Here is a 57,671-nt window from a genome sequence, read left to right as displayed (position 1 = left end):
TCCTGATCGGATCGGGAACTGCGACTGCAGCCGGCTGTTCGAAGAACGCCCGACAAAATCAACCGGGCGAAATCGTCTCGCCCACCTCAGCGCGGCGAGATCAACGTGGCGAAATCAGGCCGGCTTCTTTTCGATGAGGGGGAAGCCGGCTTTTGCCAGGCGCGCCTCTTCCTCTGTGGAGGAGGTGCCGGATACGAGGGCCTTCAGCCCCATTGCGGCGACAAGATCGGCCGTGCTCGTCCAGGCGCGATCTTCGACCTCTGCCTCGTCCATGCGCAGTTGCGCCAGCTCAAGCTCGAGGAATTCGAGCCCCATCTGCCCCAAAGGCCGCGCATCCCAGAACCGGCCGTCGAAACGACGCACGGCGAGCTTCGCGCCCAGGGTGCGCACGCTCTCCACGAGTTCTGCGGCCTCGTCGCCGCGGGCCAGCAGCGTGTCGAACGGTACCGCGATGATGAGGCGGTCCGGGGCGCCCGACGTCTCGCGCAGGATGCGCTCCAGATTGGCGAGCCAGACTTCGTTTAAGAGCGCGCCGGTGGAGACGCCGAGGCAGAAACGCTGTTTGGGCGCGGCCGAGAGGCGTTCGCGCGCCAGATAGAGAAGGCGCATGTCGACGAGCTGCGCGAAGCCCAGCCCTTCGGCGCGGTCGACGGCTTTGCCGGCGGGGACGAGGTCTCCGTCCTCGTTCAAAAGATGCGGTGCGAGATGCAGAAAGACCGTCTTGCCGGTCTCAGCCTCGCGCACGGGGATCTGGGACAGGATGAGGCGGCCTTCGCGCACAGTGCGCAAGAGCTCGTCGACATCGTCTTCCCGGGCTTTCTGGGGCTCGCCGACGCCTGGCTCGTCGACCCTATCGATGACGAGGTGGCCGCCGCCTGCCTTCTGGGCGCGGATCAGCGCACGGCGGACGGCGTCGAGGCAATCGCGCATGCTGTTGGCTTCGGTGCCGGAGACGACGAGTGCGCCGACCGAGACGACCGGAACGACGACGCGGTCACGCAGCGGGATGGTAACCGTCATCATCCGCTCGGCGATGCGCTGAACGGCCGTCTCCGCCTCCTGCGGGTCGATGCGGTTCAAGATGATGCCGATCTCGCCCTCGGCGAGTTCGCCGACCACATCGGTGTCGCGCACGGTCTTTTCGATCGTGGTGGAGAATTCCTGCAGGATCGGGTCGATGATCTGCGGCCCGTAGGTCTCGGCCGCCAGCTTCAGATTGTCGATCGAGACGACGGCGAGGATGAAGGGGACGGCGTAGTGCTGGGAGACGGCGAGCGTGTCTTCCAAAAGCCTGAGAAAACTGGCGCGCTCCTTGAAGAAGCGGGGCCTTTCGGCCTGTTGCGGATCGCCGGGACCGGCCGGTTGCACGCGGACCGCGCCACGGGCGAGAACCGGTTCGCCTTCGTGATTGCCGTACCAGCGGCCGCGGTCGCGGACCCAGATTTTTCGCTTGTTGCCTTCGCTGCCGACGCGCAGGGCGTAGGTGACTTCGTAAGGCACGCCGTCACCGTAATCGACGGCGATTGCGTGGCGCACCGCCTGGGTGCGGTTCATCAGACTGTCGGGATCGACGAGGGTCTCGAAGTCGCGGCCGTTTTCGATCTTGCGGAGATTGGGAATGCCGAGGGCGCCGGCCGCATTGCTCGCCCAGCGAAGCTTATCGGTAGCGAGATCCCATTCGTAGACGGTTTCGCCGATTTCGGTGAGGATCGCCTGTGCGGTGGCACCGGCTGCGGGATGCTGAGACGCGGACGGGGCGGCCACCACCGGCGTCGTATCCGGCACGTAGTCGCCACGCGAACCCGCGACATTCTTCGTGCTGCGTTTTGCCAATCCCGCCGGCCCTTTTCCCCGCGACCAGAGGCAATTGTGGCAGAACCGGATAAATCGCCGGTTAAGAAGCGTAACCGGATTGTTCTGTCTCGTTCCCCAGCATGAGGCGGAGGGTCGCAGGCGGCAGAGTTTCGGCGACGCCTGCGTCCCGAGACAGGCTGGCCCGAACGCGAAAAGGCCGGCGCGAGGCCGGCCTTTATAAAACTTCCGAGCTTTGAGCCCGAAATCGAACCGTTAGACGGATGCCTTCGGCTCGAGGATCTGACGTCCGCGATACTTGCCGGACTTCAGGTCGATATGATGCGGGCGGCGAAGTTCGCCGGAATCCTTGTCTTCGACATAGGCGGGCTGCTTCAGCCCGTCTGCGGAACGCCGGAAGCCGCGCTTCATCGGCGTGGTTTTTCTTTTCGGAACAGCCATCTCAAGCTCCGTGAATGGATTTAGCGGGCAACGCCCATAGCCGGACGGCCCGCGACATGCAGGCTCGACGTTTGGCGACCATATAACCCCTCAAAGGCGTTTTGGCCAGCGGTTCGATGAAAATAGCACGCAACTACTTCGTCAGGCAGTCGATATGCGGCCCGGCCGCGGCGGCGCGACGTGCAAAGAGCCTGGCGAGATCGCGCGTCACCGGACCGGGATTGGCCGGGTTGCGCAGGTCCGGAGCCGGCAGGGTCGCGGCGAGGCGCGCGCCTTCGGCTCGTGTGAGGTTTGCCGCAGGGCGGTTGAAATAATGCTGGGCCGCGGCCTCGGCGCCGTAGATGCCGCGATCCCATTCGACGACATTCAGGTAGATTTCCAGAATCCGCCGCTTCGAGAGGACGAGGTCGGCATAAAGCGCCAGCGGAAATTCCACCGCCTTGCGGACGTAAGAGCGGCTCGGCCACAAAAACAGGTTCTTGACCGTCTGCATGGTGATGGTGCTCGCACCGCGCATTTCGCCGCCTTTCTGCGCTTCGCGCCAGGCAGCCCGCAATTCGCCGAGATCGATCCCGTGATGGCGGCAGAACTTTGCGTCCTCGGCCATCACCACCGCGTTGACGAGATTGGGGGAGATGTCGTCGAGGGTGACCCAGCTGCGTTCAATTGGCGCGCCGCCCAGGCGTTTGACCAGCATCAGTGTCGTCACCGGCGGGTTGACGATGGAATAGATCGGAATGAGAAGCAGCGGCAGTATAAGAACAAGGAGGAACGCCAGGACGAGACGGCGAAACCAAGATCGGCGCCGCTTGCGTGGGCGCTCCTCCTCCGGCTCGGGGCCGCGAGGTGCTGTCGCGTTGCTTTCTTCCGCCATTGCCTGCAACTGATCTCTCCGCCGTCCTCACCGTCCTGCTTGCTGCAAAATCATGACAATCACAACATCAGCAAATCCAAGCCGCTTTCTTCCGCTCCACACGGCGTTTGTCGAGCGCCTCAACGGCGAGCTCGACGCCGTGCTTCAGCCCGAGCGCCTCGACGCCGTCGGGACCGCGCCGGAGCGCCTGGTCGCCGCCATGCGCCATGCGCTTCTTGCCGGCGGCAAGCGGCTTCGTCCCTTCCTGCTTGCCGAGACGGCACGGCTCTTCGGCCGCGATGATGAATGTCTCAGGGCTGGTGCGGCGGTCGAATGCCTGCACACCTATTCGCTCATCCACGACGATCTACCGGCGATGGACAATGACGACCTTCGTCGCGGTCTGCCGACGGTGCATCGCGCCTTCGACGAGGCGACGGCCATTCTTGCCGGCGACACGCTTTTGACGTTGTCGTTCCAGCTTCTCGCCGAGCCGGAGACGCATCCGGACGCCATGGTGCGCTCAGAACTCGTCTTGATGCTTGCGAAGGCGACCGGGGCGGGCGGCATGGCGGGCGGTCAGATGCTCGATCTCGCCGCCGAGCATGCGACGCTGACCGCTGATCAGGTGCGCAATCTGCAGGCCATGAAGACCGGGGCGCTCATTGCCGTCTCCTGCGAGATGGGGGCCTGCCTCGCCGGGGCGGGCGAGGAGGATCGCGCCGTGGCGCGCGATTTCGGGGCGGCCCTCGGCCTTGCCTTCCAGATCGCCGACGATCTCATCGACAAGCAATCGACGAGCGAGGAGGCCGGCAAAGCGACCGGCAAGGACGAGGCGGCCGGCAAGGCGACGCTCGTGCATCTTCTCGGCGCGGAGGAAGCGCGCCGGCTTCTCGACGCCACCATCGCCGAGGCGGAGACGATGATGGGCCGCTACGGCGAACGCGGCGAAACCCTCGTGGCGGCCGCCCGCTTCATCGCCCAGCGCAGTCACTGAGCCGCTTCTCGTTCGACGCCGGAGGCGGCCTCTTGCGGTCGCCCGGTGCGCTTCTGCACGCGCTTGGCCGGGAGCGTTCTTCGGATTTTGCGACGAGCGCTTTTGTTGACCTTTTTTAATGCGGCAGTCGGTTCCGTAACCGCGGAGGCGGTCTATCTCTCTTGCCATCGGGTATTTCGCGGCCGCAGCGATCAGCTCGATGCAGGCCGCCAGCAATGGAGTTTCAGATGGACAAGCGGCTTTTGGGACGGACCGGCCTTGAGATTTCCCCCGTCGTCTTCGGCGGAAACGTTTTCGGCTGGACGGCCGACGAGGCGACGAGCTTCGATCTTCTCGACCGGATGGTCGATCTCGGCCTCAACACGATCGATACGGCGGATGTCTATTCGGCCTGGGTCGACGGCAACACGGGCGGGGAATCGGAAACGATCATCGGCAAATGGCTGAAGGCCGACCCGTCACGGCGCGACAAGATCGTTCTCTTCACCAAAGTCGGCTCGGAGATGGGCGAGGGCAAGAAGGGCCTGTCGGAGCGCTGGATCACGCAGGCGGTGGAGGATTCGCTCGCACGCCTCAACACCGATCATATCGACCTTTATTTCTCGCACTGGCCGGATGCCGACACGCCCTATGAGGAGACGCTCGGCGCTTATGACAAGCTTCTGAAGGCGGGCAAGATCCGCGCCGTCGGGGCCTCCAATCTCGACGCCGCGCAGCTCGGCGAGGCGCTGAAGGTTGCCGAAGACAAGGGCCTGCCGCGCTACGACGTGCTGCAGCCGGAATACAATCTCTACGACCGCTCGAAATTCGACGGGGCTTTGCGCGATCTCGTCATGCGCGAAGAGATCGGTGTCGCGACCTATTTCAGCCTCGCCTCCGGTTTCCTTTCCGGCAAATACCGCTCCAAAGAGGATCTTTCGAAGAGCAAGCGCGGCGCCGGTGTCGAAAAATATCTCGATGCACGCGGCATGCGCATTCTCGAGGCGCTCGACAAAGTGGGTGCAGCGCATGGTGCCAAACCGGCCGAGGTGGCGCTTGCCTGGGTGATCGCGCGTGAGGGCGTGACGGCGCCGATTGCGAGCGCGACGAGCCGCGAGCAGCTGCAGAGCCTCGCCAAGGCGGCGGACTTGCAGCTTTCGGCCGAGGATGTCCGCACGCTCGACGAGGCGAGCCGCTGAGGTCTGGGCTCTCTGCCCGGGGATTGCCAGATGATCGGGATCAGAGGACCGATGGCGGTTCTCTGATCCTCAAAACTTTCAGAGAGACGCTTCAGGCGAGGATCGGCGGTTTGCCGCCGTGCTCGTCCTCGACATGGGCGCGGACGATGCCTGCGAAATCGCTCTCGGCCTCGAAGCCGTGGTCGCGGGCGCGGCGGGCTGCAATGTTCGCCGGCCAATTGTGGACGAAGCCTGCGATCGTCGCGTCCGGCTCCTTGCGGATGAGCGCCACGGCCTTGTCGCCGCCGATTTCCCGAAGCGCGGCGATTTCCTCGCCCACACTGGCGCTGACGCCGGGCATGGCGAGCGCGCGGTGGCCTTTGAGCGCGTCCGTATCCATCGTTGCGGCGTGGAGGAAGAAGTTCACGGCCGAGCGCGGGCTGGCGAAAAAGTGCCGGACATCCTCGCCGACCGGAAGGACGGTCTCTTCCCCCTTCAGCGGCTCGCGGATGATGGAGGAGAAGAAGCCGGATGCGGCGCGGTTCGGTTTGCCGGGTCGCACGCAGATCGTCGGCAGGCGCAGGGAGATGCCGTCGAGGATCTCGCGACGGCTATAATCGCTGACGAGCAATTCGCCCATCGCTTTTGCGGTGCCGTAGCTCGTCAGCGGGCGCAGTTCGACATCGTCCGGGATCGGATCGGCGAAGGGCGGCCCGTAGACCGCGATCGACGAGGCGAAGACGACGCGCGGCGCATAATTGGCGCGGCGGACCGCCTCCAGAAGCGCCCGCGTGCCGTCGAGATTGATACGATAGCCTTTGTCGAGGTCGGCCTCTGCCTCGCCCGAGACGACGGCTGCGAGATGGAAAATGACGTCGGGGCGCTCGGCCATGACATGCTCGATCAGGGCATGATCGGTCATGTCCCCGACGACCGGGAAGATCGCCGTGTCTTCGGAGCCGTAGGTGTGCGGCTCGACGATGTCCTGAAGGGTGATCTTGGTCACCGGCCTGCCGCCGAGTGAGCCCGTCGCGACCAGGTTCTCGGCAATCCTGCGCCCGATCATGCCGGCGGCGCCGGTGATGAGAATGTGCATGGCGGCTCCTTGTTTTTCTCGGCCGCCCGGGCGGGCAGCCTTCCTCACGCCGTCTTGCGGAAATCCTGAAGGCGGCGAAGTTGTTTCCCGTCTTCGTCAAAATTCTTCGGATCGAGCCAGGAGGTGAGGGTGGCGCGGTGCGCCGGCCATTCGCTGTCGATGATGGAGAACCAGGCCGTGTCGCGGTTGCGGCCCTTCATCACGAGATCCTGGCGGAAGATGCCCTCGAAGGTGAAGCCGAGCCTTTCGGCAGCACTTCTGGAGGCAGCGTTCGCCGCGTCGCATTTCCACTCGTAGCGGCGATAGCGCAGATCGTCGAAGACGTGGCTTGCCATCAGCGCCATCGCCTCGGTCCCTCCGGCACTGTTTTGCAGAAGCGGTGAATAGGCGATGGAGCCGACCTCGGTCGAACCGTGATCGGGGCGGTTGCGCATGTAACTCGCCATGCCGACGATCTTGCCGTCGGAGAGGCGGCGGATGACGAGCGTCCGCCAGCCGCCTTCGGTAATGGCTTCAGAGACGGTGCGCTCCATGATGTCGGCCGACGCGAAGGGGCCGATCGCCATGTAGCGCCAGATGGCGGCATGGGCGGCACCGCCGAGCGCGGAGAAGAGACCTTGGCGGTGCGCCGACCAGACGAGCGGCTCAAGCCGAACGCGCCGACCCTCCAGCACTTTGTTGCCCGGAAGGGCGCGGGGAGACCAGGAAGTGAGATCAGTCATCATCGTCGAGAGAGGGTGAGAAAGCGCCGTCGAGGGTGGAGGATTTTGCCGCCCCGGAGAAGGCGAAGCGGCGGTGGGTGAGGGCATTGGCGGCGTCGAGAAAGGCCCCGAGCGCCACCTTATTGAGGCCGGAGCCGATCGAGACGCGGCGCACGCCGAGCCTTTCGAGGGCCGCGATATCGTCGGAGATGCCGCCGACGCCGCCCAGCACGTTGACGGGAACGGAGACGGCGCCGGCAATGGCTTCCACCTCCTCGCGCGTGGTGATGCCCGGCGCATAGACGGCGTCGGCCCCGGCAGCCTCGAAGGCGCGCAGACGCTTCACCGCTTCGTTGACGGGATCGGCATGGCGGACCAGAAAAGTCTCGGTGCGGCCGGTCAGGACGAAATCGGGATTGGCCTTCGCGGCGGCCTCTTTGGCGGCTTCGAAACGGCGGAGTGCCTCGTCGAGCGGATAAAGCTCGCCTTTTTCCAGATCTTCGATCGAACAGCCGGCGAGACCGCAATCGATCGCCTGACGGATGGTTTCGCCAACCTCTTCTGGTGTGTCGCCGTAGCCCGATTCCAGATCGCCGTTGACCGGCAGAGAGGTGGCCGAAACGATCGATTTCGCATGGGCGAGCGCCTCCTGCCGGCTCACACGGCCGGCGGCATCCGGGCGCCCGAGCGACCAGGCGAGCGCGGCCGAAGAGGTGGCGAGCGCCTCAAAGCCGAGATCGGCGAGGAGCTTTGCCGTGCCCGCATCCCAGGGATTGGGCATGATGAAGAGCTGGTCGCGGGCGTGCAGAGCACGGAACGTGGCGGCTTTGTCGCTCATCGGGCCCCCCTTGGGTCACATCGCGGCCAGGGGTACCATTTCCTCACCGGCGGCAGCAATGAGCTCCGTGTCGAATGTCGCGAGTGGCAGGCTGCGGCGCTGGGCGAGCTCGAGATATGCAGCGTCATAGACGGTGAGCCGATGGCGCTCCGCAAGCGTCGTGCTCGCCGCCCAGGCCTCGTCGTCACATTCTGGATCGATCTCGATCGGAAGGGCCGCAAGATTGGTTAGCGCTCGATCGCGGAATGCTGTGTCGATCCGTTGTCGACGTACGGCCGTCTGCAGGGCGTTCGCAATCTCGTAGCGCCACAGAGAGGGGACAACGGCCGCTTCGGCGGCGACGCGCTCAAGCAGCACGCGGGATATCTCGGTCTGTTCGTCCTTGAAGAACCAGGAGAGTGCAACTGAGCTGTCGAGGACGAGGCTCAACGTCGTCCTTCACTGACGATATCTTGTATGTTCAATCCGTCGAGCGAGGCCTGCCTGCCCTGTTCCAGGATGTCGGCAACCGCGGCGCGGATTTGATCCCGGCTGGACGTGCCTGTTTCGCGGATGAGACGCGCAACCGGCTGGCCCTGCCGCGTGATGACGATTTCTTCGCCCTTCTCGACACGGTCCAGGAGGCTGCCAAGTGTATTCTTCGCCTCAAAAGTCCCAGTCTGTCGCATCAGACACCCAATAGGCTATCCCTGTTAGAATAAGCGTGGCGCATTGGTTCAACAAGACGGCGTGTCTATAAGTGCTGGTCCGTTTCACGCCAGCTGAAAGCGCGTTTCCATGACCCTCACGACCATTCCCGGCTTCGATCGCATCGGCGAAGAGAATGCCTTTGCCGTCCTGGCGCGGGCCGGAGCGCTCGCCGCTGAAGGCCGCGACATCGTCAATCTCGGCATCGGCCAGCCGGATTTCAAAACGCCCGAACATATCGTCGAGGCGGCGGTGAAGGCGCTCAAGGACGGGGCGCATGGCTATACGGATGCGACCGGCATCCTGCCGCTGCGCGAGGCAGTGGCGCGGCGCATGCTCGCCACCACCGGCGTCGAGGTCTCGCCAGGAAACGTGATGATCGTGCCGGGCGGCAAGGTGACGATGTTTGCCGCGATCTTGATGTTCGGCGAGCCGGGCGCGGACATCCTCTATCCCGATCCGGGTTTTCCGATCTATCGCTCGATGATCGAGTTCACTGGCGCGCGGCCGGTGCCGGTGCCGATCCGCGAAGAGAACGGGTTTGCCTTCTCCGCCGAGGAAACCTTGTCGCTGCTGACGCCCGAAACGCGGCTCGTCATCCTCAATTCTCCGGCCAATCCGACCGGCGGCGTGACGCCGAAGGCGGAGATCGACAAGCTGGTGGCGGGGCTTGCCGAGCGGCCCGAAATCGCCATCCTCTCCGACGAGATCTACGACCAGATGGTCTATGACGGCGAGCGTCATGTCTCGCTTCTCGCCTATCCGGAAATCCGCGACCGCCTCATTCTCCTCAATGGCTGGTCGAAGACCTGGGCGATGACCGGCTGGCGCATGGGCTGGTCGATCTGGCCGGATGCGCTTTACGACAAGGTGCGGAAGCTCGCCGTCAACGCCTGGTCCTGCGTCAACGCCCCGGCGCAATATGCCGGGATTGCCGCGATCGACGGGCCGCAGGATGCGGCAGACGAGATGATCGCCGCTTTCGATCGCCGGCGCGGCGTCGTCACCGAGCTTTTGAACGAGCTGCCGGGCGTCTCCTGCATCACGCCCAAAGGCGCCTTCTATGCCTTCCCGAATATTTCCAAGACGGGCTTCAAGGCGAAGCCGCTCGCCTCAGCACTTCTCGAAGAGGCCGGCGTCGCGCTGATCGGCGGCCCGGATTTCGGCGTCCACGGCGAAGGCTATGTGCGCGTCTCCTACGCCAATTCGGAGGAGAACATCCGCCGTGCGGTCGATCGGATCGGCGAGTTTCTGACGGGCGCAAAGGCCCGCCAGGTCAGCGCGTGACGAGCTCCGGCCCCATCAGGATCGTCGGCAGGAAGGTCGAGATCCACGGCACGTAGGTCACGATCACCAGGAAGATCATCAAGATGCCGGTGAAGGGGAGCGCCGCCTTCACCACGCGCACGAGATTCATCCCCGTTATGCCGGAGGTCACGAACAGGTTGAGCCCGATCGGCGGGGTGATCATGCCGATCTCCATGTTGACGATCATGATGATGCCGAGATGGATCGGATCGACGCCGAGCTGAATGGCGATCGGGAAGACCACGGGCGCCACGATCAGCAGCAGGCCCGACGGCTCCATGAACTGACCGCCGAGAAGAAGCAGCAGGTTGACCGCGATGAGGAAGGTGAACCAGTTGAAGCCGGCTCCCAGCATCCAGTCGGTGATCGTCTGCGGAATGCGTTCCGACGTCAGCACATGGGCGAAGAGGAGCGCGTTGACGATGATGAACATCAGCATGATCGTCGTCTTGCCGCTGTCGACGAGCACCTTGCGCGTGTCGCGATGGAAGCAGGCGGCCGGAAAGCCGAGGACGATGTCTTTGAGACCGCGGGCCCAGACCGGCAGGCTCGCCACCAGCGCCCTCGGCGCGCCGGCGCCCTCACGCCAAACGAGATAGGCGACGAACGTCGCTACAGAGACGATCATTGCGAAGATCTGGCGCTCGCCCAACGAGGCATCCGGCACCAGGAAGAACCCGAAAATGAGGATCGTCACATGGATGGTGAAGGCGTAGACGACGCCGAGGAAGCCGTTGCGTGCGGCGTGCCCGTCCTCCTCGCGCACCCATTTGCGGCCCTTCAGGGGACCCATGTCGCGGTAGACGAAAAGCGCGACCAGGAAGGCGTAGACGGCGGCGACGGCTGCAGCCTCCGTCGGGGTGAAGGCACCGCCATAGATGCCGCCCAGGATGACGACGATCAGGAAGAGGCCTGCGGCCGCATCCTTGCCGGCGGAGAGGATCTCGCCGAAGCCCGGAAAAGGCTGGGGCTGCAGTCCGCGGATGCGGGCGTTGATGTAGATGCCGACCATCAGCATGACGCCGGCGAGGAGACCCGGAATGACGCCGGCGAGGAACATGCGCCCGACCGAGACGTCGGTCGCCGCCGCATAGACGACCATGACGATCGAGGGCGGGATCAGGATGCCGAGCGTGCCGGCATTGGCGATGATGCCGGCGGCGAATTCCTTGGAATAGCCGGTCTGGCGCATGGCCGCGATGGCGATCGTGCCGATCGCTACCACGGTCGCGGGCGAGGAGCCTGAGAGCGCGGCAAACAGCATGCAGGCGAGGACGGAGGCCATGGCGAGGCCGCCGCGCATATGGCCGACGGTCGCGACGGCGAAGCGGATGATGCGCTGCGCGACGCCACCGGTCGACAGGAACGCCGATGCCAGGATGAAGAACGGGATGGCGAGGAGCGTGTAGTTCTGCGAGGCGGTGAAAAGCTGCAGCGCCACCGAGGACATGGAATCGGTGGAGAAGAAGGCGATGACGATGACGCTCGACAGGCCAAGCGCGATGGCGATCGGCACGCCCAGAAACAGAAGGGCGAGGACGAGCACAAAAAGGATCGAGGATTCCATATCGGCGCGGCTCTAGCGAGGATCGTGGGGGCGTCGGCCGTAGCCGTGCGGATGCGTGTGGGTCATGGAGCCCTCGAATGGCTCTTCCTCGTCGTCATCGTCGTCATCGAGAAAGCCTTCGTTCTCGGCCACGAGCTCTTCGGCTTCATGGGCGGCGACGATGAGTTCGCGGCGCCCGGCCACAATGGCGACCGTCGCCTGAAGAGACCGCAGAGCGAGAAGGAAGAGGCCGATCGGCAGCATGAGGTAGGCGACCCAGCGCTGCACGCGCTCTGGCGCGCCAAACGTCTCCTGGGCCCAGACGGGATAGCGAAGATCGTCGAGGCCGAGGGGCAGATGGTAGAAACGTGTCCAATAGGCGATGGCGCCGCCCTTCGAATTGGCGCCCAGATATTGCAGCCAGTCGGAATAGAGCAGGATCACGGCATAGAGCAGCACCGTGAGGGCGCCGAAAATCGCCGCCACCTTGAACAAGGGGCGCGGCAGGGCCCGGATCATGACGTCGACGCCGAGATGCGCGCCGATCTTCACGCCATAGGCCATGCCGAAGAGGATGAGCCAGGCGAAGAGGATGCGGGTGAATTCAAGCGCGCCGGTCCAGCCGGAATGGAAAACGTAGCGGGCGACAACCTGGGTGAACTGGGTGAGCGTCATCGCCGCCAGGAGAAGCGCGATGAAGTTCTCTTCCAGGTGGGTGACAAAGCGCTTGGCCCTCGTGCGCATGGGCTTTCCCTCCGGGGCGGGCGGTCGTCTCAAACGACGTCCGGTGCCGGCCAGCGTGCGCGGGCCGGGCGAAAGTCTGCGCCCCGGCGATGCGGGGCGCAGAGCGGCTCAGATCAGCTATTGCCGGCTGCGACGGCGGCGTCGATCACGTCCTGACCGACATCGTCGCGGAACTGATCCCAGACCGGCTTCATGGCGTCGACCCAGGCCTGACGCTCTTCAGGCGTCAGCTCGCGCACGGTACCGCCCGCGTCGATGATCTTCTGCTTGGCCTCTTCGTTGATCTCCTCGGCGCGCGCATTGTACTCGTCGCTCACCTCCTTGAAGATCGACAGGAACTGGTCGCGCACGTCAGGCTCGAGGCTGTCGAGCCATTCCGTCGACGTGACCGCCAGATAGGTCAGGAGCTGGTGGTTCGTTTCGGTGATGCCGTCCTGCACCTCGAAGAACTTCTGGGTGTAGATGTTGGACCAGGAATTCTCCTGACCGTCGACGACACCCGTCTGCAGCGCGCCATAGACTTCCGAGAAGGCGAGCTTCTGGGCATTGGCGCCGAGCGCCTCGATCATCGCTTCGGCGACGTCGGAGGTCTGAATGCGGAATTTCAGGCCCTTGGCGTCTTCCGGCTTCATCAGCGGCTTGTTGGCCGAGAACTGCTTCAGACCGTTGTAGATGTATCCAAGGCCGATGAAGCCCTTGTCCTCGATCGCGTGGAGTAGCTTCTCGCCTTCCTCGCTGTTGGAGAACTTGTTCACCGCATCCATGTCGGGGAACAGGAACGGGAAGTCCCAGATGCGGTATTTCGTGGTGTAGGCCTCGAACTTCGCCAGCGAGGGTGCGGCGAGCTGTACGTCGCCGAGAAGCAGCGCTTCCATCACCTTGTCGTCGTCGAAAAGCTGGGAGTTCGGGAAGACCTGCATGCAGGCCGTGCCGTCCATCTCTTTGTTGACGCGCTCGGCGAGCGCGGCCGCCATTTCACCTTTCGGGTGACCTTGGGCGGCGACGACATGGCTGAACTTGATGACCATTTCGCCATCGTCGCAGCCGTCCTGCGCGAATGCCGGGCCGGCAGCCGCCAGCATTGCTACTGCGGCGAGACCGCCGAGGAGCTTATTCATTGGAGTTCCTCCCTGAACTTCTGACTTTTGAAGACAAGCGCAAGAGCAAGGCCCGGCGCAAGTCTCCTGCTGCCGGCCCGTTACGTTGCCCGGGCCCTTATACGATTGGCTCTTGTGGATTGGCTAGACCAATTGTCCTAGCCACAAAGTCGAAGACGCGCCCGGAAATGAAACGCTTTCAGGCATTAAGGCAGAAACGGGAGGTGGCGTCGCGGGTGGTCTGAGGCACGCCCGATATACGTTTGCGGGGCCCCGAAAGCACTTGTGGGCCTTGAGGATTGACCTCAAGACCCACTCTTGTGCCTGCGACAGTTGGTCTGTGTAGCGCGTTAAAGCACGCGGCTTCCGAGATAGGGGAAGGGCCGCTTTGGCTCATCCGCATGGGGCCGTGCGCCCTTGGGCAGCGTCGGGAAACTCTCCCCGGTGCGCGCCCGTTTCGGCTCCACCGCATTCGGCCTCTTGCCGGAGGCCGTCGGTGCGGAGCGCACTTTCACCTTCTTGTCGGCGCGTTCTTCAAGGGCTTGCAGGATGGCGTCGCACCAGGCCTGGGCTGTGCCCTTGCTGATGCGATCGAACATCGCCTGCCAGCGCTCCTTGCGCTCCTCGCGCGACATGTTGAGCGCCTGCTGCAGGGCCCGGGCGAGGGAGGCCGTGTCATACGGATTGACGATCAGCGCCTCGGGCATCTCCTTCACCGCGCCGGCAAAGCGCGACAGGACGAGAACGCCCGGATCTTCGGGGTTCTGGGCTGCGACATATTCCTTGGCGACGAGATTCATGCCGTCGCGCAAGGGGGTGACGAGGCCGACGCGGCTCGCCCGATAGATGCCGGCGAGAGCCCGCCGCGTGAAGCCGCGCGTCATGATGCGGATCGGCACCCAATCGAGCGCCGAGAAGGCGCCGTTGATGTGGCCGGCGAGCTCTTCAAGCTCGCTCCTGAGGTCGGAATAGGCTTCGAGATCGGAACGCGACAGCGGCGCCACCTGCATCAGGCTGACGCGCCCGCGGTTTTCCGGATAATCCTGCAGAAGCCGTTCAAAGCCGCGGAAGCGCTCCGGAATGCCCTTGGAATAATCGAGACGGTCGACACCGATGATCTGGTGGCGGTCGCGCAAGAGCACCTTCAGCTGCGCCTCATGTTCCTGGGCTTCGTCGCTGACGGCGAACTCCGCGAAGCTCTGCGTGTCGATGCCGATCGGGAAGGTGGAGGCGCGGAAGGTGCGGCCATAGGCTTCCAGTTCGTCATTGGGGAGTTCGCGCCCGCCGAGTTCTTCGACGACGTAGCGGGCGAAATTCCGGCGATCGGAATCCGTCTGGAAGCCGATCACGTCATAGGCGGTGAGGGAGCGCACGATGCTCTGCGAGTTCGGCAGAGCGGTCATAATCTCCGGGCTCGGGAAGGGCACGTGCAGGAAGAAGGCGAGAGGGCCGGTGAAGCCCGATTCCCTCAGGCGTTCGCCCAGAACGATGTAGTGGTAATCGTGGACCCAGACCATGTCGCCCGGCTGAAGCTGCGGCGTCAGGCGGGCCGCCATGCGCTCGTTCACACGCCGGTAGGCGTTTTCATAGCGCTGATCGAAATTTGCGAGATCAAGGCGGTAATGGAGGAGCGGCCACAAAGTCTGGTTGGCATAGCCGCCGTAAAATTCTTCCGCGTCTTCGGCGGTGAGGTCGATGGTGGCAAGGCGTACCTTGTCGTGGTCTTCGATCTTGAGCGGGCCGAAGGTACCTTCTTCGCTCTTTTCGCCCGACCAGCCGAACCAGATGCCGCCGCGCGTGCGCAGCGCATCTCCCAGACCCACGGCCAAACCGCCAGCTTTGCCGCCGTCATGCAACGGCCCTACCCGATTCGACACGACTACGAGACGTCTCATGAGCCTGCTTTCGCCTCCGTCATTGCGCGTTTCTTGATTGTCATCATGTTTTCGGCAGAACCCCCGAACTGCTTCTTAAGTTCCTTTTGTCACGCACTTTTCATTGGCGTGTCATTGGCGAGCGACGGCGTCGAGCCAGCGGTGAACCGCGGCGACGTCGTCGAGGCGATATTTCGCGGCCGTCTCTCCCGAACCCACCTTGATGCCGAAGCCTCCGGCTGAGGCGACCCATTCGAAGCCGTCCTCGTCGGTGGTGTCATCGCCGATGAAGACCGCCTTGCGGCCGGCGAAGGGCTCGCGCTGCATCAGCTTTTCGATGGCCTTGCCTTTGTCGACGCCCGAGGGGCGGATTTCGACGATCGCATGGCCCTTGACGAGCCGGAGATCCGAACAGCCCGCCACCGCCTCCTCGCCGAGCCTTTCGGCGCGGTCCGCCTCTTCCGGCGCGGTGCGGTAATGGACGACGAGCGCCGTCTCCTTGTCTTCGATGCGGAGCTTGTCGCCCGGCCCGATCGCAGCCTGAAGCCTTGCGCGCGCCGTGGCGAGATCGTCAGGCGGCGGGGCCGTGACGACGTCGCCGCCCGCCGTGTAGCGCACTTCCTGACCGTGCACGCCGGCCGCCGGAAAGGCGAGCGGGGAAAGAAAACGGTCGATTGAAGAAAGGGCCCGCCCGCTGATGAGGGCGACGGCGCCGCCCTGGCGTTCTTCCAATGCGCTCAGGCGCTCAAGCGTGCCAGGCTCCAGAGTAATCCCGTCGGGATCGTCTGCAAAACCGACGAGGGTACCGTCGAAATCGAGGAAGAGAGCGTGGAGGGTCTTGTCGAGAAAGAGTGGTTTCGAAAGATCGCCCATGGCCAATGGGTAGCGTGTTTGCGCAACTGCGTCAAATTTGGTTGCGCTGCAGCAAGGGATTGACTGCGCATCAGCCATGAAAAAACCCGCGGCCAGGACGGCCGCGGGTCGATTTCTTGAGCCGGTCTTAAAACCGGCAAGTAGTTGTCGTCAAAGGGCTTATTCGGCGCCCTTAATTTTTTTCCTCGGCGTTGCGCTTCTTCAGCGCGGCACCCAGGATGTCGCCAAGCGAAGCGCCGGAATCGGTCGAGCCGTACTGGGCCACCGCTTCCTTCTCTTCGGCGATCTCCAGCGCCTTGATCGACAGCGCGATGCGACGCGCCTTCTTGTCGATGTTGGTGACGCGGGCATCGACCTTCTCGCCGGCGGCAAAGCGCTCGGGGCGCTGCTCGGAACGGTCACGCGCCAGTTCGGCGCGGCGGATGAAGGCGGTCATCTCGGTATCGGCGATCTTCACCTCGATACCGGAATCCTTCACCTCGACGATCTCGCCGGTGACGATGGCGCCCTTGCGGATGCCCTCGACGGCCTCGGCGAACGGATCGCCCTCGACCTGCTTGATGCCGAGCGAGATGCGCTCCTTGTCGACGTCGACTTCCAGGACGACGGCCTTGACCATCTCGCCCTTCTTGTACTCCTCCATCGCCTCTTCGCCCTGGCGGTCCCAGGAGAGGTCGGAGAGGTGCACCATGCCGTCGACGTCGTTGTCGAGGCCGAGGAACAGGCCGAACTCGGTCTTGTTCTTGACTTCGCCTTCGACGAGCGTGCCAACCGGATGGTTGTCGGCGAACTCTTCCCAAGGATTGCCCATGGCCTGCTTGAGGCCGAGCGAGATGCGACGCTTCTGAGGATCGACCTCGAGCACCATCACCTCGACCTCCTGAGAGGTGGAGACGATCTTGCCCGGATGGACGTTCTTCTTGGTCCAGCTCATCTCGGAGACGTGGATCAGGCCTTCGATGCCCGGCTCCAGCTCCACGAAGGCGCCGTAATCGGTGATGTTGGTGACGCGGCCGGTGAACTTGGCGTTGACCGGATACTTCACCTCGATGCCTTCCCACGGATCCGCCTCGAGCTGCTTCATGCCGAGCGAAATACGGAAGGTCTCCGGGTTGATGCGGATGATCTGCACCTTCACCGTCTCGCCGATCGCCAGGATCTCGGAGGGGTGATTGACGCGCCGCCATGCCATGTCGGTGACATGGAGGAGGCCGTCGATGCCGCCGAGATCGACGAAGGCACCGTATTCGGTGATGTTCTTGACCACGCCGTCGACGACCTGGCCTTCCTTCAGCTTGGCAACGAGCTCCGAGCGCTGCTCGGCGAGCGTGTCCTCAAGCACGGACCGGCGGGAGACGACGATGTTGCCGCGACGCTTGTCCATCTTCAGGATGCGGAAGGGCTGCGGCGTCTGCATCAGCGGGCCGACATCCTTCACCGGGCGCACATCGACCTGCGAGCGCGGCAGGAACGCCACGGCGCCGTCGAGATCGACGGTGAAACCGCCCTTCACCTGGTTGAAAATCGTGCCCTGAACGGTGTCGTTCTTCTCGAAGCTCTCTTCAAGACGGACCCAGCTCTCCTCGCGACGCGCCTTTTCGCGCGACAGCATGGCCTCGCCGAGCGCGTTTTCCACGCGCTCCAGATAGACCTCGACCCGGTCGCCCGGCTTCAACTCGCCGTCGCGGCCACGCACGCCGAATTCCTTCAGCGGCACCCGGCCTTCGACTTTCAGGCCGACATCGATAACGGCCATGTCCTTTTCGATGGCGACCACAGTCCCATCGACAACCGTGCCTTCCTGGACATCGGCGTCGGCAAAGGATTGTTCGAGTAGGGCCGCAAAATCTTCACGGCTCGGCTGCGGGGCAGCCTGTTGCATACTGGCCATTCATGCTCCTGTTAGGGCCCGCGTCTTCGGGCGGCTCGCGGCTCGCCTGCGGGTCACAGCGCCATCGGTTCGTGTTGCTCTGGCCGTCTCTTCCCCCGCATCGAAGCGGTTGGCGCATCGGGACGAAACGGCGCGGTTTCCCCGCGCGCCGTCTTCACGATCTCCAGATAGCCCTAAAGGCACACCCTCAAGAAGGGCATGCCTCGCTGCGGGCCGAAACGGCTCGATCAATAATCGCGACAGCTGCGCGGAATGCCGCTTCTATAGTCATTGCGCTGGTATCGATCAAGTGGGCGTCGTCTGCGGGACGCAGCGGCGAATCGGCTCGCTGCATGTCGCGCGCGTCGCGGCGCTTCAGATCTTCAAGCACGGCTTCGTAGTCGACATCTCGGCCGCGGCCGCGCAGTTCGTCGGTGCGGCGGCGGGCCCGTTCCTCGGGCTTTGCCGTCACGAAAAGCTTGGCGGCGGCATCGGGGCAGACGACCGTGCCGATGTCGCGTCCGTCGAGGACGGCGCCGGGCAGCTCGGCTGCGAACTGCCGCTGGCGCTCGACGAGGGCGCGTCGGAGCTCGCCCATCACGGCGATCTTGGAGGCTGCCTCGCCGATATCGTGCGCGGCAAGGCGGTCGCGCTCCATCGTCGAAAGATCGAGCCGGGACGCTGCGGCGACGGCCGCGGCGACATCCGGTTCGTCCTCGCCCGAGGCCAGAAGCTCGGCCGCCACGGCGCGGTAGGTGAGGCCGGTATCGAGATGGCGCAGGCCGTAATGCGCGGCGAGCCGGCGCGCGAGCGTTCCCTTGCCGGAGGCGGCGGGGCCGTCGATGGCGATGATGAGAGGTTCGCTCATGAGAAGGCCGGCTCCTGATCTTTGAGGTCGGCGCCGAGCTTTCGCAAAGTCTCCTCGAAATTCGGGAAGCTCGTCGCGATCATGTTGGCGTCGTCGACGGTCACCGGCTTGTCCGCGACGAGGCCCAGAACGAGGAAGCTCATGGCGATGCGGTGATCGAGATGGGTGGTGACGGTGGCGCCGCCCGGCACCTTGCCTCCGGTGACGGCGAGGCTCGCCTCGCCCTCTTCGCAGGTGACGCCGTTCGCCGCGAGGCCGGCGGCAACCGCGGCGAGCCGATCGGATTCCTTGACGCGCAGTTCTTCAAGCCCGTGCATGACGGTCGTTCCTTCGGCGCAGGCGGCGGCGATGGCAAGGATCGGATATTCGTCGATCATCGAGGGCGCGCGTTCGGCCGGGACCGTGACGCCTTTGAGACGCGAGGTGCGGGCGCGCACGTCGCCCAGGCGCTCGCCCCCGGTCTCGCGCTCGTTCTCGATCGACAGGTCGGCGCCCATGTCGTGAAGCACCTGCAGGAGGCCGGTGCGGCGCTCGTTGAGGAGAACGCCTTCCACGACGATATCGGAATCCGGGCAGATGAGGCCGGCGACGATCAAAAAGGCGGCGGAGCTCGGGTCCGACGGGACCTCGATCGGCTGCGGCTTGAGCTCGGGCAGCCCTTGAAGGCGGATGACCGCTTCGCCCGAGGCCGTCGTCTTTACCTCGATATCGGCGCCAAAGCCTTTGAGCATCTTTTCGGTGTGGTCGCGCGTCGGCACCGGTTCGATCACCGTCGTGGTGCCGGCGATGTTGAGGCCGGCGAGAAGGACGGCCGATTTCACCTGCGCCGAGGGGACGGGAACGCGGTACTCGATCGGCGCCATCGGGGAGGCGCCTTTGAGCGTCAAAGGCAGACGGTCGCCGGAGCGGGCGATCACCTCGACGCCCATTTCCCGCAACGGGTCGAGGATGCGGCCCATCGGCCGGCGCGACAAAGAGGCATCGCCGAGGAAGGTCGTGGCGAAGGGATGGGCGCCGGCAAGCGCCATGGTGAGGCGCGCACCGGTGCCGGCATTGCCGAAGTCGAGCGCGGTTTCCGCCTCCAGAAAGCCGCCGGTGCCGAGGCCGTGGACGCTCCATTCGCCGCCCGGATGCCGCTCGACCTTGGCGCCGAAGCTGCGCATCGCGGCGGCCGTGGCGAGAACATCGGCCGCTTCCAGCAGGCCCGTGATCCTGGTCTCGCCGAGAGCGAGCGCGCCGAACATCAAGGAGCGGTGCGAGATCGACTTGTCGCCGGGCACCGTGACGCGGCCCGAAAGGCTGGAGGAGGCGCGTGCCGTCGACGGGCGTGGAACGGCTTCCGACATGGGCGATGTCCTCATATGATGCTGCGACAAGGTGGTCTCGCGGATGCTTTCCGGAGCGCTTTCGGGACATGCCCCGGCGCCCTCCCGTTAGCATCCTCCCCGGCGGGGGTCATCCCCGCGGGCGCCCCGCGCGAGACAGATGCACAGAGAAGGCGTTTGACAGGGGCAGCACCGGCCGGTAGTGGGACCGCGATTTTCTGACATTCGAGGATTAGCCGACGTGGCCAAGCCAGAACTTGGAACCAAACGCGTTTGCCAGGAATGCGGCACCAAGTATTACGACCTCAATCGTGATCCTATTGTGTGCCCGCATTGCGGTACCGTCTATGAGCTGTCCGCCCGCGAAAAGGCGGCAGAAGCGGCCGCGGCCGAGCAGGAGGAAGAGGTCGAGGACGTCGTCGAAGCGGAAGACGACGAGGATGAGGACGTGGATGTCGTCTCCCTCGAAGAGGCCGAGGACGAGGAAGAAGGCGAGACGAGCGATTCGAAGTCTTCCGATGACGACAGCGACGACGACGACGTTCCGGAGATCGACGACGACGGGTTGGAGATCGACAACGACGACGATGACGCCTTCCTCGACGATGACGAAGACGAGGATGAGGACGTCTCCGACATCCTCGGTGACGTCGACGAAGACGAGGAGCGCTGAGGCGCTGCAAAATTCGCATTTTTCGGGACTTGCAAAACGGCAAAGTCGCGCATAGTTTCCGCCCGCTTCGGTCGGAGAGCATTCGCTCCCCGGCCGAACAAGGTTCCCGCCTCCAAGGCGGCAGCCTGAAGGCCGATCTCCTCGTTTGATCGGTCATTCCCAAAGAATGGGGCCGTAGCTCAGTTGGGAGAGCGCGTGAATGGCATTCACGAGGTCAGGGGTTCGATTCCCCTCGGCTCCACCATTCTTCGATGTGATTCTCTTTTAAGCGCTTCATCGCCTCCGCTCTTGCCGCATCGGCCGCGCGGACTGTCTGTGAGAATCTCCCCGAGCGTTCTCGGGCATATCGATCGCGGGCCTTGCCGTTTTTCGCCCGCGTGATGTCGACAGGACAGGAGCTGCTTCGACATGGACAAAAATCTCGCTGTTTTCGCCCTTCCGATCTCGCTGCGAGAAGTGTCTTTCCATGTCCGTGTTGCTCACCCTTTCCGATCTTTCCTGGTCCACGCCTGACGGCGTGCCGCTTTTCAGCGATGTTGATCTGAGATTTGGCCGCGAGCGCGTCGGCCTCGTCGGGCGCAACGGCATCGGCAAGACGACGCTCTTGCGGCTCATTTGCGGCGAACTGCGTCCCACATCGGGTCATGTCGACATTCATGGCACGGTCGGTCTGATGTGCCAGGAGATGGCGGTCGCGGGCGGCGAGACGATCGCGGACGTCTTCGGTGCGGGCGCGGCCTTGGACCTGATCGATCGCGCCGAGGCTGGCCTTGCGGGCGTCGACGAGCTTGGTCACGCTGATTGGACGATTTCCGAGCGCATCCGGACCGCACTCTCCCGCTGCGGTCTCGACGCCGATCCGTGCACGCCGCTTGCGGCGCTCTCAGGCGGCGAGCGGACGCGTGTCGCCCTTGCCGCTCTCGTCTTCGAGGCGCCCGATTTCCTGCTTCTTGACGAGCCGACGAACAATCTCGACCGTGCGGGGCGGCAGGCGGTGATCGAGCTCATCCGCGGATGGGGGAGCGGCGCCATCATCGTCAGCCACGACCGCGAGCTTCTGGAAGAGATGGATGCGATCGTGGAGCTGTCGCAGCTCGGAGCGGTGCGCTACGGCGGCAATTACAGCGCCTTCAGCGAGCAGAAGGCCGCGGAATCTGAGGCCGCCGAGCGCGAACTGGCGGATGCGGAGAAAACTCTCGCCGAAGCGCGGCGACGGGCGCAGCAGGCGGCGGAGCGCAAGGCGCGCACGGACAGCCGGGGACGAAAGGCCCGCGCCAGGAGAGACCAGCCGAAAATTCTGATGGATGCGGCAAAGGAGCGGGCCGAAGCGACAGGCGGGGCACATGCGCGTCTGCGCGATGCACGGCTTCAGACGGCGAAGAACGCGCTTGCCGAGGCGCGGGCGTCCGTCGAGATCCTGCGGCCCTTGTCGATGGAGCTTGCGCCGACTGGTCTGCCCCGCGGCAAGACGGTCTTGCGGATCGATGCGGTGACCGGCGGGTATGAGCGGGAGACGCCGGTCATTCGCGATTTTTCCCTGACGGTCACCGGGCCTGAGCGTGTCGCCATCACCGGGCCGAACGGCTGTGGCAAAACCACGCTGATCAAGTTGATCACCGGGCGGCTCGAACCGCTAAGCGGTCACGTCGATCTTTGCGTGCCGTTTGCGTTTCTCGACCAGCATGTGAGCCTGCTGCGTCCCGACCTCTCGTTGCGGGAGAATTTCCGCTGCCTGAACCCGGAGGCGGACGAGAACCAATGTCGCGCGGCCCTGGCGCGGTTTCGGTTTCGGGCGGAAGATGCGCTGCAGGAGGCGGGGAGCCTGAGCGGGGGCGAGCGCCTGCGCGCCGGTCTCGCCTGCACCATCGGCCAGGCCGAGCCGCCCGGCCTCCTCGTTCTGGACGAGCCGACGAACCATCTCGATTTCGATGCGCTTCAAGCCCTCGAGAGCGCTCTGCATGCCTATGACGGCGCGCTCCTCGTCGTCAGCCATGACACCGCATTCCTTGCACGCCTCGGCCTCGACCGGGTGGTGGAGCTTTCCGGAGGCTGAGCGATCTCGCGCGGGGTGCGGCGCCGATACCATTCGAAGAGAAGGAGAGAGTTTTTGGCCGATCATATGTTCGTGGTGACCGGCGGCCCCGGCTCGGGGAAAACCGCGCTCATCGAAGCCCTCGCGCGGGCGGGGCTACGCGCCATGCCGGAGGCGGGACGCGCGATCATCCAGGATCAGGTTCAAATCGGCGGATCCGCTCTGCCTTGGGCGGATCGGGCCGCTTTTGCCGAGCTCATGCTCTCATGGGAATTGCGCTCCCACCGCGAGGCGCATCCCATCGCCGGCCCGCTGGTGATGGATCGTGGCGTGCCGGACGTGATGGGCTATCTGCGGCTTTGCGGCCTTCGCGTTCCCGATCATGTGCGCAAGGCGGCCGAGCTTTACCGATACAACCCGCGGGTTTTTCTCGCGCCCTGGTGGCCAGAGATCTTCGCGCAGGATGCGGAGCGCAAGCAGGACGCCGCAGAAGCGCAGGAAACCGGCGCGGTGATGGAGAGAACCTATTTGGAGCTCGGCTATGAGGTTGTGCACCTGCCTTACGCCAGCATTGAGGACCGTGCGGCCTTCGTGCTCGAACGCGTGGCAGCGTGAAGGCGGCGGGTTTTCGCAAGCGACCGGCCTTTGAAGCGCAGCGTTCGAGCCGAAGGGTCGTTCCCGCCTTCGTGCGATTATCTTGACTGGGTTTTCTCGCTCGGGTCCGCTCTCCCTGCCGTGCCGACAGGCTTTTCTGGCGTCTCCCCGGCACAAGAAGAATGACCAGTTTTGAAATCACGCGGAAAGGCTGGGGAGTTCTGCAAGAAGGGCTCTTGAGCTTATTAGAAGTTTTGCGCGTGCGCGCGATGCAAGCTGTGCGCAAGGTATTCGATATATTCGCGGTCGATCTTCTACATCTTTATGCGCGCCTTGGTCGGAAGCGCTGAGGGGGGTCTTGGGGAAGACTATGCTGCGTTCTGCCAAAGCCAAGAATGCCGAACTGATCGTGGAGGCTCTCGATCGTTCGCTCGCCATCATCGAATTTATGCCAAGCGGGGAGATCCTCACGGCCAATCGAAACTTCCTCGATTGTGTCGGCTATGAACTCAGTGAGATCGTCGGGAAACATCATTCGATGTTCGTCGACGCGATCTATCGGCAGAGCGAGGCGTACGAGCACTTCTGGCGGGATCTGGCGGCCGGTAAGTTCATGCAGGCGGAGTTCAAGCGTGTCGGCAAGTCGGGCGCGCGTATCTGGCTGCAGGCGACCTACAATCCCGTCATGTCGAAGGGAAAGGTGGTCAAGATCGTCAAATTCGCAACCGACATCACGGAGGCGAAGCGTCGAGCGGAGACCGATGCGGCCTGGCTTTCCGCCCTCAACCGCTCGCAAGCGGTCATTCAATTCGATCTCTTCGGGACGATCGTCCACGCCAATGCGAATTTCCTGGAGGCGACCGGTTATTCTCTGGAGGAGATCGTCGGCAAGCATCACTCCATGTTCCTGGAAGCCAAGGAGCGCGAGAGCGCGGATTATCGCGAGTTCTGGAAAGCGCTGCGCAACGGCGAATTTCAGGCCGCCGAATACCGCCGCTTCGGCAAGGGTGGCCGGGAAATCTGGATCCAGGCGACCTACAATCCGATTTTCGATGAGAATGGCGACGTCTGCGGCGTGGTGAAGTTCGCCACCCAGACCAACCGGGTCAAAGAGCGGCTGGAGCGGGAGGCCATTCAGAAGTCGATCGACGTCGATCTGGAGGCGATCCTCAAGGAGATCACCGACGCCAGCCAGCAGGCGACCTCCGCAGCGAGCGCCTCCACGCAGACCTCCACCAACGTGCAGGCCGTCGCCTCGGGTGCCGAGGAATTCGCTGCCTCGATCGAGGACATCGGTCGGCAGGTAGGTCATGCGCTGGAGATCACGGCAGCCGCCGTCGGCAAGGGCGATCGCGCCAATGCCATCGTCGGCGGGCTGTCGGAAGTGACCCAGAGGATCGGCGACTTCGTCGGCCTCATCAACAGCATCGCCGCCCAGACGAACCTTCTTGCCCTCAATGCGACGATCGAGGCCGCGCGTGCCGGCGAGGCCGGAAAGGGTTTTGCCGTCGTCGCCTCCGAGGTGAAGCATCTCGCGGGTCAAACCGCCAAGGCGACGGACGACATCACCACGCAGATTGCGGCCGTTCAGGCGGTGACGGGCGAGGCGGCGGATGTGTTGAAGGAGATCACGGCGCTGGTCAGCGAGATCAACTCCATCTCCATCAGCATCTCTTCGTCGATGGAGGAGCAGTCCGCCGTGACCCGCGACATGGCCTCGAATATGGAGACGGCGTCCTTCGGCGTTACCACGATCACGGACAATATGGCTGCGATCGCGGCGGCGACGCAGGGGGTGCGAAACTCCACCTATCAGGTCCGCGAAGCCTCCCGGATGATTGCCTGACGATGTCTCTAGGCTCCCTGGCGGAAACGGCCGGAGAGGATGTGGCTGGAGCCCGGATAGACGAAGTTGGCGAAGGTGATCATGGTCTTGCCACGCCAGGTGCGGCGTTCGACGCTGAGGCAGGGCTCGTCATCGGCGATCTGAAGCAGACCGCCGGCCGTGCTGCCGGCGCGGATGGCGGCGATGCGGTGCTCGCCTTCGGTGTAGGAGACGTTTTCCAGAAGCCAGGGGCCCGGCGGAATATCCTCGAACGGGATGCCGCGGGCCTCCGGTACGATGGTGAGATTGATCCAGCGGTCTTCGAGCGCGGCGGTCTTCGAGCTTGCGAAATGCCGGCAATGAAGGTGCAGGATCGGCGTCTCCGCCGCGACGCCTGTCGCAAGGCTCATCGCCGCGGATACGCGCGCTTCCTGGCGCTGCATCAATTCGTAACCGTAGTTTTCGCCCCGGGCCTCGATTTCGTGGCGGATGTCGCCGATCGAGGTGACGGCGTGTTCGCCGGCGCGCGGGGCGACGAAGCTGCCGACGCGGCGGCGGCGGGCGATCAGCCCCTGATCGGCAAGGGCCCTGAGCGCGCGGTTCACCGTCATGCGCGAGGCGCCGAACGTCTCCATCAGGCTGACTTCCGGCGGAATGCGCTTTCCCGCTTCCCAGGAGCCGGAGAGAATCGGATCGGCGATCGCCCGGCGGATCTGGTCGTGGAGCGGGCCTTCGCCGTCGAGCTTCAACTCCGCCGTCATGAGACGAGCCGGCGCATCGTCTCGGCAAAGCGCTCCCGGATTTCGGTGCGGGCGACGTGGCGGCCGGATTCCACCTTCTTCTCGCCGCCGACATAGACATCGGCGATCGCCGCCGGACCGCCTGCAAAGATGTAGCTGTCGAGAAGGTGGTCGTCCTCGCGTCCGACGAGGGTCGGATGGTCTTGGTCGAGGACCACGATATCGGCGCGGCATCCGACTTCCAGACGACCGATCGGGCGGGCGAGTACCTGCGCCCCGCCTGCGGCGGCACCCTCATAGAGACGGCGGCCGGTGGAGAGGGCGGGTTCGCCGAGGACGTTTCTCGCGCGCTCCTTGAGGCGCTGCGAATATTCCAGCATGCGCAGTTCCTCGGCCGCACTGATCAGGACGTTGCTGTCGCTGCCGACGCCGAAAGCGCCTGATGCGGCCAGAAAACGGGTGCCGTCGAAAATGCCGTCGCCGAGGCTCGCTTCGGTGATCGGGCAAAGGCCCGCCACCGCACCCGACCGCGCCAGCCCTTCGGTTTCTTCCGGCAGCATATGCGTGGCATGGACGAGGCACCAGCGGCGGTCGAGCGCCACATTGTCGAGGAGCCATTCGACGGGGCGGGCGCCAAGGGCCGCCACGCATTCCTCGACCTCTTTCGTCTGTTCGGCGGCGTGGATGTGGAACGGGCCGGAGGGACAAAGCGCCAGAACGTCGTCGAACATCTCTGGCCTGATGGCACGCAGCGAATGTGGCGCGATGCCGAGTTGGGCATCCGGGAGCGTCGCAAGGTGTGTGCGGGAGGCTTCGAGAAGCCGGGCGAAGCGTTCCGGGTCGTTGCCGAAGCGAAGCTGTGCCGGGCTCAGCGGCTCGCCGGCAAAGCCGTTCTCGCCATAAAAGACGGGGAGGAGCGTCAGCCCGATGCCGGTCGTGCGCGTCGCCTCGACGATGCGGCCGGCCATTTCGGCGATGTCGTTATAGGCCGTGCCGCCCGGCGCATGGTGGAGATAGTGAAATTCACCGAGTGCGGTGAAGCCGCCTTCGAGCATCTCCACGCAGGCCTCTGCGGCGATCGCCTCCACGTCGTCCGGCGTCAGGCGCTCCAGGAAGGAATACATCACCTCGCGCCAGGTCCAGAAGGAATCGGCTGTCTCGCCGCGCCGTTCGGCAAGCCCCGCCATGCCGCGCTGGAAGCAATGGCTGTGCAGGTTCGGCAGGCCGGGGAGGGCGATGCCGGAGGCGGGGCTGCCGTCGCTTTGACCCGTCTCGATTTTTGCGATGGCGCCATCCTCGGCGACGTCGATCGCGACATTGTCGGCCCAGCCGGTCGGCAACAGAGCCTTGTCGAAACGGAGCTTGATCATCGGCTTTATCCTCGCTAATCCTTATTTGTATAGACAAATGATGAGGGCGAGGGAAGAGCTTGGCTGAACCTGTCGATCGTCTCTGGCGCAATGCGCGCATCGCCACGCTGGAACCCGGATCCGGCGCCGGATCGGGTGATGGCGCGCTCGGCATCATCGAAGGTGGCGCGCTCGCCGCGAAAGACGGCAAGATCGTCTTCGTCGACCGCGAAAGCGAGATGCCGGCCATCGCCGCCCAAGAAACGATCGACTGCGAAGGCCGGTTCATTCTTCCGGGCCTCATCGACTGCCACACGCATCTCGTTCATGGCGGCAACCGCGCCGCGGAATGGGAAATGCGGCTGAAGGGCGAGAGCTACGAGGCGATCGCCAAGGCCGGCGGCGGCATCGTCTCAACCGTGTCCGCGACGCGGGCCGCTTCGGAAGACGATCTCGTCCAATCGGCGCTGCCGCGGCTCGACACGCTCCTCGCCGAGGGCGTGACGACGATCGAGGTGAAATCCGGCTACGGGCTCAATCCGGACGACGAAGTGAAGATGTTGCGGGCCGCAGGCTGGCTCGCAGAGCTTCGGGACGTCGATGTGGTGCGCACCTTCCTCGGGGCGCACGCGCTGCCGCCCGAAACAGAAGGCGACAAGGACGCCTATATCGCTGAGGTCTGCGAGACGCAGCTGCCGCTCGTGGCAGCGGAAAAGCTCGCCGATGCGGTCGACGGCTTCTGCGAGGGGATCGCCTTTTCGCCGGAGCAGATCGCCAAAGTCTTCGACGCCGCCAAAGGTTTCGGTCTGCCTCTGCGCCTCCATGCCGAACAGCTGTCCGATCTCGGCGGGGCGGCACTGGCCGCACGCTATGGCGCGCTGTCGGCCGACCATCTGGAATATCTGGGCGATGACGGCATTGCCGCGATGGCCAAGGCGGGCACGGTCGCCGTGCTCCTGCCCGGCGCCTATTACTTCCTGCGCGAAAAGCAGTCTCCGCCGGTTGCCGCCTTGCGCGCGGCGGGCGTGCCGATCGCGATCGCGACCGATTGCAATCCCGGCACCTCGCCGATGACCTCCCTCACGCTCACCATGAACATGGCCTGCACGCTCTTCCGTCTCACCCCGGAAGAGGCGATCGCCGGCGTTACCCGCGAAGCCGCGAAGGCCCTCGGGCGCGCGGCGCGGATCGGCACGCTGGCCGAAGGAAAGGACTGCGATCTTGCGATTTTCGACATCGAGCATCCGGCCGAGCTCGCCTACCGCATCGGCTTCAATCCGCTCTGGCAGCGTGTGAGGCAGGGACGATGACAAAGCTTACTTTGACGCCGGGTGCCGTCACCCTCGCCGAGCTTGAACGCCTTTACCGCGATGGTCTCGATGCCGAGCTCGACCGGGCCTGCCGCCCGGCTGTGGAAGCCTCGCAGGAGCAGGTGCAAAAGGCGGCCGCCGGCGAGGCTGCCGTCTACGGCATCAATACGGGCTTCGGAAAGCTCGCCTCGACGCGGATTGCCCCGGCCGACACGGCGCAGCTGCAGCGCAATCTCATCCTGTCGCATTGCTGCGGCGTGGGCGAGGCGCTGCCGGCGCCGATCGTGCGGCTGATGATGGCGCTGAAGCTCTTGTCGCTCGGACGCGGCGCGTCCGGCGTGCGCTGGGAGATTATCGCCTGTCTCGAAGACATGATGGCGAAGACCGTCGTTCCTGTGGTGCCGCGGCAGGGTTCGGTCGGCGCCTCCGGCGATCTAGCGCCGCTCGCCCATATGACGGCGGTGATGATCGGCGAGGGCGAGGCCGTCTATGACGGCGCGCGCATGGAAGGCGGCGCGGCGATGCGCGCGGCGGGGCTTCAGCCCGTCGTGCTCGGCCCGAAGGAAGGCCTCGCGCTCATCAACGGCACGCAATGTTCGACCGCGATGGCGCTTGCCGGTCTCTTCGGCGCCTGGCGCGCGGGTCTCACCTCGCTGGTGACGGGCGCGCTTTCCACCGATGCGGCGATGGGGTCTGCCGCGCCCTTCCGCGAAGAAATGCACACGCTGCGCGGCCAGCCCGGGCAGATCGCGGCGGCGGCGACGCTGCGGGCGCTGATGGCCGATTCCGAAATTCGCGAATCGCACCGCGAGGGCGACGAGCGTGTGCAGGACCCGTACTGCCTCAGATGTCAGCCGCAGGTCGCCGGCGCCTGTCTCGACCTTCTGCGCCAGGCCGGCAACACGCTCCGGATCGAGGCGAATGCGGCGACCGACAATCCGCTCGTGTTGACCGAGAGCGGGGATATCGTCTCGGGCGGCAATTTCCACGCCGAGCCGGTGGCGTTCGCGGCCGATCAGATCGCCCTTGCGATCGCCGAACTCGGCTCGATCGCCCAGCGGCGCATCGCCATGCTGGTCAATCCGACGCTCTCCTTCGGCCTTCCCGCCTTCCTGACGCCGAAGCCCGGTTTGAATTCGGGCTTCATGATCGCCGAAGTGACGGCGGCGGCGCTGATGAGCGAGAACAAGCAGCGCGCCAATCCCTGTTCCACCGATTCCACGCCGACGAGTGCCGACCAGGAAGACCATGTCTCCATGGCCGCCCATGGGGCGCGGCGGCTTGGACCCATGAACCACAATCTTTCGCGCATCATCGGCATCGAATGGCTGGTGGCGGCGCAGGGCGTGGAATTGCGTGCGCCGCTTCAGACCTCGCCCGCTTTGCAGACGGCGCTGGCGCGGCTGCGTGATGCGGTGCCGGCGCTTGAGGATGATCGCTATCTTGCGCCCGATCTCGGTGCGGCGGCGGGCCTCGTGGAAGCGGGCGCGGCGCTTGCGGCATGCCGGGACGTGGCATTTCCCGATCTGGAGGCTTGATCCTTGCGCGATTTCATCACCGTCGGACGCGGCGGCTCACCGCTCATCCTGTCTTTCCCGCATACGGGAACGGCAATCCCGCCGGAGCTCGAGACGCGGCTCGTCAGCCGCGAGCGGGCCATCCTCGACACCGATTGGTGGATCGACCGGCTCTATGGCCCGATCGCCAAGCAGCTCGATGCGAGCATCGTGCACACCGTGATGTCGCGCAGCGTCATCGACGTCAACCGCGACCCGTCGGGCGCCTCGCTCTATCCCGGGCAGGCGACGACGGGGCTGGTGCCGACCGAGACTTTCGACGGGGAGCCGCTTTATCGCCCCGGCGAAGAGCCGGATGCGGCGGAGATCGACGTGCGCCGCGAGAGCTGGTTCGCGCCCTATCATTCAGCGCTCGAAGCTGAGATCGCCCGCGTGAAGAGCCGGCACGGCTTTGCCGTCCTCTACGACTGCCATTCCATCCGCTCCGTCATCCCGCGACTTTTCGAGGGCGAATTGCCGGTCTTCAATCTCGGCACCAATGAAGGGGCGAGCTGCGCGCCCGAAATGCAGGCGGCCGTCGCCGATGTCTGCGCCGCTTCGGATTTTCCGAGCATCGTCAACGGCCGCTTCAAGGGCGGCTGGATCACCCGCCATTACGGCCGGCCGGACGAGCGCGTGCACGCGCTGCAGATGGAGCTCGCCTGCCGCGGCTACATGGACGAAGACCCCGTCGCCTGGAACGAGGAGAAGGCCGAGGCCATGCGGGCGGTCCTGACCAAAGCCCTGACCGCCCTCCTCGTGGCGGCCAAAACCAAGGAACAGAGCTGAGCACATGAACCGTCTCGACAACGCCCGCAAGATTTCGAGCCCGCGGGGAACCGAGCTCACGGCCAAATCCTGGCTGACCGAAGCGCCGATGCGCATGCTGATGAACAATCTCGACCAGGAGGTCGCCGAAAAGCCGGAAAGCCTCGTCGTCTATGGCGGCATCGGGCGGGCGGCGCGCGACTGGGACTCCTTCGACCGCATCGTGTCGACGCTGAAGGAGCTCGAGGCCGACGAGACGCTGCTCATCCAATCGGGCAAGCCGGTCGGTGTCTTCCGCACGCATGAAGACGCGCCGCGGGTGTTGATCGCCAATTCCAATCTCGTGCCGGCCTTCGCCAATTGGGAGCATTTCAACAAGCTCGATCGGGCCGGGCTGATGATGTACGGCCAGATGACGGCCGGCTCGTGGATCTATATCGGCACGCAGGGCATCGTTCAGGGCACCTACGAGACGTTTGCGGAGATGGGCCGCCAGCATTATGGCGGCGATCTCTCCGGCCGCTGGATCCTGACCGGTGGGCTCGGCGGCATGGGCGGCGCGCAGCCGCTCGCCGCCACCATGGCGGGTGCATCCATGCTCGCCGTCGAATGCCAGCAGAGCCGCATCGAGTTCCGCAAGCGCACCGGCTATGTCGATGAGATGACGCAGGATCTCGACGAGGCGCTCGCCATGATCGAGCGCGCCTCCAAGGAGAAGAAGGCGATCTCCGTCGGCCTTCTCGGCAATGCTGCCGAGGTCTTTCCGGAGCTTCTGCGGCGCGGCGTCCGCCCGGATGCGGTCACCGACCAGACCTCGGCGCATGATCCCTTGAACGGCTATCTTCCGGCCGGCTGGACGCTCGGCGAATGGGAAGAGCGGCGCGAGAGCGACCCTGAAGCTGTCGAAAAGGCGGCGAAAGAGTCCATGCGGGCGCAGGTGGAAGCCATGCTCGGCTGGTGGGACCAGGGCGTGCCGGTCGTCGATTACGGCAACAACATTCGCCAGCGTGCCAAGGAAGTGGGGCTTGAACGCGCCTTCGACTTCCCGGGCTTCGTGCCGGCCTATATCCGCCCGCTCTTCTGCCGCGGCATCGGGCCGTTCCGCTGGGCGGCGCTGTCCGGCAACCCGGAAGACATCTTCAAGACCGACGCGAAGGTGAAGGAGCTCCTGCCGGACGACAAGCACCTGCACAACTGGCTCGACATGGCGAGGGAGCGCATCCACTTCCAGGGTCTGCCGTCGCGCATCTGCTGGGTCGGGCTCGGCGATCGCGACCGGCTCGGTCTCGCCTTCAACGAGATGGTGGCGAAGGGCGAACTGGAAGCGCCGGTCGTCATCGGCCGCGATCATCTCGATTCCGGCTCCGTCGCTTCGCCGAACCGCGAGACGGAATCGATGCGGGACGGCTCGGATGCCGTCTCCGACTGGCCGCTCCTCAATGCGCTTCTCAACTGCGCGTCCGGAGCGACCTGGGTATCGATCCACCATGGCGGCGGCGTCGGCATGGGCTGGTCGCAGCATTCCGGCCAGGTGATCGTCTGCGACGGCAGCGAGGCCGCGGCGCGGCGGATTTCACGGGTTTTGTGGAACGATCCGGCGACCGGCGTCATGCGTCATGCCGATGCGGGCTATGAAGAGGCGCTCGCCTGCGCCCGCGAGAAAGGCCTGAAGCTGCCGGGGATTTTGGGCAGCTGAGGTCTCAACTCACGAGAGATCGAGAAGGCGGGCTGCGGCCCGCCTTTTCTTTGCGTGCGATTTCGTGGGCTCCAGCCGATCGTCACTCCACCCAGAGGCCGCGGCTCTTGTGCCAGCCTTCGAGCGATTCATCTGGATAAACGTTGAAGGTCTGATCGTTCGGGCCGATATCGGGCACGACCCAGTTTGCCTTCGAGCCGAGCATCAGATGCACGCGCTCCGGCGGGATCGGCAGTTCGCTGTCGATTGCCGAGGCGAAGGGATGGATGAGCTCCGGCCAGGTCGGGTCGAAAAGCCAGAGCGCGGTGGCGCAATGGCGGCAGAAATTGCGTTCGCCTGTCGAGACCTCGCAATGGCCGCCGCGGTCGATTTCCGCGCGGAAGATCTCGATCGCCTCGCGGCCTTCCACTTTCAGCGTCGCGGCAATGCCGCCGAGATTGATGGCGTAACCGCCGCCGCCCGCCGTCTTGCGGCAGATGGAGCAATAGCAGAGCTGATAGGGCTGAGGCGTGTGGCTTTCGACGGAAAAGTGCACCGCGCCGCAGCGGCACGAGCCTTTCAGGGTCATTGGCATGGCGGTCTCCTCGTAAAGGGCCTTGTTTCACTCCGGCATCTAGGACGGCGTGGCGCCGTCGCGAGGGGAGGGCATGGCGCCGCCGCCTTTGAGCGCCCTGCGCCCCTGCCACGCCTCGTGCCTGCAGGCCCGGCCGCTGCGTCTTGATGCGTCTCGTTGGGGGCTCCGGTTCGGAAGCCGGCAAAGTCAATGATTTCGCGGCGTTTGGCGCCTTGCCTCCTTGCAACTCTTGCCACAATCATTTCATAACGACGCGTTGCAGCACCCCAGAGGACGGACCTCATGCAGCCTTTGCCGGTGACGCTTTGATTGTCCGCAACCTCGTTGTTCCATTCAGGATGATGACATGTCGCTAGTCGCCAACACCGCGCCCCACCTTCCTTATCTGCGTCGCTTCGCCCGCGCATTGACGGGCGGGCAGAAGAGCGGAGATGCCTATGTGGTTTCCGTGCTGGAGGCGCTCGTCGAGGATCCCGATTCCTTCAATTCCGATAACGACCCGCGCGTCGAGCTTTTCAAAGCCTTCTGCCGCTACTGGAATTCGGTCGATATCAACCTGAAGGAAGATACGGTCGATCCGGTTGGCGACCCGTCCGTGCGGCGGCTCGAGGCGATCACGCCGCTGCCGCGCCAGGCCTTTCTGTTGATGTCGGTGGAAGATTTTTCCGCCGGCGAGACGGCCGAAATTCTCGGCAAGTCGGAAGAAGAGGTCTCCCGCCTCGTCGACCAGGCCGGCCGCGAGATCGCCGAGCAGGTGGCGACCGACGTCCTCATCATCGAGGACGAGCCGCTGATCGCCATGGACATCGAAACCCTGGTGAAGACGCTCGGCCACAGCGTGACCGGCGTCGCCCGCACGCATTCGGAAGCGATCAAGGCGGTGGAAGAGCATCGCCCGGGGCTGGTTCTCGCCGATATTCAGCTCGCCGACGGCAGCTCCGGCCTCGATGCCGTCAATGAAATGCTGCAGTCGTTTTCCGTGCCCGTCGTCTTCATCACCGCCTATCCGGAGCGGCTTTTGACCGGCGAGCGGCCGGAGCCGGCCTTCCTCATCACCAAGCCGTTCCAGCCGGACACGGTGAAGGCGGTGATCAGCCAGGCTTTGTTTTTCGAGCGCCGCGCGAGCTAGTTGCGAGGCGGTCGGAGGGGCTCAGAACCCCGTCCGGCGCGAGGGCGCGCGCGCTGCAGGCGGCCTTCGCAAAAAAAATCGCAGCCCGTCGTTTTTTTTTCGGAACCTTCCTTCGAACCCGCCGTTGTGGGTCCATAAGTAAGAGTTACGGAAACGGCGGGCGCGCCTCCTCTTCCCCCCTTTGCCCCAGCGTCCGCTGTTTCCGTCAACTTTCCAAGCAGCAAGAACAGGCCTCCTCCGGGAGGCCGTTTTTTTATGGTTCGGCTTTATCTCCTTCGTACCGCCCGGCTTTTTCGAGATCCTCTCGGACACGGCGAGATGAGCGCCTGCGGCGTAAGACCAACGGCTTTTTTCTTGTGGCGAATTATCGCCGCCATGGACGGGAACTTGATGCGCCGCCTATCGTTGTGCCGAGGACCGACCTCCGGTATGACCTGTCTCATGTATTTTCGGTGTTTTTGGCCGTGACAGCTTCACCGCCTCGCGACAAGGAAGGACGCCCTCTCGGGGCGACGCACGTCGCCAAAGCGGCGCTATGGGAGCGCTGTGCCAAGCTCCTGCGCGGCTCGCAGATCTCATTGTTTTCTCAAGACGCCGAAGGCCATTTCAACTGGGTCTTCAATTCGCCTGCGGGCTTGAGCCCGTCCACCGTGCTCGGACGTACCGACGAGGAGGTGCTGCCGCTCGCCGCGGCCGAGCAGCTCGGAGCGGCCAAGGAGGCGGCGATCCAGGAGGGCGAGATGCAGCAGGTGGAGCTGTGTCTGCCTTATGGTGACGATCCGCGCTGGTACGACGTGATGCTGGTGCCCGAAGAAGACGAGGACGGCTCGCAGACGGCCATCATCGGCGCGGCGATCGACATCACCGAGCGCAAGATCCAGGAAGAGCATCTTCGCATCGTCATGCGCGAGCTGGCGCACCGTTCCAAAAACCTGCTTGCCGTCATTCAGGGCATCGCGCGGCAGACGGCGGAAAACGCCTCTTCCACGGAGCAATTCGTCAGCCGCTTCAACGGGCGCATCTTTTCCCTGTCGCGCGCGCATGACGTGTTGACGGAGGCCGACTGGCGCGGGGCGCGCATCTTCGATCTCGTTCGCTCGCAGATTTCGCTTTATGCCGAGCCGCGGCTGAGCCAGGTCGAGATCACCGGCATCAACGGCTTTCTGCGGCCGAACGCGGCGCAATATCTCGGGCTCGCTTTGCATGAGCTCACCACCAATGCCATCAAATACGGGGCGCTCGGCACCGATGAGGGGCGTGTGGAAGTCGCCTTCGAACAGGTGCCGGACGATGCCGGCCGCTATCGCTTCACCTGGTGCGAGCGGAAAGGTCCCCCGGTGAAGGAGCCGAAGTCGAGAAGTTTCGGCGTCGTCATGTTGTGCAATGTCGTGCCGACAACAGTCGGCGGCGAGGCCGAGCTCGTCTTTGACGGCGACGGGCTGTGCTACGAGCTGACGCTCGCCAAATCGCAACTTATTCCCTGATCGCTCGTTCATGGGCAGTTGGCACGGACCCGTCGGCCTGACAGGTCGGCTCGGCCCTGAGCCCCGGCTGCATCGATCTTCAGATCGGGCCGAGGATCTTCTCGCGTCCCCTGTCGCCCGGTGGAACGCGCGTATCGCAAGCGCCCGAGCGGCAGGCGTGACATCACGGCATGGTCGCTTCCACGCCCGGCATTTGTGAGATCGCGAGCGACCCTATATGCAGGGTCGATAAGAAAACCCCAGGCATTCAGGACGATTTCATGGACCAGACGGCGGCGACCGCCATCGACCCGAAGCTTTTCCGCAATGTCATGTCGCGCTTTGCAAGCGGCGTGACCGTGGTTGCCGTCAAGACGGAGAGCGGTGTGCGGGCCATGACGGCGAACGCGTTTCTGTCGGGTTCTCTCAACCCGCCGCTCACCGTCGTTTCCGTTGCCAAACGCGCGCATATGCATCCGGTGCTGTCAGAGGCCGAGATCTATTCGATCAGCTTTCTCGCCCGCGAGCAGGAGGATCTGAGCAACCTTTTCGCGGGACGCAAAGTCGAGGGCGCGAAGGCGGAGTTTTTCGATTTTCACGGCGCCCCCGCGCTCGAGGGCGCTCTCGCCCATATCGCGCTGACGTCTCATGACGTGCACGAATGCGGCGACCATTCGCTCTTCCTCGGCGAGGTCCGCGGCATGCAGGCGAAGACCGGGACGCCGCTTCTCTATTACGCTTCAGCCTATCACCACCTTGCGACCGAGCCGGAGAGCGCGACGCACAAGGTGGCGAATTTCTGGTAGGAGCCAGCCGGCGATCCCGGAATTCGCTCTCGCCTCGAGCCTCTGCCGTCTGGCGCGAACGTCTTCGAGCATGCGCACGGTCCCGGCCTCATGCGGGTAGGCCCCCGCTAGCCGATAGGCGTGTGCGGCCGCCTCGAAGGCTTCCTCGGCCCGCCTGAATTCGGCGACGTCGCGCGTCATCCTGGCCCGCGCGAGGAGAGCCTTGGCGAGCCGCGATTGCGCGTCCGCCCAATCGAAAGGTGCCGTGTCCAAATCGTGGAGTGCCAGAACCGCGCGGTAGGCCGAGAGGGATTCTTCGAGGCGCTGCGGGCTCTTCTCAAGCTCGCCGAGTGCGCGCAGCCCATTGGCGAGGCTCCCCTGGCTTTCGGCCCATTCCACGGGCATTTCCTCGCGCCGCCGTTCCTCCAGCGAACGGTAGAAGGCCGCGATCCCCTCCCTGATGAGCCGCTTGTTGCGGCGGCGTTGACCGAGGACACAGAGGTTCGTTCCGAGATTCATCTGGCCCATCGCCCAGTCTTGCGGGAAGCGCTCGCGCGGCCATTCCTCCAGCGCGGCGCGTGTGGCAGCGACCGCCTTTTCGAGATGCGCCCGGTTTCCGGTCTCTTCCCCGAGAAGCCGCAACGCATAGGCAAGGCTGTTTTGGGTGCTGGCCCAGGCCTTTGCGTGCTTGCGACGGTTCTGGACCTTCAAGGCTGCACGATAGCAGGCGATTGCATCTTCGAGCGTGTCCGGTTTGCCGGTCCTGTCGGCGAGCGTGGCGAGCACATTTCCAAGATTTGCGTTTGTCGCGCCCCATCGCAGACGCAGCCGCGACCGCGGCCATTCCTTCAAGGCCTGAGCGTAAACGCGGCCCGCTTCCAGAAGGAGGCTCGGATCGCCCTTTCGCTCGGAGAGGGCTTCAAGCGCATGCCCGAGGCTCGTATGCGCCTGCGCCCAGATGAATGGCGCGCGCTTCTGCGGCAGGTCGGCGACGACGCGCCGGCCGATCGCGATCGCTTCCTCCAGCGCCGCGGCATTCGGCGCGTTCCTGCCCCGGAGTCGAAGAATGTGTGCCAGCATGATTTGCGCGTCGGCCCACCTTACAAGGGTGCGCTCCGGACGATATTCCTCAAGCGCTTCGCGGAGACAGGCCTCGGCCTCTTCAAGGCGAGAGGGGCCGTCCATCTCCGCCAGGCAGGCGAGGGCCGTGCCGCATTCGCGCTTCGTCTCGGCCCAGTCGAAGGGGACGAGATCGCGCCGGCGGTACGGCAACGCCTGCGCGAAGGTCGCGACGGCCTCTTCCAGGAGGGCGGGATCCCTTTCCTCGTACCCGATGTGCCGAAGGGTGATCGCCAAAGCGTTGAGCGTGCCTGCCCGTGCGAGCGGCGCGATGTCGGGCGGAAGGCCTTCGAGCGCGTGGCGATAGGCAGCGAGCGCCAGCTGGTGAGCGTTCGGGTCATGGTTCAAACGCCCGAGCAGAGCCGCCGATCGCCCCACGGCATGGAGCAGGCCGGCGCGCTGCGGATCGGAGAGGGATTTCGGCATCCTCTCGCACAGGGCCTTCAGCTCAAGCGTCTGAGGCACGAGCCAATCGAGAAGCAGAGGAACATCGTCCTCTCCGGTCAGCGCTGTTTGGGTGAGAGCGGTGGCGACGAAAGCCGGCGCGAGAGACGCGGCGAAATCGAGCGGCAGTTCGAGCGTCGCAAGCCCGCAGATGTCGCCGCCAACGTCGCGGCCGAGAAAGCTGACCGCAAGTACCTGTTCGGCCCGGTCGATGCGACCGAAGATGAGGACATCCGCCTTGCGGGCGCGCAGGACGTCTTCCGCCTGGCGCTCCATTTCGATGCGGCCGGCGAATTTCCATCCCGGCGGGGCAGGGATCCTCGCCACTTTCAGCGCCGGTATCGACGAGAGAGCCGCGGCGATGCGCGTGGCCCTGCTGCCATCGTCGTCGCCGGAGAGATCGGTGAGGACGATCCGGAAACCGCGGCGGCGGCGCCTCATTTTCCCGATCGCGGCCTTCGATCCGTCGAGCAGGCGCGCCAGGCCAGGCTTGATGAGTGCAGCATCGATCCACATGAGCAGACGCTCGACGAGCGACCAGGCGAAACTCAGAATCAGAAAACCGCAGAAGAGCCAGGCTCCGAGATGGGTGACGGCGCCTGCAATATCCATCGCATCGGTGTTCACGGCCAACCCCCCGTCGTCGTGATGGCGAGAACAATAGAAGAACAAAATGGCGCAATCAAGCAGAAATGCGCGGCAGGGTTGTGTTTATCGCGTATTCAGGCTGCGGCGCCTTTTCTCTTCTGCCGCCTTGCCCTTTTCGCCGCTTTCCTCCAATCGGAAGCCGGCATGAGCCCGAAGGAGATGTTGATGAGCGACTGGCCCGTCCACGGCAAGATTACCGGCCCCATCGTGATGATCGGCTTCGGCTCGATCGGACGCGGGACGCTGCCTCTGATCGAGCGGCATTTCGAGTTCGACAAGGACCGCTTCGTCGTCATCGACCCGGTCGACACCGACCGCAAGCTCCTCGACGAGCGCGGCATCGCCTTCATCCAGAAGGAAGTGACGGCGGACAATTATCGCGAGCTTCTGACGCCGCTCCTGACCAAGGGCGAGGGCCAGGGCTTTTGCGTCAATCTTTCGGTCGATACGTCTTCGCTCGACATCATGAAGCTCTGCCGCGAGATCGGCGTGCTTTATATCGACACCGTGGTGGAGCCCTGGCTGGGTTTCTATTTCGACCGCGGCATGGACCAGGCGCAACGCACCAACCATGCGCTGCGCCAGACCGTGCGCGACGAGAAGGCGCGTTCGCCGGGCGGCACGACGGCCGTCTCCTGCTGCGGCGCCAATCCGGGCATGGTGTCTTGGTTCGTGAAGCAGGCGCTCGTCGATCTCGCCGAGGCGCTGCAACTCACTTATGAAGAGCCGTCGCAGGACGATCGCGCCGGCTGGGCGAAGCTGATGCGCGATGTCGGCGTCAAAGGCATCCATATCGCCGAGCGCGACACGCAGCGTGCCAAGCATCCGAAGCCGATGAACGTCTTCTGGAACACCTGGTCGGTGGAAGGCTTCATTTCGGAAGGCCTGCAGCCGGCCGAGCTCGGCTGGGGCACGCACGAAAAATGGACGCCCGAGAATATGCGGGCGCAGCAGACGGGGTGCCAATCGGCCCGCTTCATGCTGCAGCCGGGCGCCAATACCCGTGTCCGCACCTGGTGCCCGACGCCGGGCGCGCAGTACGGCTTCCTCGTCACCCACAATGAATCGGTGTCGATCTCCGATTATTTTACGATCGGCGAGGGGCTCGAACCGGAATACCGGCCGACGGTGCATTACGCCTATCACCCGGCGAACGACGCCGTTTTGTCGCTGCATGAAATGTTCGGCCAGGCCGGCAAGGCGCAGCCGAAGCACCATATTCTCGACGAGGATGAGATCGAGGACGGTATCGACGAGCTCGGCGTGCTGCTCTACGGCCACAAGAAGAACGCCTATTGGTACGGCTCGCGGCTTTCCATCGAGGAGACGCGCGATATCGCTCCCTATCAGAACGCGACCGGCCTGCAGGTGACCTCGGCCGTGCTCGCCGGCATGGTGTGGGCGCTGGAACATCCTGAAGCCGGCATCGTGGAGGCCGACGAGATGGATTTCCGCCGCTGCCTCGAGGTGCAGCTTCCCTATCTCGGGCCCGTCGAAGGCCATTACACCGACTGGACGCCGTTGACGGACCGGCCGGGGCTCTTCCCGGAAGACATCGACGACAGCGATCCCTGGCAGTTCCGCAACGTGCTCGTGCACGGATAAGCGGCACGCACTCTTCGGCAAGAAACAAGGCGGTCGCTCCGGCGGCCGCCTTTTTGTTTGGTCGGGGGCGCTTTGGTGGCTTCGGGAGCGGTCTATTGCAGGAAGACGCGGACGGAGGCGCCTTTGCCGGTTCGGTCGAGCACCGTGACATCGGCAAAACCCGGACCGTCCGGCTCAAAGAAGAGCTCGCGACGAAAGGCGGTGTGGCCGACCGGGCGACCGTTGACGAACCAGGTGAAGGGCGGGGCGCCGTCGCGGAGTTTCACGGCGAGCGCTTCGCCATGGCCTTCTCCATGTTGGTCGGCGAGGCCGAGATCGATGCGGGCACCATCGGGCGGAAAGGCGATTTCGGGGCCCGGCGTGCCCGGCTCAGCGCCGCGAGCGACATGGCGGAGCGGCGGCGGCAAATCGGCCGTCGCCGCATCGAGAAGGTTCGGCGGGGCGGCGCGCAGGCGCTTTGTGGGCCCGAGGCGGGCGAAGGCTTCCAGCATGATCGGGGCGGCGGCCTCGATGCCGACGAGGCCCGGGACGGGCGTCGCATCGGCGCGGCCGGCCCAGACGCCGATGACGTGGTTTCCGTCGAACCCGATCGCCCAGGCATCGCGGTAGCCATAAGAGGTGCCGGTCTTGAAGGCGATGTTGTCGGCCTTGGCGCCAAGCGGTGTCGGCGCGCCGGCGAGGATGTCGGAGACCTGCCAGGCCGCTGCCTCGGAGAGGACGCGGCCGAGCGGTTTGCCCGTCTGACCTTTTTCCTCCGTCAACGACATGGCGCGCCCGCCGCGGGCGATCGCCGCCGACAAGGTGACGAGATCGCGGAGCGTGACGCCGAGCCCGCCCAGGCCGATCGCTAGGCCCGGCGGCGAGACGTCGGACAAAGCGGGGCGCACGCCCGCGCGGCGCATGCGGGCGAGAAGCCGCGCCGGGCCGACCTCTTCCAGAAGTGTGATCGCCGGCACATTCAGAGACAATTGCAGGGCACGGCGCACGGTGACGGTGCCGCGGTATTCGCCGTCGAAGCTCGACGGCGTGTAGCCGGAAAAGGCGCTCGGACGGTCGTCGATCAGGCTTTCGGGATGGGCGAGACCGAGCTCGAAGGAGAGGCCGTAGATCAAGGGCTTCAAGGTGGAGCCCGGCGAGCGCTCGCGCTCCGTCATGTCGATGAAGCCGGCGCGGGCGAAATCGAGCGGATCGGAGGAGCCGACAGAGGCCAGAATCTCGCCGGTGCGGTGGTCGGCGACGAGGATGGCGACGCTCGTCTTGCGCCCGAGCGTCTTTGCCGCCTTATGCGCCAGAGCTTCCAGGCGGGCCTGGGCATCCGCATCAATCGAAAGCGCGATGACGGCAGGCGCGTCGGGGCGATGGGCGAGGCGGTTCGCGAGATGGGCCGCGAGCATCGGGAAGGGATGGCGGGTGTGCGGCGAGGCTTCGGTGCGCGCCTGATGGGCGATTTCGGGGCGGAGCGCGCCGGCCTTGGCAGCGCGGGCGAGCACACGGTCGCGCGCCTCTTTTGCCCGCTTCGGAAAACGGTCCGGCCGGCGGGCTTTCGGCGATTGCGGGATGGCGACGAGAAGCGCGGCCTCCGCGGCTGTCAGACGGCGCGGCTCCTTGCCGAAATAGGCGAGCGAGGCGGCGCGTACGCCTTCGATATTGCCGCCATACGGGGCAAGCAGGAGATAGAGATCGAGGATCTCGTCCTTCGACAGACGCGTCTCAAGGGCGCGCGCCAGAAGGATCTGGTGCACCTTGCCGACGAGGCTGCGCGTGTCGTCGTCGCCGAGAAGCCGCGCCACCTGCATGGTGAGCGTCGAGCCGCCGGAGACGATGCGCCCGTGGCGCAGCATCTGCCAGAAGGCGCGGCCCATCGCGGCCATATCGACGCCGTGATGGGTGAAGAAGCGCTTGTCCTCATAGGCGAGAAGGAGACGCGTGAAGAGCGGGTCGACGTCGCCTTTCGCCGCATCGAGGCGCCAGATGCCGTCCGCCACCGGGAAGGGGCGGAGCAGCGTGCCGTTGCGGTCGACGACGAGCTGCGAGGTCGGCGGGTGAAGGTCGGGCAGAGGGGTGAGATTGACCGCGAGCCGCAGGCCCGCGGGCGCTGCGAGCGCGAGGGCGCAGGCAAGCACGAGGCCGATGCCGAGGCGGCGCTGTCCCCGGCGACGGGCGCGCGTATGGGGGCCGTTCCCGCTCAGCGCAGCGGCCCCTCCACATGCACGCGTCCGGCCTCGGTGCGGGCGCGAAGCTCCGGCTCGTACATGTCCTCGATGGTGGCGGCCGGCTGCACGAAATCGCCCGGCGAGACGGCGCGAACCATGTAGGCGAGGCTGAAGCGGGTCTGATCGTCGGGCTGGCGATCGAGGGCCGCCACGAAGCGGTCGGCGCGGAATTCCACATGCGCCGGCTCGGTCGACAGATCGAGCCAGTCGAGGGTGCCGACATCGCCGGAACGCAGGATGTTGGGATTGTCGATCTCAAAACCCGCCGGCAGCGGATCGTCGAGAATGAGATGGCCGGAGCCCGTCTGTTCGGCGGTGACGGTCAGAACGACGACGAGGCGGTCGCCCTGCGCCACATGGCTCGGATCGAGAGGATCGCCTTCGAGCGTGAAAGTTTCGCGTGCGATCAGATAGCCATTGCCGGAGGCGGGTTCGGGCGAGGACGGCTTGCCGGTCGCGCTGATCGCCACATCGACGGGCGAGGCGGCGAGATTGGCGATTTTCGGTCCCTCGCCTTGCAGTGCGGCTTCCTCGATCGCCGTCGACATCGGCCCGTCATAGCGTTTGCCTGCGACCTCGAGCTCCGGCCGGGCGGCGCTTTGCATCAGCGCATGGGCGGCCATCAGCGACCAGGCGTCTTCCTGCGTACTGGTGCGCTTTTCCTCGGCGCGCCGGTCGGCAACGAAATTGGCGAGAAGCGGCAGATCGACGGAATCGGCGCTCGTTTCGGAGGCGAGCGTCAGGATCGCCGCGCCGTCGCGGAGCTTGGAGCCGTAATCGCTGCGCCGCTGATCCGATGCGGCGTACTCAAGCTCGGACACCGCGCGCCGGAAGACCGTCTGCGACAGGCTACGATCGCCATAAAGGGCAAGGCCCGCGCCGATCTGCGCCTTGGCGAGCGGGGTGGCGAAATCACCGAGCTTGGTCTCGGCGTAATAGCGCAGGTCGCCGATCGCGGCGCGGCCGTTTTGCGCGAGCACATAAAGCGCATAGGCGATGTCTTCGCCGCCATCGGAGAAGTCGGAGGCATAGGCGATGCGGTTCTTCAGATTGTCGAGCGCGATCGTGAAGGCCGTGTCGGGAACCTCGTGGCCGGCGCGGCGGGCGCGGGTCAGGAAGTCGCTCACATAGGCATCGAGCCAGAGATCGTCGGAGCCCGGTCCCCAGAGGCCGAAGCCGCCGCTGGCGCTTTGGTAGGCGAGGACCGATTCGATCGCCTTATCGATGCGCTTGTCGGTTTCCGCATCGCTGCCGAGGCCGGCGGCGACTGCGATGTCGTTGAGATAGACGAGCGGCAGAGCGCGGCTCGTCAGCTGTTCGGCGCAGCCATAGGGATAGCGGTCGAGTTTTCGCAGGATCTGCGGCACGTCGATGCGACCGGCTCCGGAGGCGGAGACGCGCACCTTGCCCGAACCCGGGACGAGGCCGTCGAGAAGGTCGGACGAGAGATCGACCGATCCGCCCGGCGCGAGCGTGACGAAGGAGGTGCGGACGACTTCCGGCGTCGCATCGCGAACGGTGAGCGCCAGATCCTTTTCCAGAACCTCGCCCGACGGTGTGGTGAGGCGGACCGAAAGGGTCGCATCGCCTTCCTTGCCGGCGGTCACCGGCAGGAGGAGCTGGCTGCGGGCGCCCTCGGCGAGGTCCGTCTCGACGGGGGAGCCTGCGACGCTCACGATGTCGTCGTCACTGCTTGCGACCTCGACCGAGACGGGCCCGGCGGGGCCTTCCACATGGGTGAGATCGAGCGCGAGGCGGGACTGGTCGCCCGGCGCCATGAATTGCGGCAGGGCGGTCGAAACCACCACCGGGTCGCGGACGAGGACGTCGTTTTCGGCATGGCCGACACCCTTTTCGCTCCAGGCGAGGGCCATCAGGCGCACGGTGCCGTTGAAATCGCCGATCGGCACGGAGACTGTCACCTTGCCGTCCGGCCCGGCTTTCACGATGCCGGAATGCCAGGCGACGAGGTTCTCGGTCGGCGCGGGGCCTTCGAAGCGGGCGAGTGCCGCGTCGCCGCCGGTGCGGACACGGCCCGGCGCGCCCTGGAAACGGTCGATCAGGGACGAATAGATGTCGCGGATTTCAACGCCGAGACGGCGCTGGCCGAGATAATAGCTTTCCGGATCGGGCGTTTCGAAGCCGGTCAGGTTGAGGATGCCGAGATCGACGGCGGCGAGCGTCACATAGGCCTCTTCGCCCTCGGCGAGATCGGCGATCTCCACGCTCGCCTCGAAAGCCTGGCGCGGTTTTGCGCTTTCGGGCGCGTCGATGGTGACGGCGAGCCGCTGCGCGGGATTTTCGACGCCCGCCCAGGACAGGCCGAGGGCGCGCGCCGGCATGCGCTTGGCCTCAAGATCCATCGGGCGGTAGAGCGCGGCCGTCACATAGGCGCCCGCACCCCAGTCTTCGGTCACGGGAAGCGTAATTTCGGTGGAGCCTTCGGAGACCTCGACTGATTTCGTCGCCACGATGCGGTCGTCGATCACCATCACCTGGGCGATGCCGGCAAAGCGCGGCTCCAGATGCACGGTTGCGGTGTCGCCGATGCGGTAGCGCTCCTTGTCGAGGGACAGTTTCAGGAATTCCGGCGTTTCGAGCGTCTTCGGGGCGGAATACCAGCCGGCCTCGAAGGTCATGCTGGCGGGGAGGAGAGAGCCGTCCGCCTTGGCGACTTCAAGCTCGTACTTGCCCCATTCGACATCGGCCGCAATCTTGGCCGGATCATCGGCGGAGATCGAGACATCGCCGCTCGCCACGCGCTGGCGCGTCTCGATCGTCTCGTAGTTCCAGCGCCCGCCGGACCGGTACCATTGATAATTCGTGTCGATCTTGGAGAGGGTCCAGCTGAGGCCGTCGGCGGCGATCCGCGATCCGTCCTGAGACAAGGCGATGACGCTGAAATTCGCGGTCGAATTCTCGTCGACCTCGTCCTCGAAGGCCGGCTTGATGCCGAGCCTGGGCCTGTCGCCTGCCAGGGGCAACGTGAGGCTGCGCTCGACCGGGCGGCCGCTCGTATCGATGACGCGGACATTCACCGTCGTCTGGAGGGGATGCGAGGAGACGCCTGTCTCGGGCAGCTGCGGACGAAAGGCGAGATGGCCGTTCTCGTCGGTTGCAAGGCCCGATTGGGGTGCAGTCTGCGTGTCGAAAGTTTCGTCGGCAAGGCCGAAGCGGTAGCCCGCCCAGCCGTCAAGCTCGCCGGCGGTGGAGACGATGGTTTCCGCCTCCACGTCGAGATCTGCGGCCGGTGCGCCATAGAGGAAGCGGGCATCGGCGGTGATCTCCGGCGGGTTCGCCGGCTCGAACTGTGTCGCTTCCGTTTCCAGCGTGAAGTCGAGACGTTCGGGCTGGAAATCCTCGACCAGGAAGGTCGTCTCGGCGATCGCCGGCTTTTTCGGGTCGGTATGGACCGAGACGCGCCACTGGCCGCGCATGGCATTGTCGGAGAGCGCGATCTCGGCGAGCGCGCCGCCGAGGCCTTCATCCTTGAGAAGCTCCTGGCGGTCTTCCTTGCCATCCGGGCGGATGATCTTTGCCGTCAGCGGCAGATCGGTCAGTGCTTTTGAGCGGGAATCGCGGGCGAGCGCCGTCAGATAGACGGTCTCGCCGACGCGGTAGATGCCACGCTCCGTCGTCAGGAAGACGTCGACGGGACCGGGCGCCGCACGCCCTTCGACGCCGCGGTCGGTGAGGTCGAAGGAGGGTTTTGTGAGATCGAGGAAATTGTAGTCGCCGTCTTTCGTTTCGGCGGCGAGAAGGGCCGGCGCCATGCCGCCGGTGCCGCGAATGAGGCCGGGCGCAAAATTCGCCTTGCCGTCCGCATCGGTGTCGGCTTCTCCGAGGATCTCATTGCTGGTGGCGATGAGGCGCAGATGCACGCCTTCGACGGGCTCCGCACTTGCGAGCGAGCGGAGGCTGACATTGAGCCCGTCATTGCCGGCGAAGGTCGCAAGCCCGAGATCGCTTGCGAGGAACCACTGCGTCGCCTTCGCGCCCCAATCCTGGGCGTTGTTTTCCGCGCTTGCGACGAGGACATAGATGCCGGGCTCAAGGTCGTCGACGAGTTCGCCGATCGGAATGGCGCTCACGACTTCGCGGTTGAGACGGGTTTCGACGTCGACACTGCCTTCCCAGATCTTGCGGCCCCTCTCGCTTTCGATCTCGGCCGCCTGCCATTGCGAGAGCTGGTCGAGGAAATTGCCGTTGCGCAGCGTCTCGGCGATGCCGCGATCGGCGATCCAGTAGAGCGAGGCCTTGACGGTCGAGGTGTTGACGGTGGTGACGGGCAGAGAGGCGCTGCCGCCGGCCGGCACGACATAGGCGTTGCCGGAGAAGCGCACGGCGGGCGAGCGGTCACGCACATAGATGTCGAGGGTCGCCGATTTCAGAAGCGCCTCGCCATCGGCGGACGGCAGGCCGGCGCGGGCGGTGATGCGGTAACGGCGGCCATGTTCGACGCCGCTGATGCAGATCTGCTGGCCTTCCGCCTCGACGGCTAGATTGTCGGCGTTCTCGATCGAGACGAAATCGCTCAGATCGGAGCCCGTCGCGGGCAGCTGGTCGGAAAAGTTGAGGCAGATGCGCGGGTCGGCGGCGTCGGAATCGACCTGATGGTCGATGATGCGAAAGCCGTGTTCGGCCACGGCGCTTTCATAGGCGCTTCGCACATCGGGCAGTTCTTCAAGCGCGAGGCTTGCGCGGTAGGCCTTGATCGCCGGCTTCCACTCGTCACGCTCGCCGAGCGAGCGGGCAAGAAGCACAAGGGCTGCGGCACGGTCACGCGAGCCGCGGGCGTGGAGGTAGGCGTTGACGGCGGCGGCCGTGCGCTCTTCGGGGAGGCGTTGGCGCGTCTTCCAGTCGTCGGAGGTCGCCTCGGCGCTGACGGCGGAAAGCCGCAGCCACAGATCGACGCGATCCGGTGCCATCTTGAGTGCGCTTTTGAGTTGCGTTGCCGCGAAGAGATAATTGCCGTTGGCGGCGGCCTCGTCGGCCACGGCGAGTGCGGCGTCGAGCGAGGAGGCATTGTCGGCCCGCGCCAGATCGCCGGAAAGGCGGCGCGCCTCGTCGATGAAGCGCGAGGGCAGGAAGGAGAGCTCGGCCGTGCGCTCTTCGGCAAGCGACAAGGTCGGCAGATCGGAGGTGACGATGCGGCCGGAGATGGCGGCCTTGACGGCGCGGAGATCGCCGACATCCTCCTTCAGAAAACACCATTTGGCGTTGGTGTTGTAGGTGAAGGCGGCACAGCGGCCGTCGACGACGCAGGCGCGTTTGCAGCCTTCGAGCTCGACATCCTTGATGACGTCGTAATCGCCGCCGAAATAATCGGCGCCTTCCGTGGTCAGAAGCCGGCGCTCCTGTGCCTGGGCGCTCACAGGCTCTGGCTGGAGAGTGAGAAAGACGACGGCAAGGGCGGCCAGGGCCACCGGAATTCCGCGAAACAGCGCAAACACCGCACGCTCCCCAACACTTTTTCTGCGTCGGGCGAGCATAGGGGGCGCCGCTATGCCGGTAAAGCAGCTCCTGGCGAAACCTCGCGCCTAGCGGGCTTTCAGCGCGCCGCCGTGCGATGTGGCAATTGCGTCCAGTAGGCGCGATCCATGGCGGCGATGGCGCCCTCCAGCCGGTCGATCACCTTTGCGAGAGACTCATCGACGGCCTCCAGATAGTCGGCCCAATCGCGGAAATGGCGGAGGTCCGCCTTGCCGTCGCTGATGCCTTTGAGGGCGATCGTCGGCAGGTCGAAAGCATGGCCGGCGCGCATCACCGCAAAGCCTTCCATATCGACCATGTCCGCATCGATGAGATCATAGGCGGCGCCGGAGACGATGTTGGAGCCGGTCGAGAGCCTGGCGGCGGCGACGTCGCCGATCTGCTGCGGGATGGCGATTTCAGCCGGAAGATCGAGGAAGGGCGTGCGGCCCTTCTCAAAGCCGAGAGGCGAGGCATCCATATCGCGGAAGCTGATGTGGCTCGCCTGATAGACCGCGCCCTGCTCGAGTGCCCTGGAGCCGGCACTGCCGATGGAGACGAGGAGATCCGGGCGTTCCTCGGGCTTCATTCGGGCGAGGAAGGCCGTGGTGGCGACGGCGGCTTCCACCGGGCCGACGCCGGTGATCAGGGGGCGAATGCGTGCCCGCAGCTCGCTGCGATATTCCTGCTCGGTCGCCATGATGAAGAGGAGGCCGAAGCCTCCGACCATTTCGATTTTCGGCTCTGACACCTTCGAACCCCGCCTTTCAGCCTTTCCGCCAGTTTGACAGAATGGAAAATTCCTTAGATCACACGGCAACAACACCATGCTCCGGACGTTGGCAAGCGACCGGAGGGCGAGAACAGGGGGATGCGTCATGAGTGACCGTGTCGAGGCCGGGGGACTGAAGGTTGCCCGCCCGCTTTATGATTTCATCAACAACGAGGCTCTGGCCGGCACAGGCATCGCGCCGGAGACATTCTGGGATTCCTTCGCGGCGATCGTGCGCGATCTCACCCCGAAGAACCGGGCACTCCTGGCCGAGCGCGAGCGGCTGCAGGCGCGCATCGACGACTGGCACCGCCAGCGTCGCGGCAAGGGTAACTCAGCGGCGGAATATACCGCCTTCCTGCGCGAGCTCGGCTATCTGCAGCCGGAGCGCGGCGAGGTCACCGTCGAGACCGACAATGTCGATCGCGAAATCACCACCATCGCGGGCCCGCAGCTCGTCGTTCCGGTGATGAATGCGCGCTATGCGCTCAACGCCGCCAATGCGCGCTGGGGTTCGCTCTACGACGCGCTTTACGGCACCGATGCGATCTCCGAAGACGATGGGGCGGAGATCGGCAGCGGTTACAATCCGAAGCGCGGCGAGAAGGTGATCGCCTACGCCCGCGGTTTCCTCGATGAATGCTTCCCGCTCGACGGCGATAGCTGGCGGAACGCGAAGGGGCTGTCCGTGCAGGACCAGGCGCTCGCGGTCTGGATGGATGAGGGCCGCTCCGTCCGTCTCAAAGCGCCGGAGCAGTTTGCGGGTTTCCGCGGCGAGGCGGGTTCGCCCTCGGCCGTCCTTCTTGCGAATCACCATCTGCATGCTGAGATCGTCATCAACCGCGATCACCCGATCGGCGGCACCGATCAGGCCGGCATCGCCGACGTGATTCTGGAATCAGCCGTCACCACCATCCAGGATTGCGAGGATTCGGTTGCCGCGGTCGACGGCGAGGACAAGACGCTCGTCTATCGCAACTGGCTCGGCCTGATGAAGGGCGATCTCACTGCCTCCTTCCAAAAAGGCGGAGAGACGAAGACCCGCGCGCTCAACGAGGATCGGCGTTATACCGCGCCCGACGGATCGGAGCTCGTCCTGCCCGGCCGTTCCTTGATGCTCGTGCGCAATTCCGGGCATCTGATGACGACGCCCGCGGTGCTCGACGCGAACGGCGACGAGGTCTTCGAAGGCATGCTCGACGCCATGTGCACGAGCCTGATCGCGCTGCACGACATCGGGCCGAACGGCAAGCGCGGCAACAGCCGCACGGGCTCGGTCTACATCGTCAAGCCGAAGATGCACGGCCCCTTCGAGGTCGCTTTCTCCGACACGCTCTTCGGGCGTGTGGAGGATGCGCTCGGCCTGCCGCGCAACACCGTGAAGATGGGCATCATGGACGAGGAGCGGCGCACCACCGTCAACCTCAAGGAATGCATCCGCGCAGCGAAGAACCGCGTCGTCTTCATCAATACCGGCTTCCTCGACCGCACCGGCGACGAGATCCACACCTCGATGGAAGCCGGCCCGATGATCCGCAAGGGCGACATGAAGGGCTCTGCCTGGATCCGCGCCTATGAGGATTGGAACGTCGATGTGGGCCTTGCCTGCGGGCTTCGAGGCCGCGCGCAGATCGGCAAGGGCATGTGGGCGATGCCGGACAAGATGGCGGCGATGCTGGAGCAGAAGATCGGCCATCCGCAGGCCGGCGCCGACACAGCCTGGGTGCCGTCGCCGACGGCGGCGACGCTGCATGCGATCCACTACCACAAGGTCGACGTGCTCGAGCGCCAGGCGGAATTGAAGAACCGCGAGAAAGCGAGCCTCGACGACATCCTCACCATTCCGGTCGCCGAGAGCCCGAACTGGACGGACGAAGAGATCCAGGCCGAGCTCGACAACAACGCGCAGGGCATTCTGGGCTATGTCGTGCGCTGGATCGACCAGGGCGTCGGCTGCTCGAAAGTGCCGGACATCAACGATGTCGGGCTGATGGAAGACCGCGCAACTCTGCGCATCTCGTCTCAGCATATGGCGAACTGGCTTCACCACGGTGTGGTCAGCGAAGCGCAGATCGTGGAGACGCTGGAGCGCATGGCGAAGGTCGTCGACCGTCAGAACGAGGGCGATCCGAGCTATCGTCCGATGGCGCCGAACTACGACGACAGCGTCGCCTTCCAGGCGGCCAAGGATCTGGTGCTCAAGGGCCGCGTGCAGCCCTCCGGTTACACCGAGCCCATCCTCTATCGCCGGCGCATCGAGGCGAAGGCGAAGCACGGCTGAGCCCGCCGCGGCCGATTTGTGGCAAATCGACGAGTAAGGAGACGGCAGGCCCAAGCGCCTGCCGTTTTCGTTTCGGGCGCTCTGCTCCGGTTGGAATGCGACGCAACCGGAGGGCAAGACATGTGTTCGCTTCCTGTCTGAGGAACGGCGAGGAGGAGCGGCATGGAGGAACTGAGCCTGGCCCTGAATGGTCTGTTCGAGACCACGACGACGCCTGTCGCGGTCATCGCGGCACGGCTCATTTTGGCGGCCGTGCTCGGGGCGATTCTCGGTCTTGAACGCGAGTGGCAGGAAAAGCCCGCGGGTCTGCGCACGCATATGGTGACGGCGCTTGCGGCTGCGACGTTTGCGGTTTTGACGCTGGAGATCGTCGACCTTTTCGAGGGGGCGGGCGACAATGTGCGCTCAGACCCGATCCGGCTCATCGATTCCATCACGGCGGGCGTCGCCTTTCTTGCCGCCGGTGTGATTTTGCATTCGCGCGGCCGGGTCGAGGGGCTGACGACGGGCGCGGGCATGTGGCTGTCGGGAGCAATCGGCGCCGCAGCCGGCCTCGGTTACGGCATCATCGCCATGCTTGGGACTGGGATCGGGCTTTTCATCATCCTGGCGCTCAGGATCGTCTCCGCGAAAGTGCCGGGTGACGAGGACAATGGCAGCCACCGTGGGTCTCGGTAATTTGCCTTAATGCAGTGTTGTACATGTGATCATAACGCCTGATATCAATGATATTATAATAAGTATTATCCATATTGCGTGGCGGCTCTTTTTTAAAATTTTTTCCCTGTTATTTGTCTTGTAGTATTTTGTCCAGCCTATAGAAGGGTGTGATGTTTCTAATTCTATAATATATGAATTAATTTTATCTATTGTATCATCTATTCCTATAAACCGCACCCATCCAATTGTAGATATAAGTAGCGGTAGCCATGACGCGCCAATTTTTGTCGACACATCATCGGAAGATAATGAAAACACAAAAAGCGCTCCAATCGCGCCTATAGCGTATACTTCTGTTTTTTCGATTATTTGTATGTTTCGGTCGATTAGTTTCCTGCACGATTCATACTCGGAGATCAGCAGAGCACTTTCGATATCCTCTTTAGTCATCTGGCCGTTCTCCCTTATCCCGGTTGACGGGCGGTTAGTGAAAGGGAGGCCTGAGCCTCCCTTTCGTTGTCATGCGCGCAATGTGACGTGAGCCCGGCTCACATCTCCTTCATCTTGTCGGTGACGGCTGTCGTGTAGGCGCCTTCCGGCTCCTTGGTGATGACCGGGTCGGAACCGCCTTCGAGCAGCGTCTTCACGGTGCGGTCGTAATCTTCGACATTGAGCGTGCCGTCGGAGCCTTCGGTCAGCTTGTTGATTTCGCGCATCATGCGCTTCTGGTGCTTTTCCGTCTGGGCGCCGGTCTCGTCGTTGTCGAGCACGATCTCGGCCGCCTCGTCCGGGTGCTCGCGGGCATAATCCCAGCCCTTCATGGAGGCCTTCACGAAGCGGGCCATCTTATCGACGAATTCGGGATCCTGAAGGTTCTCCTCCATGACGTAGAGGCCGTCCTCGAGGGTCGCCACGCCCTGATCCTCGTATTTGAAGACGACGAGTTCATCTTCCGGGATGCCGGCGTCGATCACCTGCCAGTATTCGTTGTAGGTCATCGTGGAGATGCAATCGGCCTGCTTCTGGATCAGCGGATCGACGTTGAAGCCCTGCTTGATGACGGTGACGCCGTCCTCGCCGCCCGTCGTCGGGATGTCGAGATGGCTCATCCAGGACAGGAACGGATATTCGTTGCCGAAGAACCAGACACCGAGCGTCTTGCCTTTGAAATCCTCCGGCTTGGTGATGCCGGTCTCTTTGAGGCAGGTGAGTTCCATGCCGGATTTCGCAAAGGGCTGGGCGATGTTGACGAGGGGGACGCCGCGCTCGCGGGCCGCAAGGGCGGCCGGCATCCAGTCGACGATGACATCGGCGCCGCCGCCGGCGATCACCTGTTCGGGCGCGATGTCGGGGCCGCCCGGCTTGATTTCGACATCAAGGCCGGCCTCTTCGTAAAAGCCCTTGTCCTGGGCCACGTAATAGCCGCCGAACTGGGCCTGCGTGACCCATTTGAGCTGCAAGACGACATTGTCGTCCGCAGCTGCGGGGCCGGCGGCGACGGCGGACATGCCGACGGCCAGTCCGAGAGCTGCCAAAACTCGCTTCATACCATTCTCCCTCTCTTTTTGGGGCCGCCGCCCTAATGGCGATAGGACGGATGCCAGAATGTCAGCGCCCGCTCGATCATGGCGACGAGGCCGTAAAAGAGCGATCCGGCGATCGCCGCGACGGTGATCTCCGCCCAGACCATGTCGATGTTCATGCGCCCGACTTCGGTCGAAATGCGGAAACCCATGCCGACGATCGGCGTGCCAAAAAACTCTGCAACAATCGCGCCAATGAGGGCGAGGGTGGAGTTGATCTTGAGGGCGTTGAAGATGAAGGGCAGCGCCGCCGGCAGGCGCAGCTTGATGAGCGACTGGGTGTGGGTCGCCGCATAGGTGCGCATGAGGTCGCGCTCCATGGCGCCGGCGGCATTGAGGCCCGAGACCGTGTTCACCAGCATCGGAAAGAAGGTCATGACGACGACGACGGCCGCCTTCGACGGCCAGTCGAAGCCGAACCACATCACCATGATCGGGGCGATGCCGACGATCGGAAGTGCGGAGACGAGGTTGCCGACGGGCAGGAGCCCCCGCTTCAGGAAGGGCACGCGGTCGACGAGAAGGGCAAGGAGAAAGCCTGCACCGCAGCCCATCGCATAGCCGGCAATGACTGCCTTCAAAAAGGTCTGCCTGAAATCGGCCCAGAGGGTGGAAAGCGATGAGGCAAAGGTGACGGCAATCGCGCTCGGCGGTGGCAACAGCACCGGCGGCACGCCGAAGCCGCGCACCAGGCATTCCCACAGGATCAGGAGCCAAAGGCCGAAGACGACGGGTACGGCGAGCGAGAAGGCACGGCGGAGAGGCGTCGGCCGCCCCTCCGTCAGGCGCGCGAGATCACGCATCACCTGGACGGTGAGAAGCGCGCTCGCCGTCAATGCCGCCCAATAACCGAGGCCCGCCCGCCCTTCGACCGTCGATAGAAGCGCCAAGAGAAGGCCGAAGGCGGCGGTTGCGATGACGGCGTTGAGAAGAAGGCGCAAGCCCACAATGCGCGGCCAGCCCGTCGTCGGGACGACGAGGAGGAGGGAGGCAAGCAGGAGCGAGGAGCCGGCGACGCGTGAACCGCCTTCCGCAACCGGCAGCGGCAGCGCGACGATGGCAAAGATCGCCGCCAGAAAGGTGAGAAGAAACGCACCCTGGCTTTGCGGCCGCTCGGCGGTGACATGGGCTGCGCTCACGCTTTCACCCCCATGCGGCGCAGCACCATGCGGTCGGCAATGCCGACGATGGTGACGAGGATCGCTGCCATGAAGGCCGCGACGAGGAGGGCGGACCAGATCTGCACCGTCTGGCCGTAATAGGAGCCGGAAAGAAGGCGGGCGCCGAGCCCGGCGCGGGCGCCGGTCGGCATTTCGCCCACGATCGCACCGACCAGCGAAATGGCGATCGCGACTTTGAGGCTCGCAAACAGGAAGGGCATCGCGGCCGGCAGGCGCAGCTTCGCCATTGTCTGTGTCGGGCTCGCCGAATAGGTGCGCATCAGATCGAGCAGCATCGGGTCGGGCGATCTCAGCCCCTTCACCATGCCGACGGCGACAGGGAAGAAGGCGAGATAGGCGGAGACGGTGCCTTTCGCCCAGATCGGCGGGACGTCGAGCGATCCGAGGACGACGACGATCATCGGCGCGATCGCCAGGATCGGGATCGTTTGCGAGGTGATGATCCAGGGCATGAGGCTCTTGTCGAGCGTGCGCGAGGAGACGATGCCGATCGCAAGCACGATGCCGAGAAGCGTGCCGATGCCGAAGCCGGTGAGGGTGGAGGCGAGCGTCACCCAGCCGTGATAGACGAGGCTGCGCTTCGAGGTCGGCTTCACCTCGACGGTCGTCTTCCAGATCTCTGCGGCCACCTGATGCGGGGCGGGCAGGACCGGGCGCTCCTGCGCGTAGGTGGCGGCGGCGAAATCGATGAAATTGCGTTCGATGCCGGCGCGCCGGTCGCGGTCGATCTGCTGCGGGGCATTGAGGTAGATCGCGCCCGCATACCAGACGAGAATGAGCGCTGCGACGACGACGAGAACCGGGCCCGTCTGGCCAGCGAAGATGCGCTGAACCCACACGCGCGGCGCATAACCGACCCCGCCGCCCGGCTCCGCAATCTCACTCATAGGCGGGGCTCCTGAGGGTGTCGCTGACGCTTGCATCGGTGGAGGGGCCACCCCTCACCGCCCGCTGCGCGGGCACCTCTCCCCAGAGGGGAGAGGAATCTGCGCCATGCCTTGCGGTGGAGCCGTGCCTTGCAATTTCCGCAGGTGCTTGGGGCTTTGCGCGGGCCGGTGCGGCGTGCTCTGTTCCTCTCCCCGCCGGGGAGAGGGTGGCCGGAGCGAAGCGCAGGTCGGGTGAGGGGGCGGCGATGCGTCCTTCGAGAACGGCGAGAATGGTGTCGAGGACCGACCCGCGCTCGCGCAGAACCTCGTGGTTCCAGAAGCGCAGGATCGAATAGCCGTGCTGGTTCAGCCAGCGGGTGCGGATGAGATCGTATGGGCTTTCCGCATGCTGCTTGCCGTCGAGCTCGACGATGACGTGTTTGTCACGGCAGAGAAAGTCGACGATGTAGCTACCGAGCGGGACCTGACGGGAGAATTTATGGCCGCCCAATGCGCGGTCGCGAAGATGGTACCAGAGGCGGTATTCCGCATCGGTCTGCTCACGGCGCAGATGCCTTGCTTTGCCGGTGGCACCGGCGCGACGGCGGGTGATGCCGGCGGGATCTCTCATCGCAGTCCTCCCCGGCAGCTTGCCTCACTCTTCGATGACCATCGGGCGCGGATGTTTTGCAGGGCGGCAGCGGAAGCGATTTCCTGCTCAGGGGCGGTGGAGGGCCCACCCCTCACCCGCCGCTGCGCGGCGACCTCTCCCCAGAAGGGAGAGGAAATGGCGCCGTGCCCAGGCGTAATGCCGTGCGTTGCCGGGATGCCATGCCTCGCAGTAGCAGCGTCGTTGGCCGACATCTCAGTCCTCATAGGAATGGCCGGCGCGGAGGCCTTCGCGGACGCGGTGGGCGATTGCCAGGAATTCCGGCGTCTCGCGGATGTCGAGGCCGCGGTCGCGGGGCAGGCCGCAATCGATGACGTCGTAGATGCGGCCCGGGCGCGGAGACATGACGACGATCTTCGAGGACAGGAAGACCGCCTCAGGGATCGAATGGGTGACGAAGACGATGGTCTTGTTGGTCTTGGCCCAGAGCTGCAGGAGCTGTTCGTTGAGGTGATCGCGGACGATCTCGTCGAGCGCGCCAAAAGGCTCATCCATGAGGAGAAGATCCGGCTCCACGGCGAGGGCGCGGGCGATGGAGGCGCGCTGCTGCATGCCGCCGGAAAGCTGCCAGGGGAATTTGCGCTCAAACCCCGCCAGGTTGACGAGATCGAGGTTCTTTTTGACTCGCTTCTGCTGTTCCGCCTTCGGCAGACCCATGATTTCGAGCGGCAAAGCGACGTTCTTGGCGATGGTGCGCCAGGGATAAAGCGCCGCCGCCTGAAAGACATAGCCGTAGGAGCGCTCGCGGCGCGCCGCATCGGGCGAGACGCCGTTGACGGTGATCTCACCCGACGTCGGCTGTTCGAGATCGGCGATGACGCGCAGCAAGGTGGTCTTGCCGCAACCCGACGGGCCGATCAGCGAGACGAATTCGCCGCGATGGATCGCAAGATCAATGTCGGCAAGCGCCTGGACGGGGCCGTCGGCCGTCTGAAAAGTGAGCGAGAGACCGGACGCGGCGATGACCGCGCCGGTATGCGCCGACGTAGATGATTGTCGTTCCATCCCTGTAATTGTCATCGCCCTATATTGCCCGCAAAGAGAGAGCTAAGCACTCCAATCAAAAAGGTTAGAATTATAGTTCCAAATACGAACTTAGAGAGGCTTTCTCTGCGCCTGTTAATTCGCGCAGATTGGCCGACTTCGAATACAATAGATGGCATCAAATATAGTCTTATAATCCACAAAATTGCGATTACCAAAATAATTAGCAAAGAATATACACCTTCAGTGATACGTATGCTGTAGTAATTATCATAATAATAACCAATTAATCCAACAATTATAATGCCAAATATTACATATGATAAAAAATTATATGACCCATCTCGCAATGAGATGAAAGAATACCAAGTTTTTGAATGCGATAAAATTCTTTCTATGCGCTCTCTGTGGGGCAGCCAGGCCTCTTCTGATGGTCCATCTGCTGAGAGACTTATAGGAGATTGTATCTGATTATTTCTAATAGAGAAAGATAATCGCCTATATACCTTTTTTCCTTGTATATCTTTTAATGAGCCATATCCAGATATTGATATTGAATTTATTTCATTTGTTCTGACGAGTAGGTCTTTGC

Annotated in this window: 46 protein-coding genes and 1 tRNA gene (1 of these 47 running past the window's edge); 18 read left to right on the top strand and 29 right to left on the bottom strand. The window is 64.4% G+C overall.

The annotated features are described in order from the left end of the window. Window positions 1-114: 114 nt before the first annotated feature. The 3 genes from NYQ83_RS14055 to mtgA all read right to left on the bottom strand — a co-directional run bounded on the left by NYQ83_RS14055 (window position 115) and on the right by mtgA (window position 3,127). Window positions 115-1,833: a diguanylate cyclase domain-containing protein gene (locus tag NYQ83_RS14055; protein ID WP_261215431.1), complete on the bottom strand. Its 1,719-nt coding sequence runs from the start codon at window positions 1,831-1,833 to the stop codon at window positions 115-117. A gap of 234 nt (window positions 1,834-2,067) precedes the next feature. Next, entirely contained in the window at window positions 2,068-2,253 is a 186-nt protein-coding gene (gene rpmF, locus NYQ83_RS14050; protein WP_092813648.1) for a 50S ribosomal protein L32, read from the bottom strand. Between the two features lie 133 nt (window positions 2,254-2,386). Continuing rightward, window positions 2,387-3,127, bottom strand: coding sequence for a monofunctional biosynthetic peptidoglycan transglycosylase (mtgA, locus tag NYQ83_RS14045; RefSeq protein ID WP_261215428.1), 741 nt, complete (start codon window positions 3,125-3,127; stop codon window positions 2,387-2,389). 52 nt (window positions 3,128-3,179) lie between these two features. On the opposite strand from mtgA, the gene NYQ83_RS14040 reads away from it, so the two are divergent. Both NYQ83_RS14040 and NYQ83_RS14035 read left to right on the top strand, forming a co-directional pair. Then, window positions 3,180-4,103, top strand: a complete 924-nt coding sequence (locus tag NYQ83_RS14040) for a polyprenyl synthetase family protein (RefSeq protein ID WP_261215426.1) — start codon at window positions 3,180-3,182, stop codon at window positions 4,101-4,103. A gap of 227 nt (window positions 4,104-4,330) precedes the next feature. After that, window positions 4,331-5,281, top strand: a complete 951-nt coding sequence (locus NYQ83_RS14035) for an aldo/keto reductase (protein WP_261215425.1) — start codon at window positions 4,331-4,333, stop codon at window positions 5,279-5,281. 91 nt (window positions 5,282-5,372) lie between these two features. Here the strand turns inward: NYQ83_RS14035 and denD are convergent, their stop codons facing one another. The 5 genes from denD to NYQ83_RS14010 are packed head-to-tail and all read right to left on the bottom strand — an operon-like array spanning window position 5,373 to window position 8,563. After that, window positions 5,373-6,356, bottom strand: a complete 984-nt coding sequence (denD, locus tag NYQ83_RS14030) for a D-erythronate dehydrogenase (RefSeq protein ID WP_261215424.1) — start codon at window positions 6,354-6,356, stop codon at window positions 5,373-5,375. Between the two features lie 44 nt (window positions 6,357-6,400). Further along, complete coding sequence (locus tag NYQ83_RS14025) at window positions 6,401-7,078, bottom strand: GNAT family N-acetyltransferase (protein ID WP_261215423.1); 678 nt, start codon at window positions 7,076-7,078, stop codon at window positions 6,401-6,403. Continuing rightward, on the bottom strand, window positions 7,071-7,895 hold the full coding sequence (locus tag NYQ83_RS14020; protein ID WP_261215421.1) for an isocitrate lyase/phosphoenolpyruvate mutase family protein: 825 nt from the start codon (window positions 7,893-7,895) through the stop codon (window positions 7,071-7,073). Before NYQ83_RS14020 ends, NYQ83_RS14025 begins: the two co-directional genes overlap by 8 nt. Before the next feature lie 15 nt (window positions 7,896-7,910). After that, window positions 7,911-8,324 (bottom strand): type II toxin-antitoxin system VapC family toxin, encoded by a 414-nt coding sequence (locus NYQ83_RS14015; protein ID WP_261215419.1) that lies wholly within the window; start codon window positions 8,322-8,324, stop codon window positions 7,911-7,913. Then, window positions 8,321-8,563, bottom strand: a complete 243-nt coding sequence (locus tag NYQ83_RS14010) for a type II toxin-antitoxin system Phd/YefM family antitoxin (protein WP_261215418.1) — start codon at window positions 8,561-8,563, stop codon at window positions 8,321-8,323. Before NYQ83_RS14010 ends, NYQ83_RS14015 begins: the two co-directional genes overlap by 4 nt. Window positions 8,564-8,672: 109 nt before the next feature. On the opposite strand from NYQ83_RS14010, the gene NYQ83_RS14005 reads away from it, so the two are divergent. Further along, window positions 8,673-9,869 carry a pyridoxal phosphate-dependent aminotransferase gene (locus NYQ83_RS14005; RefSeq protein WP_261215417.1) on the top strand — a complete coding sequence of 399 codons (1,197 nt, stop codon included), beginning with the start codon at window positions 8,673-8,675 and terminating at the stop codon, window positions 9,867-9,869. Here the strand turns inward: NYQ83_RS14005 and NYQ83_RS14000 are convergent. The 8 genes from NYQ83_RS14000 to aroA form a co-directional block, all read right to left on the bottom strand. Beyond that, on the bottom strand, window positions 9,859-11,457 hold the full coding sequence (locus NYQ83_RS14000) for a TRAP transporter large permease (RefSeq protein ID WP_261215416.1): 1,599 nt from the start codon (window positions 11,455-11,457) through the stop codon (window positions 9,859-9,861). The two genes, NYQ83_RS14005 and NYQ83_RS14000, sit on opposite strands and share 11 nt — an antisense overlap. Before the next feature lie 12 nt (window positions 11,458-11,469). Further along, window positions 11,470-12,180: a TRAP transporter small permease gene (locus NYQ83_RS13995; RefSeq protein ID WP_261215415.1), complete on the bottom strand. Its 711-nt coding sequence runs from the start codon at window positions 12,178-12,180 to the stop codon at window positions 11,470-11,472. 113 nt (window positions 12,181-12,293) lie between these two features. Further along, window positions 12,294-13,298 (bottom strand): DctP family TRAP transporter solute-binding subunit, encoded by a 1,005-nt coding sequence (locus NYQ83_RS13990; RefSeq protein WP_128290744.1) that lies wholly within the window; start codon window positions 13,296-13,298, stop codon window positions 12,294-12,296. A 329-nt stretch (window positions 13,299-13,627) separates the two neighbouring features. Next, the gene (locus NYQ83_RS13985) at window positions 13,628-15,172 is read right to left on the bottom strand and encodes a trehalose-6-phosphate synthase (protein WP_128290745.1); all 1,545 of its coding nucleotides are present in this window, start codon (window positions 15,170-15,172) and stop codon (window positions 13,628-13,630) included. Between the two features lie 111 nt (window positions 15,173-15,283). Further along, window positions 15,284-16,024: a trehalose-phosphatase gene (gene otsB / locus NYQ83_RS13980; RefSeq protein ID WP_261215413.1), complete on the bottom strand. Its 741-nt coding sequence runs from the start codon at window positions 16,022-16,024 to the stop codon at window positions 15,284-15,286. Window positions 16,025-16,196: 172 nt separating this feature from the next. Beyond that, complete coding sequence (rpsA, locus tag NYQ83_RS13975; RefSeq protein ID WP_409977007.1) at window positions 16,197-17,915, bottom strand: 30S ribosomal protein S1; 1,719 nt, start codon at window positions 17,913-17,915, stop codon at window positions 16,197-16,199. Between the two features lie 187 nt (window positions 17,916-18,102). After that, window positions 18,103-18,762: a (d)CMP kinase gene (gene cmk / locus NYQ83_RS13970; protein ID WP_261215411.1), complete on the bottom strand. Its 660-nt coding sequence runs from the start codon at window positions 18,760-18,762 to the stop codon at window positions 18,103-18,105. Then, on the bottom strand, window positions 18,759-20,108 hold the full coding sequence (aroA, locus tag NYQ83_RS13965; protein WP_261215409.1) for a 3-phosphoshikimate 1-carboxyvinyltransferase: 1,350 nt from the start codon (window positions 20,106-20,108) through the stop codon (window positions 18,759-18,761). The genes cmk and aroA overlap by 4 nt, the downstream gene beginning before the upstream one ends. A gap of 220 nt (window positions 20,109-20,328) precedes the next feature. Between aroA and NYQ83_RS13960 the strand changes: the two genes are divergently transcribed. From NYQ83_RS13960 to NYQ83_RS13940, 5 genes are all read left to right on the top strand, one after another. Then, window positions 20,329-20,760, top strand: coding sequence for a TIGR02300 family protein (locus NYQ83_RS13960; RefSeq protein ID WP_261215408.1), 432 nt, complete (start codon window positions 20,329-20,331; stop codon window positions 20,758-20,760). 168 nt (window positions 20,761-20,928) lie between these two features. Further along, a tRNA-Ala gene (locus NYQ83_RS13955) sits at window positions 20,929-21,004 on the top strand. 222 nt (window positions 21,005-21,226) lie between these two features. Then, window positions 21,227-22,813 (top strand): ABC-F family ATP-binding cassette domain-containing protein, encoded by a 1,587-nt coding sequence (locus tag NYQ83_RS13950; protein ID WP_261215406.1) that lies wholly within the window; start codon window positions 21,227-21,229, stop codon window positions 22,811-22,813. Between the two features lie 66 nt (window positions 22,814-22,879). Next, window positions 22,880-23,407, top strand: a complete 528-nt coding sequence (locus NYQ83_RS13945; protein ID WP_261216182.1) for an AAA family ATPase — start codon at window positions 22,880-22,882, stop codon at window positions 23,405-23,407. A gap of 349 nt (window positions 23,408-23,756) precedes the next feature. After that, window positions 23,757-25,232, top strand: a complete 1,476-nt coding sequence (locus tag NYQ83_RS13940) for a PAS domain S-box protein (RefSeq protein WP_261215404.1) — start codon at window positions 23,757-23,759, stop codon at window positions 25,230-25,232. An 8-nt stretch (window positions 25,233-25,240) separates the two neighbouring features. On the opposite strand, the gene hutC is transcribed toward NYQ83_RS13940, so the two are convergent. Together hutC and NYQ83_RS13930 are read right to left on the bottom strand one after the other, a co-directional pair. Then, window positions 25,241-25,972: a histidine utilization repressor gene (hutC, locus tag NYQ83_RS13935; RefSeq protein WP_261215402.1), complete on the bottom strand. Its 732-nt coding sequence runs from the start codon at window positions 25,970-25,972 to the stop codon at window positions 25,241-25,243. Beyond that, window positions 25,969-27,321 carry a formimidoylglutamate deiminase gene (locus NYQ83_RS13930; protein ID WP_261215400.1) on the bottom strand — a complete coding sequence of 451 codons (1,353 nt, stop codon included), beginning with the start codon at window positions 27,319-27,321 and terminating at the stop codon, window positions 25,969-25,971. The genes hutC and NYQ83_RS13930 overlap by 4 nt, the downstream gene beginning before the upstream one ends. A gap of 59 nt (window positions 27,322-27,380) precedes the next feature. Between NYQ83_RS13930 and hutI the strand changes: the two genes are divergently transcribed. Genes hutI through hutU form a run of 4 tightly spaced genes read left to right on the top strand, consistent with a single transcriptional unit; the run spans window position 27,381 to window position 32,630 of the window. Then, a complete protein-coding gene (gene hutI, locus NYQ83_RS13925) occupies window positions 27,381-28,610 on the top strand; it encodes an imidazolonepropionase (protein WP_409977006.1) in 1,230 nt (409 codons plus the stop codon). After that, window positions 28,607-30,148 (top strand): histidine ammonia-lyase, encoded by a 1,542-nt coding sequence (hutH, locus tag NYQ83_RS13920; RefSeq protein WP_261215399.1) that lies wholly within the window; start codon window positions 28,607-28,609, stop codon window positions 30,146-30,148. The genes hutI and hutH overlap by 4 nt, the downstream gene beginning before the upstream one ends. A 3-nt stretch (window positions 30,149-30,151) precedes the next feature. Continuing rightward, window positions 30,152-30,955, top strand: a complete 804-nt coding sequence (gene hutG / locus NYQ83_RS13915; protein ID WP_261215397.1) for an N-formylglutamate deformylase — start codon at window positions 30,152-30,154, stop codon at window positions 30,953-30,955. A gap of 4 nt (window positions 30,956-30,959) precedes the next feature. Beyond that, a complete protein-coding gene (hutU, locus tag NYQ83_RS13910) occupies window positions 30,960-32,630 on the top strand; it encodes a urocanate hydratase (RefSeq protein ID WP_261215395.1) in 1,671 nt (556 codons plus the stop codon). An 82-nt stretch (window positions 32,631-32,712) separates the two neighbouring features. Here the strand turns inward: hutU and NYQ83_RS13905 are convergent, their stop codons facing one another. Next, window positions 32,713-33,204 carry a GFA family protein gene (locus tag NYQ83_RS13905; protein ID WP_261215393.1) on the bottom strand — a complete coding sequence of 164 codons (492 nt, stop codon included), beginning with the start codon at window positions 33,202-33,204 and terminating at the stop codon, window positions 32,713-32,715. A gap of 346 nt (window positions 33,205-33,550) precedes the next feature. Between NYQ83_RS13905 and NYQ83_RS13900 the strand changes: the two genes are divergently transcribed. From NYQ83_RS13900 to NYQ83_RS13890, 3 genes are all read left to right on the top strand, one after another. Then, a complete protein-coding gene (locus NYQ83_RS13900) occupies window positions 33,551-34,333 on the top strand; it encodes a response regulator (RefSeq protein ID WP_092813723.1) in 783 nt (260 codons plus the stop codon). 464 nt (window positions 34,334-34,797) lie between these two features. Continuing rightward, window positions 34,798-35,817, top strand: a complete 1,020-nt coding sequence (locus tag NYQ83_RS13895) for a sensor histidine kinase (RefSeq protein ID WP_261215391.1) — start codon at window positions 34,798-34,800, stop codon at window positions 35,815-35,817. 260 nt (window positions 35,818-36,077) lie between these two features. Further along, window positions 36,078-36,602 carry a flavin reductase family protein gene (locus tag NYQ83_RS13890; RefSeq protein WP_261215389.1) on the top strand — a complete coding sequence of 175 codons (525 nt, stop codon included), beginning with the start codon at window positions 36,078-36,080 and terminating at the stop codon, window positions 36,600-36,602. On the opposite strand, the gene NYQ83_RS13885 is transcribed toward NYQ83_RS13890, so the two are convergent. Continuing rightward, window positions 36,537-38,771 (bottom strand): tetratricopeptide repeat protein, encoded by a 2,235-nt coding sequence (locus tag NYQ83_RS13885; protein ID WP_261215387.1) that lies wholly within the window; start codon window positions 38,769-38,771, stop codon window positions 36,537-36,539. The two genes, NYQ83_RS13890 and NYQ83_RS13885, sit on opposite strands and share 66 nt — an antisense overlap. 180 nt (window positions 38,772-38,951) lie before the next feature. On the opposite strand from NYQ83_RS13885, the gene NYQ83_RS13880 reads away from it, so the two are divergent. Beyond that, entirely contained in the window at window positions 38,952-40,397 is a 1,446-nt protein-coding gene (locus NYQ83_RS13880) for a homospermidine synthase (protein ID WP_261216178.1), read from the top strand. Between the two features lie 92 nt (window positions 40,398-40,489). On the opposite strand, the gene pbpC is transcribed toward NYQ83_RS13880, so the two are convergent. The 3 genes from pbpC to NYQ83_RS13865 form a co-directional block, all read right to left on the bottom strand. Beyond that, window positions 40,490-42,520 (bottom strand): penicillin-binding protein 1C, encoded by a 2,031-nt coding sequence (pbpC, locus tag NYQ83_RS13875; protein ID WP_261215386.1) that lies wholly within the window; start codon window positions 42,518-42,520, stop codon window positions 40,490-40,492. 62 nt (window positions 42,521-42,582) lie between these two features. Continuing rightward, window positions 42,583-48,063 (bottom strand): alpha-2-macroglobulin family protein, encoded by a 5,481-nt coding sequence (locus NYQ83_RS13870; RefSeq protein ID WP_261215385.1) that lies wholly within the window; start codon window positions 48,061-48,063, stop codon window positions 42,583-42,585. Window positions 48,064-48,161: 98 nt separating this feature from the next. After that, a complete protein-coding gene (locus tag NYQ83_RS13865) occupies window positions 48,162-48,812 on the bottom strand; it encodes a 5'-methylthioadenosine/S-adenosylhomocysteine nucleosidase (protein WP_128291776.1) in 651 nt (216 codons plus the stop codon). Between the two features lie 148 nt (window positions 48,813-48,960). Here NYQ83_RS13865 and NYQ83_RS13860 point away from each other — a divergent pair, with 148 nt between their 5' ends. Further along, complete coding sequence (locus NYQ83_RS13860; RefSeq protein WP_261215383.1) at window positions 48,961-51,135, top strand: malate synthase G; 2,175 nt, start codon at window positions 48,961-48,963, stop codon at window positions 51,133-51,135. 162 nt (window positions 51,136-51,297) lie between these two features. Next, window positions 51,298-51,813 carry an MgtC/SapB family protein gene (locus NYQ83_RS13855; RefSeq protein WP_261215381.1) on the top strand — a complete coding sequence of 172 codons (516 nt, stop codon included), beginning with the start codon at window positions 51,298-51,300 and terminating at the stop codon, window positions 51,811-51,813. Between the two features lie 530 nt (window positions 51,814-52,343). Here the strand turns inward: NYQ83_RS13855 and NYQ83_RS13850 are convergent. The 6 genes from NYQ83_RS13850 to NYQ83_RS13825 form a co-directional block, all read right to left on the bottom strand. Further along, window positions 52,344-53,342: an ABC transporter substrate-binding protein gene (locus NYQ83_RS13850; RefSeq protein ID WP_261215380.1), complete on the bottom strand. Its 999-nt coding sequence runs from the start codon at window positions 53,340-53,342 to the stop codon at window positions 52,344-52,346. Between the two features lie 32 nt (window positions 53,343-53,374). Next, window positions 53,375-54,517 carry an ABC transporter permease gene (locus NYQ83_RS13845; protein ID WP_409977005.1) on the bottom strand — a complete coding sequence of 381 codons (1,143 nt, stop codon included), beginning with the start codon at window positions 54,515-54,517 and terminating at the stop codon, window positions 53,375-53,377. Beyond that, the gene (locus NYQ83_RS13840) at window positions 54,514-55,446 is read right to left on the bottom strand and encodes an ABC transporter permease (RefSeq protein ID WP_261215379.1); all 933 of its coding nucleotides are present in this window, start codon (window positions 55,444-55,446) and stop codon (window positions 54,514-54,516) included. The genes NYQ83_RS13845 and NYQ83_RS13840 overlap by 4 nt, the downstream gene beginning before the upstream one ends. Beyond that, entirely contained in the window at window positions 55,439-56,056 is a 618-nt protein-coding gene (locus NYQ83_RS13835) for an endonuclease domain-containing protein (RefSeq protein WP_261215378.1), read from the bottom strand. The genes NYQ83_RS13840 and NYQ83_RS13835 overlap by 8 nt, the downstream gene beginning before the upstream one ends. Before the next feature lie 234 nt (window positions 56,057-56,290). Further along, window positions 56,291-57,100 carry an ABC transporter ATP-binding protein gene (locus tag NYQ83_RS13830; protein WP_261215377.1) on the bottom strand — a complete coding sequence of 270 codons (810 nt, stop codon included), beginning with the start codon at window positions 57,098-57,100 and terminating at the stop codon, window positions 56,291-56,293. Between the two features lie 11 nt (window positions 57,101-57,111). Continuing rightward, window positions 57,112-57,671, bottom strand: partial view of a hypothetical protein gene (locus tag NYQ83_RS13825; RefSeq protein ID WP_261215376.1) — the 3' portion only. The gene runs 169 nt beyond the window's last position; only the last 560 of its 729 coding nucleotides appear in the window; the start codon falls outside the window, past its right edge — the gene reads right to left on this strand; it ends in the stop codon at window positions 57,112-57,114.

Source organism: Afifella sp. JA880, from assembly GCF_025379905.1.
GTDB lineage: Bacteria > Pseudomonadota > Alphaproteobacteria > Rhizobiales > Afifellaceae > Afifella > Afifella aestuarii.
The sequence above is the reverse complement of the archived record's forward strand: the minus strand, read 5'-3'. Positions and strand labels throughout refer to the sequence as shown.

Excerpts from the sequence above, each read along its gene's own strand:
- rpmF (WP_092813648.1), bottom strand. The coding sequence starts at position 2,253 with ATGGCTGTTCCGAAAAGAAAAACCACGCCGATGAAGCGCGGCTTCCGG.
- mtgA (WP_261215428.1), bottom strand. The coding sequence starts at position 3,127 with ATGGCGGAAGAAAGCAACGCGACAGCACCTCGCGGCCCCGAGCCGGAG.
- NYQ83_RS14040 (WP_261215426.1), top strand. The coding sequence starts at position 3,180 with ATGACAATCACAACATCAGCAAATCCAAGCCGCTTTCTTCCGCTCCAC.
- NYQ83_RS14035 (WP_261215425.1), top strand. The coding sequence starts at position 4,331 with ATGGACAAGCGGCTTTTGGGACGGACCGGCCTTGAGATTTCCCCCGTC.
- denD (WP_261215424.1), bottom strand. The coding sequence starts at position 6,356 with ATGCACATTCTCATCACCGGCGCCGCCGGCATGATCGGGCGCAGGATT.
- NYQ83_RS14025 (WP_261215423.1), bottom strand. The coding sequence starts at position 7,078 with ATGACTGATCTCACTTCCTGGTCTCCCCGCGCCCTTCCGGGCAACAAA.
- NYQ83_RS14020 (WP_261215421.1), bottom strand. The coding sequence starts at position 7,895 with ATGAGCGACAAAGCCGCCACGTTCCGTGCTCTGCACGCCCGCGACCAG.
- NYQ83_RS14010 (WP_261215418.1), bottom strand. The coding sequence starts at position 8,563 with ATGCGACAGACTGGGACTTTTGAGGCGAAGAATACACTTGGCAGCCTC.
- NYQ83_RS14005 (WP_261215417.1), top strand. The coding sequence starts at position 8,673 with ATGACCCTCACGACCATTCCCGGCTTCGATCGCATCGGCGAAGAGAAT.
- NYQ83_RS14000 (WP_261215416.1), bottom strand. The coding sequence starts at position 11,457 with ATGGAATCCTCGATCCTTTTTGTGCTCGTCCTCGCCCTTCTGTTTCTG.
- NYQ83_RS13995 (WP_261215415.1), bottom strand. The coding sequence starts at position 12,180 with ATGCGCACGAGGGCCAAGCGCTTTGTCACCCACCTGGAAGAGAACTTC.
- NYQ83_RS13990 (WP_128290744.1), bottom strand. The coding sequence starts at position 13,298 with ATGAATAAGCTCCTCGGCGGTCTCGCCGCAGTAGCAATGCTGGCGGCT.
- NYQ83_RS13985 (WP_128290745.1), bottom strand. The coding sequence starts at position 15,172 with ATGAGACGTCTCGTAGTCGTGTCGAATCGGGTAGGGCCGTTGCATGAC.
- otsB (WP_261215413.1), bottom strand. The coding sequence starts at position 16,024 with ATGGGCGATCTTTCGAAACCACTCTTTCTCGACAAGACCCTCCACGCT.
- rpsA (WP_409977007.1), bottom strand. The coding sequence starts at position 17,915 with ATGGCCAGTATGCAACAGGCTGCCCCGCAGCCGAGCCGTGAAGATTTT.
- cmk (WP_261215411.1), bottom strand. The coding sequence starts at position 18,762 with ATGAGCGAACCTCTCATCATCGCCATCGACGGCCCCGCCGCCTCCGGC.
- aroA (WP_261215409.1), bottom strand. The coding sequence starts at position 20,108 with ATGTCGGAAGCCGTTCCACGCCCGTCGACGGCACGCGCCTCCTCCAGC.
- NYQ83_RS13950 (WP_261215406.1), top strand. The coding sequence starts at position 21,227 with ATGTCCGTGTTGCTCACCCTTTCCGATCTTTCCTGGTCCACGCCTGAC.
- NYQ83_RS13945 (WP_261216182.1), top strand. The coding sequence starts at position 22,880 with ATGTTCGTGGTGACCGGCGGCCCCGGCTCGGGGAAAACCGCGCTCATC.
- NYQ83_RS13940 (WP_261215404.1), top strand. The coding sequence starts at position 23,757 with ATGCTGCGTTCTGCCAAAGCCAAGAATGCCGAACTGATCGTGGAGGCT.
- hutC (WP_261215402.1), bottom strand. The coding sequence starts at position 25,972 with ATGACGGCGGAGTTGAAGCTCGACGGCGAAGGCCCGCTCCACGACCAG.
- NYQ83_RS13930 (WP_261215400.1), bottom strand. The coding sequence starts at position 27,321 with ATGATCAAGCTCCGTTTCGACAAGGCTCTGTTGCCGACCGGCTGGGCC.
- hutH (WP_261215399.1), top strand. The coding sequence starts at position 28,607 with ATGACAAAGCTTACTTTGACGCCGGGTGCCGTCACCCTCGCCGAGCTT.
- hutU (WP_261215395.1), top strand. The coding sequence starts at position 30,960 with ATGAACCGTCTCGACAACGCCCGCAAGATTTCGAGCCCGCGGGGAACC.
- NYQ83_RS13905 (WP_261215393.1), bottom strand. The coding sequence starts at position 33,204 with ATGCCAATGACCCTGAAAGGCTCGTGCCGCTGCGGCGCGGTGCACTTT.
- NYQ83_RS13900 (WP_092813723.1), top strand. The coding sequence starts at position 33,551 with ATGTCGCTAGTCGCCAACACCGCGCCCCACCTTCCTTATCTGCGTCGC.
- NYQ83_RS13890 (WP_261215389.1), top strand. The coding sequence starts at position 36,078 with ATGGACCAGACGGCGGCGACCGCCATCGACCCGAAGCTTTTCCGCAAT.
- NYQ83_RS13880 (WP_261216178.1), top strand. The coding sequence starts at position 38,952 with ATGTTGATGAGCGACTGGCCCGTCCACGGCAAGATTACCGGCCCCATC.
- NYQ83_RS13865 (WP_128291776.1), bottom strand. The coding sequence starts at position 48,812 with ATGGTCGGAGGCTTCGGCCTCCTCTTCATCATGGCGACCGAGCAGGAA.
- NYQ83_RS13860 (WP_261215383.1), top strand. The coding sequence starts at position 48,961 with ATGAGTGACCGTGTCGAGGCCGGGGGACTGAAGGTTGCCCGCCCGCTT.
- NYQ83_RS13855 (WP_261215381.1), top strand. The coding sequence starts at position 51,298 with ATGGAGGAACTGAGCCTGGCCCTGAATGGTCTGTTCGAGACCACGACG.
- NYQ83_RS13850 (WP_261215380.1), bottom strand. The coding sequence starts at position 53,342 with ATGAAGCGAGTTTTGGCAGCTCTCGGACTGGCCGTCGGCATGTCCGCC.
- NYQ83_RS13840 (WP_261215379.1), bottom strand. The coding sequence starts at position 55,446 with ATGAGTGAGATTGCGGAGCCGGGCGGCGGGGTCGGTTATGCGCCGCGC.
- NYQ83_RS13835 (WP_261215378.1), bottom strand. The coding sequence starts at position 56,056 with ATGAGAGATCCCGCCGGCATCACCCGCCGTCGCGCCGGTGCCACCGGC.
- NYQ83_RS13830 (WP_261215377.1), bottom strand. The coding sequence starts at position 57,100 with ATGGAACGACAATCATCTACGTCGGCGCATACCGGCGCGGTCATCGCC.